Source organism: Paenibacillus mellifer (assembly GCF_023195895.1).
Taxonomy (GTDB): Bacteria; Bacillota; Bacilli; order Paenibacillales; family Paenibacillaceae; genus Fontibacillus; species Fontibacillus mellifer.
Window position 1 is genome coordinate 230687 of record NZ_JALPRK010000002.1, and the last position, 57671, is coordinate 288357.

General features: G+C 52.3%; 60 protein-coding genes and 1 other annotated feature (1 of these 61 cut by a window edge). Of the genes, 55 read left to right on the forward strand and 5 right to left on the reverse strand.

Annotation, left to right across the window (positions count from 1 at the left end; translation table 11 throughout):
- The 8 genes from M0651_RS03805 to M0651_RS03840 all read left to right on the forward strand — a co-directional run.
- Nucleotides 1–486 carry the 3' portion of a nucleoside recognition domain-containing protein gene (locus M0651_RS03805; protein ID WP_248550509.1) on the forward strand. Its footprint begins 144 nt before the window's first position, so the window shows 486 of its 630 coding nt (coding positions 145–630); its start codon lies off the left edge, out of view; it ends in the stop codon at nucleotides 484–486.
- A 6-nt stretch (nucleotides 487–492) separates the two neighbouring features.
- Nucleotides 493–1026 (forward strand): spore maturation protein, encoded by a 534-nt coding sequence (locus M0651_RS03810; RefSeq protein ID WP_282577742.1) that lies wholly within the window; start codon nucleotides 493–495, stop codon nucleotides 1024–1026.
- Between the two features lie 145 nt (nucleotides 1027–1171).
- Nucleotides 1172–1918 carry a pseudouridine synthase gene (locus tag M0651_RS03815; RefSeq protein WP_248550510.1) on the forward strand — a complete coding sequence of 249 codons (747 nt, stop codon included), beginning with the start codon at nucleotides 1172–1174 and terminating at the stop codon, nucleotides 1916–1918.
- 465 nt (nucleotides 1919–2383) lie between these two features.
- Nucleotides 2384–2911: a redoxin domain-containing protein gene (locus M0651_RS03820; protein WP_248550511.1), complete on the forward strand. Its 528-nt coding sequence runs from the start codon at nucleotides 2384–2386 to the stop codon at nucleotides 2909–2911.
- A gap of 22 nt (nucleotides 2912–2933) precedes the next feature.
- Nucleotides 2934–4604 carry a cytochrome c biogenesis protein ResB gene (gene resB, locus M0651_RS03825; protein ID WP_248550512.1) on the forward strand — a complete coding sequence of 557 codons (1671 nt, stop codon included), beginning with the start codon at nucleotides 2934–2936 and terminating at the stop codon, nucleotides 4602–4604.
- Complete coding sequence (gene ccsA / locus M0651_RS03830) at nucleotides 4601–5866, forward strand: cytochrome c biogenesis protein CcsA (protein ID WP_248550513.1); 1266 nt, start codon at nucleotides 4601–4603, stop codon at nucleotides 5864–5866. Before resB ends, ccsA begins: the two co-directional genes overlap by 4 nt.
- 64 nt (nucleotides 5867–5930) lie before the next feature.
- The gene (locus tag M0651_RS03835; RefSeq protein ID WP_248550514.1) at nucleotides 5931–6647 is read left to right on the forward strand and encodes a response regulator transcription factor; all 717 of its coding nucleotides are present in this window, start codon (nucleotides 5931–5933) and stop codon (nucleotides 6645–6647) included.
- Nucleotides 6648–8096: a HAMP domain-containing sensor histidine kinase gene (locus M0651_RS03840; RefSeq protein WP_248550515.1), complete on the forward strand. Its 1449-nt coding sequence runs from the start codon at nucleotides 6648–6650 to the stop codon at nucleotides 8094–8096. It begins immediately after the preceding gene.
- A 97-nt stretch (nucleotides 8097–8193) separates the two neighbouring features.
- On the opposite strand, the gene serA is transcribed toward M0651_RS03840, so the two are convergent.
- Nucleotides 8194–9783 (reverse strand): phosphoglycerate dehydrogenase, encoded by a 1590-nt coding sequence (serA, locus tag M0651_RS03845; protein WP_248550516.1) that lies wholly within the window; start codon nucleotides 9781–9783, stop codon nucleotides 8194–8196.
- Nucleotides 9784–10012: 229 nt separating this feature from the next.
- Nucleotides 10013–10240 (reverse strand) — a binding site (T-box leader).
- A gap of 181 nt (nucleotides 10241–10421) precedes the next feature.
- Nucleotides 10422–11342 carry a hypothetical protein gene (locus M0651_RS03850; RefSeq protein WP_248550517.1) on the reverse strand — a complete coding sequence of 307 codons (921 nt, stop codon included), beginning with the start codon at nucleotides 11340–11342 and terminating at the stop codon, nucleotides 10422–10424.
- Nucleotides 11343–11411: 69 nt separating this feature from the next.
- On the opposite strand from M0651_RS03850, the gene M0651_RS03855 reads away from it, so the two are divergent.
- Nucleotides 11412–12005: a CPBP family intramembrane glutamic endopeptidase gene (locus M0651_RS03855; RefSeq protein ID WP_248550518.1), complete on the forward strand. Its 594-nt coding sequence runs from the start codon at nucleotides 11412–11414 to the stop codon at nucleotides 12003–12005.
- The gene (locus M0651_RS03860; RefSeq protein ID WP_248550519.1) at nucleotides 12002–12634 is read left to right on the forward strand and encodes a hypothetical protein; all 633 of its coding nucleotides are present in this window, start codon (nucleotides 12002–12004) and stop codon (nucleotides 12632–12634) included. Before M0651_RS03855 ends, M0651_RS03860 begins: the two co-directional genes overlap by 4 nt.
- A gap of 47 nt (nucleotides 12635–12681) precedes the next feature.
- Here the strand turns inward: M0651_RS03860 and M0651_RS03865 are convergent, their stop codons facing one another.
- On the reverse strand, nucleotides 12682–13629 hold the full coding sequence (locus M0651_RS03865) for a polysaccharide deacetylase family protein (protein ID WP_248550520.1): 948 nt from the start codon (nucleotides 13627–13629) through the stop codon (nucleotides 12682–12684).
- An 87-nt stretch (nucleotides 13630–13716) separates the two neighbouring features.
- Between M0651_RS03865 and M0651_RS03870 the strand changes: the two genes are divergently transcribed.
- The 44 genes from M0651_RS03870 to M0651_RS04085 all read left to right on the forward strand — a co-directional run bounded on the left by M0651_RS03870 (nucleotide 13717) and on the right by M0651_RS04085 (nucleotide 52451).
- A complete protein-coding gene (locus tag M0651_RS03870; protein ID WP_248550521.1) occupies nucleotides 13717–14112 on the forward strand; it encodes a hypothetical protein in 396 nt (131 codons plus the stop codon).
- Nucleotides 14113–14307: 195 nt separating this feature from the next.
- Nucleotides 14308–14928, forward strand: coding sequence for a genetic competence negative regulator (locus M0651_RS03875; protein WP_248550522.1), 621 nt, complete (start codon nucleotides 14308–14310; stop codon nucleotides 14926–14928).
- Between the two features lie 87 nt (nucleotides 14929–15015).
- Nucleotides 15016–15708, forward strand: coding sequence for a glutamic-type intramembrane protease PrsW (prsW, locus tag M0651_RS03880; protein WP_248550523.1), 693 nt, complete (start codon nucleotides 15016–15018; stop codon nucleotides 15706–15708).
- Nucleotides 15709–15799: 91 nt separating this feature from the next.
- Entirely contained in the window at nucleotides 15800–15949 is a 150-nt protein-coding gene (locus M0651_RS03885; RefSeq protein ID WP_248550524.1) for a hypothetical protein, read from the forward strand.
- Between the two features lie 123 nt (nucleotides 15950–16072).
- A complete protein-coding gene (gene ypeB, locus M0651_RS03890) occupies nucleotides 16073–17437 on the forward strand; it encodes a germination protein YpeB (protein WP_248550525.1) in 1365 nt (454 codons plus the stop codon).
- A gap of 473 nt (nucleotides 17438–17910) precedes the next feature.
- Nucleotides 17911–18975, forward strand: coding sequence for a reverse transcriptase domain-containing protein (locus M0651_RS03895; protein WP_248550526.1), 1065 nt, complete (start codon nucleotides 17911–17913; stop codon nucleotides 18973–18975).
- A 44-nt stretch (nucleotides 18976–19019) separates the two neighbouring features.
- Nucleotides 19020–19673: a flagellar brake protein gene (locus tag M0651_RS03900; protein ID WP_248550527.1), complete on the forward strand. Its 654-nt coding sequence runs from the start codon at nucleotides 19020–19022 to the stop codon at nucleotides 19671–19673.
- 101 nt (nucleotides 19674–19774) lie between these two features.
- Nucleotides 19775–19984, forward strand: coding sequence for a hypothetical protein (locus M0651_RS03905; RefSeq protein WP_248550528.1), 210 nt, complete (start codon nucleotides 19775–19777; stop codon nucleotides 19982–19984).
- A gap of 114 nt (nucleotides 19985–20098) precedes the next feature.
- Nucleotides 20099–20797: a (d)CMP kinase gene (gene cmk / locus M0651_RS03910; RefSeq protein WP_248550529.1), complete on the forward strand. Its 699-nt coding sequence runs from the start codon at nucleotides 20099–20101 to the stop codon at nucleotides 20795–20797.
- A 6-nt stretch (nucleotides 20798–20803) separates the two neighbouring features.
- Nucleotides 20804–21385 (forward strand): lysophospholipid acyltransferase family protein, encoded by a 582-nt coding sequence (locus M0651_RS03915; protein ID WP_248550530.1) that lies wholly within the window; start codon nucleotides 20804–20806, stop codon nucleotides 21383–21385.
- Nucleotides 21386–21609: 224 nt separating this feature from the next.
- On the forward strand, nucleotides 21610–22845 hold the full coding sequence (gene rpsA / locus M0651_RS03920) for a 30S ribosomal protein S1 (protein WP_248550531.1): 1236 nt from the start codon (nucleotides 21610–21612) through the stop codon (nucleotides 22843–22845).
- Nucleotides 22846–23034: 189 nt separating this feature from the next.
- Nucleotides 23035–24357 (forward strand): ribosome biogenesis GTPase Der, encoded by a 1323-nt coding sequence (der, locus tag M0651_RS03925; protein WP_248550532.1) that lies wholly within the window; start codon nucleotides 23035–23037, stop codon nucleotides 24355–24357.
- Nucleotides 24358–24368: 11 nt separating this feature from the next.
- On the forward strand, nucleotides 24369–24980 hold the full coding sequence (plsY, locus tag M0651_RS03930) for a glycerol-3-phosphate 1-O-acyltransferase PlsY (RefSeq protein ID WP_248550533.1): 612 nt from the start codon (nucleotides 24369–24371) through the stop codon (nucleotides 24978–24980).
- The gene (locus tag M0651_RS03935; RefSeq protein WP_248550534.1) at nucleotides 24973–26013 is read left to right on the forward strand and encodes an NAD(P)H-dependent glycerol-3-phosphate dehydrogenase; all 1041 of its coding nucleotides are present in this window, start codon (nucleotides 24973–24975) and stop codon (nucleotides 26011–26013) included. The genes plsY and M0651_RS03935 overlap by 8 nt, the downstream gene beginning before the upstream one ends.
- A gap of 230 nt (nucleotides 26014–26243) precedes the next feature.
- Nucleotides 26244–26516 (forward strand): stage VI sporulation protein F, encoded by a 273-nt coding sequence (locus M0651_RS03940; RefSeq protein ID WP_248550535.1) that lies wholly within the window; start codon nucleotides 26244–26246, stop codon nucleotides 26514–26516.
- 164 nt (nucleotides 26517–26680) lie between these two features.
- Entirely contained in the window at nucleotides 26681–26860 is a 180-nt protein-coding gene (locus M0651_RS03945; protein WP_248550536.1) for a DUF2768 family protein, read from the forward strand.
- Nucleotides 26861–26903: 43 nt separating this feature from the next.
- The gene (locus M0651_RS03950; RefSeq protein ID WP_248550537.1) at nucleotides 26904–27542 is read left to right on the forward strand and encodes a nucleotidyltransferase family protein; all 639 of its coding nucleotides are present in this window, start codon (nucleotides 26904–26906) and stop codon (nucleotides 27540–27542) included.
- An 8-nt stretch (nucleotides 27543–27550) separates the two neighbouring features.
- Nucleotides 27551–27901 (forward strand): 2Fe-2S iron-sulfur cluster-binding protein, encoded by a 351-nt coding sequence (locus tag M0651_RS03955; protein WP_248550538.1) that lies wholly within the window; start codon nucleotides 27551–27553, stop codon nucleotides 27899–27901.
- Between the two features lie 101 nt (nucleotides 27902–28002).
- The gene (locus M0651_RS03960) at nucleotides 28003–28689 is read left to right on the forward strand and encodes a YphF family lipoprotein (protein WP_504928344.1); all 687 of its coding nucleotides are present in this window, start codon (nucleotides 28003–28005) and stop codon (nucleotides 28687–28689) included.
- 427 nt (nucleotides 28690–29116) lie between these two features.
- The gene (gene spoIVA, locus M0651_RS03965) at nucleotides 29117–30595 is read left to right on the forward strand and encodes a stage IV sporulation protein A (RefSeq protein WP_248550623.1); all 1479 of its coding nucleotides are present in this window, start codon (nucleotides 29117–29119) and stop codon (nucleotides 30593–30595) included.
- Nucleotides 30596–30961: 366 nt separating this feature from the next.
- Complete coding sequence (gene hbs, locus M0651_RS03970) at nucleotides 30962–31234, forward strand: non-specific DNA-binding protein Hbs (protein ID WP_059043418.1); 273 nt, start codon at nucleotides 30962–30964, stop codon at nucleotides 31232–31234.
- A gap of 121 nt (nucleotides 31235–31355) precedes the next feature.
- Nucleotides 31356–31610 carry a trp RNA-binding attenuation protein MtrB gene (gene mtrB / locus M0651_RS03975; RefSeq protein ID WP_155605369.1) on the forward strand — a complete coding sequence of 85 codons (255 nt, stop codon included), beginning with the start codon at nucleotides 31356–31358 and terminating at the stop codon, nucleotides 31608–31610.
- A gap of 110 nt (nucleotides 31611–31720) precedes the next feature.
- Nucleotides 31721–32260 (forward strand): hypothetical protein, encoded by a 540-nt coding sequence (locus tag M0651_RS03980; RefSeq protein WP_248550539.1) that lies wholly within the window; start codon nucleotides 31721–31723, stop codon nucleotides 32258–32260.
- Between the two features lie 125 nt (nucleotides 32261–32385).
- The gene (locus M0651_RS03985) at nucleotides 32386–33258 is read left to right on the forward strand and encodes a heptaprenyl diphosphate synthase component 1 (protein WP_248550540.1); all 873 of its coding nucleotides are present in this window, start codon (nucleotides 32386–32388) and stop codon (nucleotides 33256–33258) included.
- A gap of 12 nt (nucleotides 33259–33270) precedes the next feature.
- Nucleotides 33271–33999, forward strand: a complete 729-nt coding sequence (locus M0651_RS03990) for a demethylmenaquinone methyltransferase (RefSeq protein ID WP_248550541.1) — start codon at nucleotides 33271–33273, stop codon at nucleotides 33997–33999.
- A complete protein-coding gene (locus tag M0651_RS03995; RefSeq protein WP_248550542.1) occupies nucleotides 33992–34864 on the forward strand; it encodes a UbiA-like polyprenyltransferase in 873 nt (290 codons plus the stop codon). The genes M0651_RS03990 and M0651_RS03995 overlap by 8 nt, the downstream gene beginning before the upstream one ends.
- A complete protein-coding gene (locus tag M0651_RS04000; protein WP_248550543.1) occupies nucleotides 34864–35481 on the forward strand; it encodes a UbiX family flavin prenyltransferase in 618 nt (205 codons plus the stop codon). Before M0651_RS03995 ends, M0651_RS04000 begins: the two co-directional genes overlap by 1 nt.
- Nucleotides 35462–36331: a menaquinone biosynthesis protein gene (locus M0651_RS04005; protein ID WP_248550544.1), complete on the forward strand. Its 870-nt coding sequence runs from the start codon at nucleotides 35462–35464 to the stop codon at nucleotides 36329–36331. Before M0651_RS04000 ends, M0651_RS04005 begins: the two co-directional genes overlap by 20 nt.
- Complete coding sequence (locus M0651_RS04010; protein ID WP_248550545.1) at nucleotides 36328–37302, forward strand: polyprenyl synthetase family protein; 975 nt, start codon at nucleotides 36328–36330, stop codon at nucleotides 37300–37302. Before M0651_RS04005 ends, M0651_RS04010 begins: the two co-directional genes overlap by 4 nt.
- A gap of 116 nt (nucleotides 37303–37418) precedes the next feature.
- A complete protein-coding gene (gene ndk, locus M0651_RS04015) occupies nucleotides 37419–37862 on the forward strand; it encodes a nucleoside-diphosphate kinase (RefSeq protein WP_248550546.1) in 444 nt (147 codons plus the stop codon).
- On the forward strand, nucleotides 37853–38686 hold the full coding sequence (locus M0651_RS04020) for a CheR family methyltransferase (protein WP_248550547.1): 834 nt from the start codon (nucleotides 37853–37855) through the stop codon (nucleotides 38684–38686). Before ndk ends, M0651_RS04020 begins: the two co-directional genes overlap by 10 nt.
- A 287-nt stretch (nucleotides 38687–38973) precedes the next feature.
- On the forward strand, nucleotides 38974–39147 hold the full coding sequence (locus M0651_RS04025; RefSeq protein WP_248550548.1) for a hypothetical protein: 174 nt from the start codon (nucleotides 38974–38976) through the stop codon (nucleotides 39145–39147).
- A gap of 352 nt (nucleotides 39148–39499) precedes the next feature.
- Nucleotides 39500–40837, forward strand: coding sequence for a hemolysin family protein (locus tag M0651_RS04030; protein ID WP_248550549.1), 1338 nt, complete (start codon nucleotides 39500–39502; stop codon nucleotides 40835–40837).
- A gap of 231 nt (nucleotides 40838–41068) precedes the next feature.
- Nucleotides 41069–42238: a chorismate synthase gene (gene aroC, locus M0651_RS04035; protein WP_248550550.1), complete on the forward strand. Its 1170-nt coding sequence runs from the start codon at nucleotides 41069–41071 to the stop codon at nucleotides 42236–42238.
- Complete coding sequence (aroB, locus tag M0651_RS04040) at nucleotides 42238–43341, forward strand: 3-dehydroquinate synthase (protein ID WP_248550551.1); 1104 nt, start codon at nucleotides 42238–42240, stop codon at nucleotides 43339–43341. The genes aroC and aroB overlap by 1 nt, the downstream gene beginning before the upstream one ends.
- Nucleotides 43334–43708: a chorismate mutase gene (gene aroH / locus M0651_RS04045; RefSeq protein ID WP_248550552.1), complete on the forward strand. Its 375-nt coding sequence runs from the start codon at nucleotides 43334–43336 to the stop codon at nucleotides 43706–43708. Before aroB ends, aroH begins: the two co-directional genes overlap by 8 nt.
- A 343-nt stretch (nucleotides 43709–44051) precedes the next feature.
- A complete protein-coding gene (gene trpE / locus M0651_RS04050) occupies nucleotides 44052–45614 on the forward strand; it encodes an anthranilate synthase component I (protein ID WP_248550553.1) in 1563 nt (520 codons plus the stop codon).
- 18 nt (nucleotides 45615–45632) lie between these two features.
- Nucleotides 45633–46673 (forward strand): anthranilate phosphoribosyltransferase, encoded by a 1041-nt coding sequence (trpD, locus tag M0651_RS04055; RefSeq protein WP_248550554.1) that lies wholly within the window; start codon nucleotides 45633–45635, stop codon nucleotides 46671–46673.
- A complete protein-coding gene (gene trpC, locus M0651_RS04060; protein WP_248550555.1) occupies nucleotides 46663–47502 on the forward strand; it encodes an indole-3-glycerol phosphate synthase TrpC in 840 nt (279 codons plus the stop codon). Before trpD ends, trpC begins: the two co-directional genes overlap by 11 nt.
- Nucleotides 47495–48160, forward strand: coding sequence for a phosphoribosylanthranilate isomerase (locus tag M0651_RS04065; protein ID WP_248550556.1), 666 nt, complete (start codon nucleotides 47495–47497; stop codon nucleotides 48158–48160). Before trpC ends, M0651_RS04065 begins: the two co-directional genes overlap by 8 nt.
- Nucleotides 48160–49359: a tryptophan synthase subunit beta gene (gene trpB, locus M0651_RS04070; protein ID WP_248550624.1), complete on the forward strand. Its 1200-nt coding sequence runs from the start codon at nucleotides 48160–48162 to the stop codon at nucleotides 49357–49359. The genes M0651_RS04065 and trpB overlap by 1 nt, the downstream gene beginning before the upstream one ends.
- Nucleotides 49356–50177 carry a tryptophan synthase subunit alpha gene (gene trpA, locus M0651_RS04075; RefSeq protein ID WP_248550557.1) on the forward strand — a complete coding sequence of 274 codons (822 nt, stop codon included), beginning with the start codon at nucleotides 49356–49358 and terminating at the stop codon, nucleotides 50175–50177. The genes trpB and trpA overlap by 4 nt, the downstream gene beginning before the upstream one ends.
- 45 nt (nucleotides 50178–50222) lie before the next feature.
- On the forward strand, nucleotides 50223–51320 hold the full coding sequence (gene hisC, locus M0651_RS04080; RefSeq protein ID WP_248550558.1) for a histidinol-phosphate transaminase: 1098 nt from the start codon (nucleotides 50223–50225) through the stop codon (nucleotides 51318–51320).
- 36 nt (nucleotides 51321–51356) lie between these two features.
- The gene (locus M0651_RS04085) at nucleotides 51357–52451 is read left to right on the forward strand and encodes a prephenate dehydrogenase (protein WP_248550559.1); all 1095 of its coding nucleotides are present in this window, start codon (nucleotides 51357–51359) and stop codon (nucleotides 52449–52451) included.
- Nucleotides 52452–53344: 893 nt separating this feature from the next.
- On the opposite strand, the gene M0651_RS04090 is transcribed toward M0651_RS04085, so the two are convergent.
- Nucleotides 53345–54247: a helix-turn-helix transcriptional regulator gene (locus M0651_RS04090; protein WP_248550560.1), complete on the reverse strand. Its 903-nt coding sequence runs from the start codon at nucleotides 54245–54247 to the stop codon at nucleotides 53345–53347.
- Nucleotides 54248–54390: 143 nt separating this feature from the next.
- Between M0651_RS04090 and M0651_RS04095 the strand changes: the two genes are divergently transcribed.
- The gene (locus M0651_RS04095; protein ID WP_248550561.1) at nucleotides 54391–57513 is read left to right on the forward strand and encodes an alpha-mannosidase; all 3123 of its coding nucleotides are present in this window, start codon (nucleotides 54391–54393) and stop codon (nucleotides 57511–57513) included.
- A gap of 28 nt (nucleotides 57514–57541) precedes the next feature.
- Here M0651_RS04095 and M0651_RS24050 read toward each other — a convergent pair whose 3' ends face one another.
- Nucleotides 57542–57664, reverse strand: a complete 123-nt coding sequence (locus tag M0651_RS24050; protein ID WP_282577743.1) for a hypothetical protein — start codon at nucleotides 57662–57664, stop codon at nucleotides 57542–57544.
- Nucleotides 57665–57671: the final 7 nt, after the last annotated feature.

Here is a 57671-nt window from a genome sequence, read left to right on the forward strand (position 1 = left end):
GTATTCTGGCTTGGGATCATGCGCCTGGCTGAGGATTCCGGCCTCGTCAAGGCTATCTCCCGGCTGCTTGGTCCGATCGTCGCTTATTTGTTTCCTGACGTGCCGAAGAACCATCCGGCCATGGGATATATTTTATCGAACATGAGTGCGAATCTGCTGGGACTGGGAAATGCGGCAACCCCTATGGGGATCCGCGCCATGCAGGAGCTTCAAGAACTGAATCCGGACAAACAAACGGCTTCGCCAGCGATGTGCACCTTGCTGGCCCTGAATACGGCCAGCATTACGCTGATCCCAACGACGCTGATTGCCATCCGCATCAACTTTCATTCCGCGAACCCGGCGGAGATTGTCGGTTCTACCCTGCTTGCGACTGCAATTGCTACAATGGCGGCTATAGTGGCCGACCGCTGGTATCGCAGTCGGAATACGTATCGCACCCCGCCGCAGGCTTCAGCGCCGCCCAATATCTCGCTGAAAGGGTGAGGCACCTTGCTGGACTGGATTAATCTTATCTCCGCTTGGGCGGTACCGGTCATGATCGCATTCATTCCGCTTTATGCTTACTTCAAAAAAGTGCCGGTCTACGAATCGTTTGTGGATGGAGCAAAAGACGGCTTCTCGACGGCCATCGGTATTATTCCTCATTTGGTGGGCATGATGGTGGCGATCAGTGTGTTTCGCGCTTCGGGAGCGCTGGATTTCTTCGTCGGGTGGATGGCTCCCATGCTGTCTTGGCTGAAGGTTCCGCCTGAAGTGCTTCCGCTCGGGTTCCTCCGGCCATTGACCGGAACGGGGTCGCTTGCGTTTACGACCGACCTGATCAAAACCTACGGACCGGATTCGATGATCGGCCGGATCGCTTCCACGATTCAAGGCAGTACGGATACGACATTGTACGTATTGACAGTTTATTTCGGCGCCGTAGGCATTCGGAACGGCCGCTACGCATTAAAGGTCGGATTATTCTCAGATGTTGTCGGCTTTATTGCGGCGATCGCCGTATGTCTGCTCTTATTCGGATAACTTCCTACATATCCATTGCATATAATCGATGTACAAACCGCCTTGCAGCTAACTGGCTGTCATGGCGGTTTTTTGCGGTTTCTCCCGCGGCTATTGTGATTTTGTCTTTCGGTGGGTATCATGTGTATGAGGTGACTTAGCGAAAATGGAGAGATTACAGAAAATATTGGCCGCTGCAGGTGTGGCGTCCCGTCGCAAGTGTGAAGAATTGATTCTAAACGGCAAAGTTCAAGTGAACGGAGAAACTGTCACGACCTTAGGCACGAAGGCTGATCTGGCCGTAGACATCATCACTGTTGATGGCAAGGCCATCGGTACGGAGAAGAAGCTGTACATTGTGTTCAATAAACCGAAAGGGGTCATCACAAGCGCATCCGATCCCCAAGGGCGTAAAATTGTCACCGACTATTTAAAAGGAATCACCGAGCGGGTTTACCCGGTAGGCCGGCTCGACTATGATACCGAAGGTTTGTTGTTATTAACCAATGATGGTGAATTTGCTCACTTGTTGACGCATCCGAAGCACCACGTATCGAAGACGTATCACGCAACAGTTAAAGGTGTGCCTCATGGCTCGGCGCTGGACAAGCTGAAGCAAGGCGTGATGCTGGAGGATGGAATGACGGCCCCGGCGGAGGTAGAATATCAGGACATCGATCCGGAGGGGAAATTCTCGACGATCTCCATCACGATTCACGAGGGCAGAAACCGTCAGGTACGCCGTATGTTTGAGGCGATTTCTCACCCTGTGACGAAGCTGAAACGCATTTCCTTCGGCGATTTGTACCTTGGTAACCTCAAGCGCGGCTTGTACCGCCACTTGACGAAAGAAGAGGTCGAAAGCCTCTATAAACAAGCCCGCACTACCACTCCCCCCACACCAAAGCGCTAGAAATGCGGTGAGCAGGAGGTAACGTAGAGGGGAATTTGAAGCTGCGGAAGTGTTCTAAGGATTTGATCTATAGAATTTTGAACTTGAACACAAGCGGAAGAAAGGCAAAGTGTGAAATGATTCTGAAGAAACGGCAGTGGTCGCCTTTGTGAGCGGATTTCTACTCCTTATGAATTTAGGAAATCAGAGAAATCCGCGAACAACAGCGATCGTAAGAACATTTCACACGTCGCCCTTACCCCCGAAAGATTTTCAGTTCAGCATATATAGAATCATTTCCAAGAGAAACCGCGTTCTAAGCTCTAAATTTCGCTCGGAGTTACCTGGAACCACCGCATTTTTAGCGCGTCACATAATATTCATATTTCCCCGGGCTGAAACTGCGACGATTTTCGTTATAATGTTCATAGAGTGTTCACGATTTGTTCAACACTTATGATTATTGTCATAGAAAGGAAGTTAACTATGGGGAAAGCGAGACGGCCGATCCAAATCGTCATCTTGCTGCTGATCGCCGTACTGGGCGGCTATGCCATCGGGACCGCAGTGTCCGGCGGAGAAGCTGAAAAACCCAAGCAGGGTGGTAAACCGCCGGCCTTTAAGCTGCTCGGTTTGGATGGACAGGTACATACGTTGGATGACTACAAAGGCCAAGCGGTCGTTCTGAACTTCTGGGCTACCTGGTGCACCTACTGCGTGAAAGAAATGCCCGCATTGCAGGCTCAAGCGGAGAAATGGCGTGATCAAGGCGTTGTCGTACTGGGGATCAATACGGGCGAAGACGAAATGACCGTGCAAAATTTCATCAAGCAAACGGGCGTGGATTTTCCCATTTTATTTGATTCCGATAATACCACGACGCGTGATTACGGGATTGTACCGATGCCAACGACGTTTTTTATCGGCAAGAACGGCAAAATCTCCTCCATTCATCAAGGCGAGCTGAACTTGGATACGTTGGATGACCAAATCAAGCAGCTGGTGGATCTTTAACGACGAGAGGAGGACATAATCGGTGATCCAAAATACGAAATGCGAATGCGGCCACCAAAATCGGGTGGGAACCGTGTTATGCGAAGCCTGCGGCAAACCGCTGTTCGAGGACGAGCAACCAGGCGGGCTGCTGGAGATGCGTTATGATGGGGTCGCTCGGCGGTCGCAGCGTGCCAACCCCAATGTAATCGATCGGGTTTGGAATTTCTTCTCTTCCGTGAAGGTTGCCATCTACTTGATCATCATCACGTTGATCGGGGCGATGTTTGGTACGATCTTCGAGCAGGAGAGCAACTTCATTAATTTCGACCCATCCACGTTCTATAATAATAAATATGGGACGATCGGCGACATTTATTATCGACTGGGTTTATCGCATACTTATGAATCCTGGTGGTTTATACTGCTCCTGGTGATGATCGGCGCTTCGCTGGTCATTTGCAGCCTGGATCGCGTGCTTCCGTTGTACAAAGCGCTTTCAAAGCAAAAAGTACGCAAGCATCTGGAGTTTCTCACCCGTCAGAAGGTCGTGTACCAAGGAGAGATTGACGAGGATGGCGCCGATTGGATCAAGCGTGCTGTTCAGCCTCTGCGCAAGAAGCATTACCGGGTTCATACAGACGGCAGCGCTTTGTTGGCGGAGAAACAGCGATTCAGCCGCTGGGGCCCCTATATTATTCATATCGGTCTGATCGTTTTTCTTCTGGCGGTCTTATTCCGCGGTTTGCCGGGTCTCCACTTGGACAAACATTATTGGTTCCCCGAAGGGGAGGTTACGCGGATCCCGGAAACGAACCTGTATTTAAAGAACGAGAAGTTTACGGTGGAATATTACAGTGAAGATGAAATGTCCGAAGATTTCAAAGCAAGGGAAAAAGTCGTTCCCAAGCTGTTCGAGACGCAAGCTATCCTTTATGAATGTACGGCCGATTGTGATGATCCATCTAAAGAACCGCAACTCCGCGAGGTGGAACGTCACGCCATCCGGGTTAATGATCCGCTCAGTTATAAAGGGCTCCAGGCTTATCAGTTTGACTTCGATCTGACGCCGAAGCTGAGATCCGTACAGCCGGCCTTAGTGAATGCCAAAACCGGGGAATCGTACGGCAAATTCAAACTGGATATGAGAAATCCCCAGCGTGAGATTGAATTGGGTCCTTACCGGCTTACGCTGCAAAACAAATATATGGATTTTTCCCTGAACGACCAGGGGCAGCCGGTCTCCATTTCCGGCGAGCCTAACGCACCTGCCTTTTTGTTCTTGATCCAAGGACCGGATCTTCCCGAACAAGGCGCGCAATATATTTACTTTCCCAAGCAGATTGACAAGGAACGATTCCAGCAGGATGCGATCAACAAGCAACTTGGCGGAGTTCAAACGAAACTGCAGCTAGATGTCCTAGGGATGGAGGATGTAGATTTTATCGAAGCATCCAGTTATTTGAACATCCGGATTGACCGGGCGATGCCGTTCGTTTGGTTGGGACTCGGGATTGTGATGCTTGGGCTGATCTTAGGGTTTTACTGGCAGCATCGCCGAATTTGGCTGCGCGTGGATGGCCGACAGTTGACACTGGGCGGACACACGACGAAGAACTGGTTCGGGATGCGCCGTGAAGTATCCGCATTTCTTCAATCGATGGGCTTGGAAGCGGATGAGAAGTCTTTGGAAAACAGGGGGAAACGTCCATGAATTTTCTGGAAATCAGTAGAGTCGCATTTATGTCGGCCTTTTTGCTATATTGCGCCGCATTTATCTGTTATGTAGTGGCCGTCACGGGAAAAACGTGGCGTAACCGTGACCCAGAGCGCCATGAGGCCAAATGGGGGCGCATTTCGTTTACCGTTTCCTCGCTTGGCTTGCTGTCGCATTTAGTTTATTGCGGCACCCGCTGGGCTTACAGCGGACATGTGCCGGTCAGCAACATGTACGAATTCATGTCGTTTTTGTCGATGATGATTATGGTGGCCTTCACCGTCGTTTTTATCATCTACCGCAAGATCCTGCTCGGCGTGTTTGCGCTCCCGTTGGCCATTCTAATTATGGCTTATGCCGCCGTCTTCCCGCAGGATGTACAGCCGTTGATTCCGTCGTTGCGCTCGATTTGGCTTTATATCCACGTGACGCTTGCAGCGACCGGGGAGTCGTTTTTCGCCGTCGGGTTTATCGCCGGATTAATGTACCTGCTGCGCGCGGTGGATTTCTCTGCCACGGACCGGCCGGGTCGTCGGCAAAAATGGTGGGTTGAATTTACGCTTTTTTCTATTATTATAGTAATGGGCTTTATTGTTTCCGTATTCGCCTTTCGGGCAGCCGGATATGAAGCCGTATTCGTACAAAATCAGACAACGATTGACAGCCAAGTAGAGCAAGATAGTACAATAGAAGATAAAGTAATCTATAATCTGCCTCCGATTGTGGGTCCGCACCAAAGCGAACCGGAGCAAATCCAGCCGTTCCTCGGCATGACGAAACCGATATTCGATGCGCCTTCGTGGATGCGGGGAGATACGGCCGGACGTAAACTGAACACGGTAATTTGGGCTATACTAACGGGTACCGTGCTTTATTTGCTGCTCCGGTTGATTCTTCGTAAATCGCTGGGTTCGGCATTGTCGCCGGCGCTGCGGGCGATCGATCCGGATGATCTGGATGAGATCAGCTACCGGGCAATCGCAATCGGGTTTCCGATCTTTACTTTAGGCGCGCTCGTGTTTGCCATGATTTGGGCGCAGCAAGCCTGGGGCAGATTCTGGGGCTGGGATCCGAAAGAGGTATGGGCGCTGATTACCTGGTTGTTCTACAGTGCCTATCTGCATTTGCGCTTGTCACGTGGGTTTCAGGGACGCAAAGCTTCGTGGCTGGCCGTCTTAGGATTTCTGGTCGTGATGTTTACGCTCGTAGGGGTGAATCTGATCATAGCGGGTCTACATTCCTATGCGGGTACCGATTAACCAAGCTAGAAGACCATATGGACTGCTCAACTGATTGGGTAAGATGATGAAGGGGTTGTTGTTAATGTCAGATCAAGCAAACCGCATTCTGGTAGTCGATGACGAGGAGCGGATTCGCCGGCTGCTGAAGATGTACTTGGAAAAAGAAGGCTACGAAATCGATGAAGCCGAAGACGGGGAGACCGCTTTGAAAATGGCGACCTCTAGCGACTATGGTTTGATTCTGCTCGACGTCATGCTGCCGGGCATTGACGGCGTCGAGGTCTGTAACCGTTTGAGACAAGTCAAGGCTACGCCGGTGCTGATGCTGACGGCCAAGGGCGAGGAAATCAACCGCGTGCAGGGCTTTGAAGTTGGAGCAGACGACTACGTCGTGAAGCCGTTTAGCCCTCGTGAGGTCATCTACCGGGTCAAAGCGATTATGCGTCGCGCTTCGGCAACGGCGTATTTGACCAAAGAAAGCGGGACTAGCAACAATATTGTGTTCCCTCATCTCGTCATTGAGCATGACGCTCACCGGGTGACGGCTAGTGGCCAAGAGGTCAGCTTGACCCCGAAAGAATATGAGCTGCTTCATTATCTGGCGGTTTCCCCGGATAAAGTGTTTTCTCGGGAAGAACTGCTGAAGGACGTTTGGAATTACGAATTTTTTGGCGATTTACGTACGGTCGATACCCATGTGAAACGGCTGCGCGAGAAGCTGAACAAGGTGTCGCCGGAATCCGCCGCGATGATCACCACAGTGTGGGGCGTCGGTTACAAGCTGGAGGTTACGAAGTAAGTGAACTTCTGGAGAACGCTCGTCGGTAAGCTGTGGATTACGATCATTTGTTTGGTGGCCTGCGTCATGATGCTGATGGGATTGTTCTTGCTGCCCTATATCGATACCAACTTTACAAACTCCGGAGCGGTTAAACGATTATTCGTGATCGTTTCGATGATCGGATTTTCGCTCACGACGTTTTTTGCGTTGTTTCTGTTCACGAAGATCACTCAACCCATGCAGCAGCTGATTCAGGCAGCGGACTCGGTGCGCAAAGGTAAATACGAAACCCGCCTGTCGCTACGCACAAGTGATGAGATTGGCGAGCTGGCAATTACGTTTAATCACATGGCTGAGGAATTGGAGAATACGATTCGCAGCTTGAAGCATGAGAAGGAGCATCTTTCCAGCGTGCTACGAAGCATGAACGATGCGGTAATCACCTTGAATCGTGAGGGTTACGTCATCTTAACCAATCCCCCGGGCGATCGAATCCTGCAAATGTGGGGAGATCTAACCGAGGAAGAAGACGAGGCAGAGGAAAGGCGACTTGTACCAACGGGTGAAGGGCAGGTTGTCCCCCAACCGCTGCTTCCGATGTTCCGCCGTCTGCTGGATCAGGAAAGCGACCAGAAGATGAACGTGCATGTCATGAAAGGCGTATGGTCCGTACATATGGCCCCGCTGTCCTCTGACGGCGAAGTTCGTGGGGCGGTTGCCGTGCTTCGCGACGTGACCGAAGAGGTAAGTTTAGAGAAGATGCGCCGCGATTTTGTTGCGAACGTATCCCACGAAATCCGGACCCCTCTTTCGATGATGCAGGGTTATAGCGAAGCGCTGCTCGACGGAATGGCTTCGTCCCCGGAAGAGAGTGCAGAGCTCGCTCAAGTCATTCATGACGAGTCCTTACGAATGGGGCGGCTAGTCCGGGATCTGCTGGACTTGGCCCGCATGGAAGCAGGACATACGGATATGGTGATGCGCCAGGTCGACTTCCGCGAATTGGCTGAACGCGTGTTCCGTAAATTTCAGGTACGGGCTAAGGAGAACGGCGTTGAACTCGCGCTGGAGCTGGATGAAGGGGAACTGAAGCTGCATGCCGATGAAGACCGGTTGGAGCAGGTGCTGACCAACCTGCTGGACAATGCTTTCCGGCATACGCCGGAAGGTGGGAAGGTAGCCGTGACGGCGAGTATGCAGCCAGGAGGGCAAGGCAACCAGCTTCACGCGACGATTGCGGATACCGGTGTCGGGATCCCCAGCGACGATTTGCGATTTATCTTTGATCGCTTCTATAAAGCCGACAAAGCCCGTGTTCGCGGGGAAAACGGGGGCACGGGATTGGGGCTTTCGATCGTTAAGAATATTATCGACGCGCATCATGGCTCGATCTGGGCTGATAGCGAAATCGGCAAAGGGACCGCTTTTCATTTCTTGCTTCCTGTCGAAAAGGGACAAACTGCGTAACAACAAAAAAACATCCTTCGCGAAGAAGGATGTTTTTTTGTTGAATGCCGCAGATAAATCTTGTTGTTCGTGGAACATTGCTCTACGTTCGGACGGGTTAAGCAAATATGATGTGCTGCGCTTTATTTAGTTCGGGAAGTTTCGTCAATTCGTCCAATACATCCTTTGTAACCGCCTTGTCCACGGTAAGCACCATGATGGCCTCTCCACCAACCAGTTTACGCCCCACCTGCATGGAGGCGATGTTGACGTCGTTCTTCCCGAGTAGGGTACCGACATGCCCAATGATACCAGGTTTGTCGTTATGGGAGATAAAGATCAGATGACCTTCCGGTGCGACGTCAACCGGGAATTTGTCAATCTGTACGATCCGTGCGCCGTACCCGTTCAGCAGGGTTCCGGCGACACGGCGCTCAGCACCGTCTTGTCCCTTGAGCGTAACAGAAATTAAGTTGGTGAAGCCTTTGGTGGCCGAAGCCTGCGATACAACGACATTGATGTCGCGGACCTTCGTCAGGTGCATCGAGTTGACGATATTGACGTCTCCGGCGAAATGGCGGGACAACACGCCTTTGATAATGTAACGGGTAAGCGGCTGGGTATCAACCTCCGCCAGGTCCCCGGCATAATCGACATGGATTTCCTTCACGGCCTGATTGTTCAACTGGGATAGGAAAACCCCGATTTTCTCGCCAAGCCCAAAGTAAGGCTGCAGTTTGTTCATGACGCTGGCCGCTACCGGCGGCATATTAACAGCATTCTTAAACGGTTCGTTACGCAGGATGTGAAGAACCTGCTCGGAGACGTCGATCGCGACGTTCTCTTGGGCTTCCACGGTGGAGGCACCCAGATGCGGAGTTACGATAATTTTTGGGTTGTTTAGGAACGGATGGTCAGCTTCCGGCGGTTCTTTCTCAAATACGTCAAAGGCAGCTCCGGCGACGATACCTTGATCAATCGCTTCGACCAACGCCATTTCGTCAATAATACCGCCTCGGGCACAGTTGACAATGCGCATTCCTTTCTTCATGACCTCAAACTGCGGACGGGCTATCATATGTTTCGTTTCCGGCGTTAACGGCGTATGAACAGTGATGAAGTCGGCGTTTCGGATGATATCGTCCACGGTGGCCAACTTCACGCCTAACTTCTCGGCCCGATCTTCGGTAAGGAACGGGTCATACCCGAGGATATCCATGCCGAACGCTTTGGCCCGTTTTGCGACCTCACTGCCGATGCGGCCCATTCCTAGTACGCCCAACGTTTTATTACGCAGCTCCACGCCCAGGAATTTGCGATCCCATTCGCCGTTCACCGTTTTGGCGTAAGCTTGAGGAATGTGGCGGGCCAGCGCCATCATCATGGCGAAGGCGTGCTCGCAGGTCGTAATCGTATTGCCGTCCGGCGCATTGATGACGATAATTCCGCGTGTCGTTGCGGCCTCCAGATTGATGTTGTCGACCCCGACACCCGCACGGCCAATGACTTTCAAGCGGGTCCCGGCTTCCATGATTTTTTCGGTTACTTTCGTTTGGCTGCGGACCAGAAGACCGTCATATTGTGGAATGATCTGCACCAATTCGTCTTCGCTGAGACCTGGCTTCTTGTCGACCTCAACGTCGGCTGCATCCATCAGCTGCTGAATTCCCAAGTCGCTGATCGGATCCGATACTAACACTTTAAACATGATAATTGACCCTCCTAAAAGTTTATATAGCAAGGTTTCCTCGAAAGCTGGCTTACATTCTTTCTTCGGAAACATAAGCTGATGGGATTCAATTGAGTTCCTCCGTTGACGCTGTGTCTAATCACCGCACAAAAGAATGGAGGTACCCGGGTACGCTCATTTGCCGCCAAGTTCAAGATCAACCACATAATAAATCAAAAAAACTCCCGATCCGCACACTACTTCCGTAGTAAGGGACGAGAGTTGTTCGTGGTACCACCCTAATTCGCTGCACCTTCGCAGATAAGCAGCCTCAGTTGTCATTGCTGACAGAACGATAACGGGTTCACCGGCTGCGCCTACTCCGAATTCAACGCAGCGACTCAGGAGTGCTAAAGCATTCGTTCCGCTACCGGTTTGCAGCACCACCGGCTCTCTGGAAGCTTTCCGAATCCTTTTTTTCCTTCAACGTGTTTCATGAAATGTAATTTTTCATAATGTAACACGGTCTCCGGTAAGGTGTCAACACCAACCTGAACATTTTTACAAAGATAGGCGGTTGTCGTTCGGATTTTGACCAAACTTGAATCCGCCTAAAATTTTGGTTATGATTTTACTAATGTCGAAAAGCGTCTGATTCAGGCGATTAACCTTGCGGCTTAATCCTCCGTAAAGAAAGGCAGCTCCGGCAACGACTCGGAAGCGTAGTACGTGGACTTCCACTTCGCAAACTCCTTGTTTTTGACGGCATCGGTTTCTGTCAGAACCTGAACGATCGATGCAACGGAGGCTAATTTCAGCGCGTTGGCTTTACCGCTTCCGATGAGTTGATCGATCTTGGCGGTAAGATCCTGCGGCAGATAAGGTACATATAGTTGCTCGTTGACCATCATATCGGTGATCGCTTTGTTCTTAACAGCCAGTGAGTAGCCGGACCATTCCGCGGTCCCAATGTTGTTCTTGTAACTGTAATCGGCGGGGACGCCGCTTTTGGTTTTAGCGGTCCATTTCAGAATGGAGGAATAATATTTCTTCTGTGCTTGGAGGCCGTAGCTTTTCGCGTTTACCGTGAATTGGTCCTGGTTGACCGCTTTCGCCAGCTCCGCGCCTTTTTGGCTGCCTGCCTTGGCTTTGACCTGGTCGATGCTGTCCGAGAACAACTTCAGACTCTTTAAATAATCGGTTTGGGCCTCTTTAAGTAAAGGTGAGGAATCTGCAATGGATTGAGCCGCAATTTGCTCATACCCGGCTTTCGCTTTCTCACGGATTTCTTTCATAGCGTCAGCCGAGGCCGACTTCGAGTTGCTGCGGGACATTTCTTCAACTAATGTGAGATAATCCTCTTTGAATTGCTGGTAAGGCTGGAACACCACGAAGTAGAAGGTGACTAAGTCTTGTTGCTGATAAGAGGCTTCATTCTCCTCTCCCGGCGGGGTGGCTTGTAAATAAGCATATTTAGCTTCGGTCTTGTCCATTCCGATATTGAGTCCTAGAAAGAAGGTCCCGAACGCGATAATCAGCGTAGCGAGAAAACCAAGCAAAAATAGCATTTCGAATTTGGCATTATTTTTACGAATCATGAGGATGCTCCTTACCATTATGATTTGAATGCGCTAGAATAATATAAAGGACAGGGTTTGACAAAAACGATGAAAAAATTCAAATTCCGCGACGTGAAAATTCAAAAAGTCGACCCCGGTCAACTTAACGATCGATTGCTGCTCATTAATTTGTATCTAACGCAAGGACTTACTTTATTTATCGGTCTGGTCATCCTATTATTTCAGAAAAGAAACCCGCTTCATTTGTTTGATTTTCCGAAAAGTGTCGAATTTTTGTACTGGGGGGCAGGATTGGCGGCGGTGATGTTTGTTGCCGATATGCTGTTATCCCGCTTTATATCTGAAGAGAGCATGGACGACGGGGGGATTAACACACTGCTCTTCCGCAACCGTCCAATCTGGCATATTGCCGTGATCTCAGCGATCGTGGCGATTTGCGAAGAACTGCTGTTTCGGGGGGCGATTCAGCACGGCATTGGTCCGTACTGGACGAGTATTCTGTTTGCAGCGATTCATGTCCGATATCTGCGGCATTGGATTCCAACGGCATGGGTGTTCGCGAGCAGCTACGGCCTCGGGTTCATTTACTTACAAACGGGGACGCTTTGGGCGCCGATCCTATGTCACTTCCTGATTGATTTGGTATCAGGATTGGTGATTAAATTTCGGAGGGAGTCATGAACGAACATTTAAGTCGAATGGACCGTTACGGTCAGCAAAATCGAGTGAAACGCAGTTCCTCCGCGACATCATGGAACCTTAGCTCCGGAATCGCAGCGGCCGAGCCTGTCCCTGAGCCAACGGTAGTAGACATCCAGGAGGAAGTTGACCCACCCGCAAATGTGGAGAAGAAACCCGCGATTGGGGACGAGACGATGATCGGTTTGCTCATCCCGCGTGTGGCAGCGCCTGAGGACCGGGGGCAAGAGAAAGTGACGCATTTGGCGTCGAAATCCGAACTGGCCAAATGGTGGAAGGCTGGGGATACCAAGTTCCAGTCTGCTGCGGTCGCAGCGTTAGCTAAATTGAAGGAACCGGTCCAACAACCGCTTCCCATTTCGCCTCCGGGTTCCGAGTTCATGCGCGAGGGCGAGAAACTTGACGAAGGGCAGGAGCTTCTGCTTGCGGTACCGAATATGGAGCCGGATGTGGAATCGATGCCGACACGTAAGGAGCTGTTTCCGTCACAGCGGTTGAAGATGACCCGTTGGTTCTATAATTCGCTTCTGTACATTTTTGTTATCATTCTCATTTACTTATTATGGTGGGGCGTTAGCGATTCACCGTGGGGGAAAAGCCACGGTTTATAAAGACAAGAAAACCGTCAGGAGGGATCTCCTGACGGTTTTTGGATTTACTACTTGGTTCCAGCTTCGGCAGGAGCAGGTCCGATACTCCGAGGATCGACAAAACCGTACCCTTTTTGTTCCAACTGAGTTAGCAGTTCATCCAGCGCTTCCACAGTCCAGGGTAACTCGTGCATTAGGATATTACTTCCCGCATGAAGCTGCTCGAGCACGTTGGCGATAACTGCGTCCGGTTTGTTTTTATTTTTACTGTCCCAATCAAGGGAACCGTTGGACCATGTCATGTAGATCAGCTCGTTATCGTCTGCAATTTGATGCGTTGTTTCGTTGCCCGATCCAAATGGCGGACGGAAAAAGCGAGGTGTTTCGCCGGTTGTTTCTTTAACGATAATTTGCACATCTTCGATCTGTTTGCGCATATTTGCGGCGGATTCTTTCTTTAGGTCGATGTGATCCCAGCTGTGGTTTCCAATCATTTGTCCGCGTTCTTGAATGCGTTGCAGAAGTTCGGGATGAGCTTTCACACGGTATCCATTCACGAAAAAGATTGCTTTCGCTTTGTGCTTGTCCAGGGTATCAATCAGTCCGTCGATCATTTCCTTTTCCTTCGGTCCATCGTCAAACGTAAGCAATACGACTTTCTTCTCTACACTGTCGTCGTTCGGGACAACATTGTAAGCCTTATTAATGTGGTACGTGAGCTGAGGCTCAGCCTTTTCGGGTGAGGTGCTCTCATTTTGATCCGCTCCGGCGGTCAGGTCGGATGAATCCGAAGTGCTTCCGGAGGTTACGCCTTGATCGGCTGGATCTGAACGGTCAAGCTGTTCGCTTGCCTGTCCAGATCCATTATTGCCGCCAGACGAAGTCACCTCGGTAGTGGGAGCGGCGTTTGGATTGGATGTGGCTTGATCTGTTTGTGCATCAATCTGGCCGCATGAGCTAAGAATAAGACAAGCGGCGGCGATGGGCAGGAGTTTCTTGTGAAGCAAAGGAGTCATCTCGCTTTCCTGTATTTATGCCGCATGAGTTTAAGGTAAACCGCGAACACTACAGATGATTTTAACATAACCAAGGAGGTTTTTTACGTGAAATCTTCCTCATTTTTAGGCGGGATTTTGGTCGGCGTCTTCGCCGCGATGTGGGCGTCCAGACGGAAGCAGAGCTTGATGTCGGTGATGAACGGCGCGGGGTCGGCTTTGAAGTTCGCCGGAATGACCTCGAATCGTCATGATGCTCCAACTGAAGACATTTCCGGGGCGTTAAAGACGGAAGTTCAGGCGTCCGATCATGGAACAAAGGCTAAAGGGGCGGACAACGCCCAGGTGTATCCCAGTTCCGGCACGGTATCAGCGGCCAGTTCGAATCATTCGAAGGAATACAGTCTGAAGCAACTGACTGACTTCATTAAAGGCGATGCCGATGTGCGCCGTGAAGTCGAGGCAATCCTCAAAGAAACGAATACACCTATACCGGGATTGTAAACGACCGCTTTACCTGCTTAAGAATCATTTTCCATCCCTTGCCTGGGGAGCGGAAAATGATTCTTTTTTGGTCTATTTTAAACGTGCATTTAGGGGGAATAAGTGATAACATACATACAAAGAACCATTTCCAGCACATTTAACAGCAGGTTTCATAATCTGTTATAACACGGCATAGAGAGAGGAGGATCCTGTATGAAGATCGAAAGACTAGGCCAGGATAAGGTACGGATTTTCCTCACGTTTGACGATTTGAGCGAACGCGGAATTCAGAAAGAGGACATGTGGCAAGAGATTCCCAAAGTTCATGACCTGTTCACCGAAATGATGGATCAGGCTTATAATGAAGTGGGCTTTGATGCCACCGGGCCTCTGGCTGTGGAAGTATTCGCACTTCCTGCACAAGGAATGGTCGTCATTGTAACGCGTGGCAAATACGATCACCATCAACACGGGATCGGCTCGCCTTATGAGGATGAACTGCCGGATGAAGTATATGAAATGGAAGTCACGCTGGAGCAAAGCGATACGATCCTGTATTCCTTTGACGATTTCGAAAATTTAATCGAAGCTGCGCATGTACTTAAGAACATGTTACAGAATGCCGGCAGACTGTATAAATATAATGGGAAATGGGTTCTTCAGCTGGAACCGGAAGAATTGGAGGAGGGGAAACACCCTGCTTTAATTGCGGTATTAGCTGAGTTTGGCGAAGCTACTTCGGTAACTACGGCGATGCTGGAAGAGTACGGGAATCTAATCATGGCCGACCACGCGGTGGACACGATATGCAGCCACTTCAAGCGCCAGGAGTAATTTGTACGAATCTTACGAAGTTAGACTCGTGAAACAAGATGAGAGAGAGACAAGAAACGGCAAGCGGCCAATAAGGGGGGATAACCGTTGCTCTTTTTCTCGATAGCAAGCGCAGCGGTAGCTCCCGGTATTGCACTGCTTACTTATTTTTATCTCAAGGACAAGTATGACGCAGAACCGCTGCATATGGTGATCCGAGTATTCCTGCTTGGTTTTCTGATCGTATTGCCAGTCATGATCATACAGCGGGGGTTAACGATTTGGCTGGGCGAAGGTCTGCTCGTTACGGCATTTGGCATTTCGGCTGGCGTAGAGGAAGTTCTAAAATGGTTCGTTCTGTTTCATATGATTTACAATCATACGGAGTTTGATGAGCCGTATGATGGGATTTTATATGCAGCGGCCATTTCACTAGGGTTTGCGACAGTCGAAAATGTATTGTATGCTTTCGCGAGTCATGCTTCGATTGGAACTTTGATCGTTCGGGCGCTGCTTCCGGTGTCCGGTCATGCGATGTTTGGGGTCATGATGGGGTATTACTTGGGTCGGGCCAAATTCTCGACAGGTTGGCAAAGTCGAAAGTTTTTGATGTATTCCCTGTTGTTCCCATTGTTTTGGCACGGGGTATACGACTGGATTTTAAACAATACGACCCAATATTGGATTTGGTTCATCGTGCCGCTCATGGCTTTCTTATGGTATGGTGGACTCGGCAAGATATACAGGGCCAATCACCGTTCCCCGTTCCGGTTGACGCCGGGGGCCAAGGGGCAAGATTAATTAATGGAGAATAGGGCATCCTAATTCTAGCGATTCATTTGTCTGCGCAGGGCAGGCCACGAATTGAAATAGAATGGGGGTGCCTTTTTTCGTGCGTGTCAAGGTCAGAATCACCTGTAAGGCTTGTGGCGAGCGGTTCGTGCTCCGCGGGAAGAAAGAACGCGGTCAAATCGACACCGGCTTCAAGCAATGCCTGTGCAACAATCAAAACGACTTCGAGATTGAAGAAGAAGCCCAATAACGTAAGGGTTATCGGAAATCGCTTTTTGAACTACCATTCAACTACTTCTATAATGCATAAAGTTCTTTCCTTCTTGTCACACTAATCCCAACCTAGTTGAAGAAGGGAGAGAGCATAAGCCCAATGTACAAACGACTGAGTGCGATCCTATTTCCGGTGACCGCTGTGCTGTTGATCGGCGCCCTGGTTTGGGGGTATCAAGAGAATCAGGAGAAGAACTCGATTCTAATTAAGGCGGAGAACCAATATCAGCGGGCTTTTCACGATTTGTCCTATCATGTGGACAAGCTGCATATGGAATTGGGCAACACCCTGGCGGTGAACTCGGCTTCCACCGGCGCGCAGCGCAAAGGTCTAGTTAATGTTTGGCGTATTACGAGTGAGGCGCAAAATGAAATTAACCAGCTGCCTTTAACGTTGCTCCCGTTTAATAAAACGGAAGAGTTCCTGTCGCGAATAGCAAAGTTCTCATATCAAACCGCCATTCGCGATTTGACCAAACAGCCGCTAAATAATAATGAAATGAAGAACCTGAAGGAGCTGTACAAAAGCTCGGCGCAAATCGCACAAGACCTGCAAGGGGTGCAAAACAAGGTCATCGCTAACCGACTCCGCTGGATGGACGTCGAGACAGCGCTGGCCAGCGAGAAAGAGCCACGGGACAATACGATCATCGACGGCTTTAAAACTGTGGACAAAAAAGTCGGTGAGTATCCAGAGCTAGATTGGGGACCATCCATCTCCAGCATGTACAATAAACGTTCGGTGAAGAAGTTGGGCGGAAAACCGATTACCGTGGAGGAAATCAAACGCAAAACGGCAGACTTTACGGGCGCTCAGAACGCAGGTGCAATCCAGGTCGTGGAGAACGGTAAGGGAACGGAGTGGGCATCTTATACAGCCAACCTGACTAACGGCAAAGGCGGGGAGACATGGTCGCTTGATTTCACACGCAACGGCGGGCATTTGATATCCTATGTCTACCATCGTCAAATCGGCCCCAAAGCCGTGGATGTAGGGACAGCGAAAGAACGAGCCAGCGAGTTTCTGCAAAACAAAGGTTATCCCGGGTTGACGGCCGTATCGTATGACGAGTTCGATAATGAAGGGAACTTTACTTTTGTCAGCAAACAAGGCGATGTGTTGATTTATCCGGAGAAAATTACGATCCGTGTCGCGCTGGACAACGGACAAGTTACCGGGCTGCAAGCCAGCGACTATGTCTATGAACGTGAAAGTCACGAGAAGGTCAGTAAGCCGAAGCTGACGCTGCAGCAGGCGCGTAAATTTCTGAACCCGGAATACAAAGAGAAATATCACCGCTTGGCGCTCATTGAGAACGAGCAATCCGAGAAGGTGCTAACCTATGAATTCGGAGGCTCGATCAACGGATCGCAATACAAAATCTATATCAACGCCGAGAACGGCAACGAAGAAATTGTCGAAGTGATTCGTAACCGCAAGAATAACGGCGCCACCCCTTCTTGAGGCGGTAAATAGCAAACAAAGGAATGTTCCGGTTGTCCGGAAGATTCCTTTTTGGCAGTACGCCCAGCATGGGCGTCATCTCTAGGGTGAAAGTCCCGAACGGGGGCTGGCGAGCGCCTACCGTAGCCAAGGGCAAGGGTGTCCGTCGCGAGGCGGAATCCGGAGGAAGCCGGAGGCAAAAGCACGGGCCAAGGTACACGAACTGGATTTGAGGCAGGATGAGATGGATGAGTTGCCTGCACACAACGAAATCCATAGCCGCCAAAGGTCTCATCCTGTAAACTCCAGTGGTCGCGGGCGGAAAGTTGACGTTCTTATCTGGGGAGGCCTGCGGGAGGAAAAAAAAAGCGAAGTCACTTCGTAACCGCAACCGAGAGGTTGCGCTGAACCCGCAGGAGTCATCAGAGGCCATAGTACGCAAATACGGGACGCCGGAAAGCGGAAGGGCCGAACCGAAAGGAGAGAGGAAACCGATGCGTTCGAGAGAAGAGCAAAGACGGCCGAATATCCCGCAAGGGAGCTGCCAGCAAAGAGAAGCGGTGAAGCCGTCAGGGTATGCTGGAGCGCCGAGTTCTTCACCGGCACAAGTCGCTCCTTCCTCTCGCGAAGCAAGTAACGACTTGTTGGAGCGAATGCTCGAAGGAGAGAACCTCAGACTCGCCTATAAGCGAGTGGTACAAAACGGAGGAGCCCCCGGCGTGGACCGTGTAACGGTAGCGGAGCTACAGGCTTACCTGAAAACACACTGGGATATGGATTTGGAAAAGTTCTTTGACCGGGTGAATCACGACATCCTCATGGCAAGAGTGGCAAGAAGAGTGACAGACAAGCGAGTCTTGAAGCTGATTCGGGCCTACTTGGAAGCCGGAATGATGGAAGGTGGCGTCTGCCAGAAGACGGACGAGGGGACCCCGCAAGGCGGCCCGCTCAGTCCGCTTCTGGCGAACATCTTACTCGATGATTTGGACAAAGAACTGACAAAGAGGGGATTGCGGTTTGTGCGATATGCGGACGACTGCAACATCTTTGTAGCGAGCAGGCGAGCAGGTGAACGAGTGATGGAATCGGTGACACGATTTGTGGAAGGAAAGTTGAAACTGAAAGTGAATCGGGACAAAAGTGCGGTGGATGGGCCATGGAACCGGAAGTTTCTTGGCTTTAGTTTCCTGTCGAATAAACAGGGAACGATTCGTTTGTCTCCCAAGACAATCTCTCGATTCAAGGAGAAGATCCGGGAGTTGACGAGCCGCACCCGATCGATTTCCATGGAGGAACGTATATCTAGATTGAATCGCTACCTCATGGGATGGATTGGATATTTCCGAATCGCATCGGCGAAGAGCCACTGTGAAAGATTCGACCAATACGAAAGGGCTGAAGAGTTTACTTTCTCGTTATTTAGAGCTTTGTTAACCTTTTGGAACCGCCGTATGCGGACCCGCATGTACGGTGGTGTGAGAGGACGGGGGTTAGTCACCCCCTCCTACTCGATTCACTCAGAATATTTAAAGTCCAGCCGGCGAGTTGCCGTGCTATAATCAGAAGGTAGCAAAACTACCATGGTATAGGACGGTGGGGAAACTTGTTTCCTAAAGTGAACGATCTCGTATACATTCAAGTCGCGTCGGAGGACAAGCCGAACGAAGAGAAGGAATGTAAATCACGGATCGCGGACGTGGAGGAAGAATCATTTTTGATCGAGGTGCCGATCGAGAGCGGAAGCGGACGCATCAAGAAGCTGTACATCGGGGACGAGTTATCCGTTTATTTCTTAACGGAATCCGGAGTGAAGAACTATTTTAATACATATGTGCTGGGTTTTGCCGACGACGTCGTTCAGTTGGTGCGGATTCGCAAGCCTGAGCCGGAAACGATTACGAAAATCCAACGGCGTCATTACTTGCGGGTGGTCGCAGAATTGGAAATCGCCCTTCAAATGAAGGACGGCGTCCGCTTCGTCACCCATACGGAGGATGTTGGCGGCGGAGGTGTTTCTTTTGGCTGCGGCAGTGAATTCAAGCTCGCCCAGGGGGATCAACTCTTCTGTTGGTTGTTAATCCCGTTTAAGAATGGTTCGATTGACCATGCGCCTTTTGAGGCTGAAGTCGTACGTACAAAGAAGCTGGATGCGGGGCGTACGATGGTGATGCTTAAATTCGTCAGCATCTCAGACCTGGAGCGCCAGAAGCTGATCCGGTATTGCTTCGAACGGCAGTTTGATTTCAAAAATCGCTGATTTTATTTAACGAACAACGTATTCCCGATTTCCCTATATGGATAAGCTAGATGTGACGCCGTCACTCTTACGTGCGTTGACGTGACTAGGGAGGGAATAATGTGAAACGACCACAGGATGATGAGATTTATACCGAACTGTTTCTGTCGTTTTCTGCAAAGGCGGAACATTGGCTGAAGCGAGGGGTACTGGTCTTATTGGCGGCTCTATGTTTGTTTCAGATCCTGCTGCGGATTCCGGAAATTCGCTATTTTCTTGCCTCGGCGGAAAAATACGAAGGGGTGCCGATTCACAGGGAGCAGGGCAAATAAACAGGGTAAAGCGAGTGTGATTCTTTTGCATCCCTTTGCTATCTGTGGTATAATTTTCACGTCGCAGGCAATGCCTGCTTTTTTCTTGAGGATTTGTTTTGAGGAGGAACCCCTTTGGCAACCGAGACGTCTACAACCCATGATAAAATCAACATCGCGATCGACGGTCCTGCGGGGGCAGGGAAAAGTACGATAGCCCGAATGGTTGCAGGCAGACTCCATTATGTTTATGTCGATACCGGGGCAATGTACCGGGCGGCCACATGGTTTTTTCTGCAACGGGGAATTGGACCTGAAGAAGTGGACAAAGTGCTGCGTTTCTTGCCTGATCTGGATATCGAATTATTGCCGGAAGAACAGGGACAACAGGTTCGGGTTAATGGTCAGGACGTAACGGAAGAAATTCGCACGTTGGCGGTTAATGCTCAGGTGTCCCGATATGCGCAAATCGAGGGGCTGCGCGAACGGCTTGTCTCTTTGCAGCGGCAAATGGCTTTGCGCAAAGGCGTCGTCATGGACGGACGCGATATCGGCACTTGCGTTTTACCTGATGCGGAAGTGAAGGTATTTATGACTGCGAGCGTCGAGGAACGGGCAAGCCGTCGGTACAAGGAAATGAAGGAACAAAACAAAATTTCCTTCGAAGAGCTCGTGCGGTCGATCGAAGAGAGGGACCGGCTGGACCGGGAGCGGGAGGTTTCCCCACTGCGCCAGGCGGAAGACGCTCAACTGCTGGATACGACGCAGATGTCCTTGGATGAGGTTGCCGACCATATCGTATCTTTGTGCAGAACTTATGGAAGTGAGAGTTGAGCCAGGATGATCTATCGTTTTTGTCGAAGCGTATTACGGATCCTCTACAAGCTGTTTTTTCGCCTCGAGGCGAGCGGCTTGGAGCATATCCCGAATGAGGGCGGAGTGCTTCTTTGCTCCAACCATATCACTTTGTTCGATCCACCAACCATCGGCATCATGTTGAAACGCAAGGTGCATTTTATGGCCAAACAGGAATTGTTTCAAATCATCGGTTTCGGTTGGCTGATCAGACAGCTTGGCGCTTTTCCCGTGAAGCGGGGTGGTGTAAGTAAAGAATCGATCAAAACCGCGTTGACCTTGCTTCGCAGCGGCCATGTGATGGGGATTTTCCCAGAAGGCCGGCGGGTGAAAGGGGCCGAGGAAAGCGTAGTCGGCAAGAAAGGGGCGGCGACCTTCGCGCTCCGCAGTGATGCTGCAGTGATCCCGGTCGCGATTATTGGCACTTATAAACTGTTTCAAAAAATGCGCGTCGTCTACGGACCCCCGGTTGATCTGACGGAGTTCAAGGAGAATGGCGGGCCAGTTGCGGCCGAGCGGGCCACGGATAAGATTATGTCCAGTATCGCCGAACTGAAGAAGCTTTAATTTCTCCAAGTCTTACATGGATATGATGCATGAAGGCTGAAGATATTTGGGAAGCTATGCCTTAGAGGTAAGTTTTGAACTTCGCTACAAGTGGAAGTTCGAAAAGTCAGAAGATTCGAAACCGAATCTGATTCTTGAGTTGCTTCGTGACCCCAAGCTGACTTTTTGAACAACCTTTGGGCGGGTTTAAATAAATGGGTTTTTGAATTGAGGAGGTTATTGACATGTCGGAAGAAACAAAAAATGTTCAAGAAGCTGCGGAAATCGCAAGCCAGAATGAGATGGAACAAATCGTCTCTTTGAAAAAAGGGGACACCGTCAAAGGAACGATCGTCAAAATCGAAGATAACCAAGCTTATGTAAGCATTGGATATAAATACGACGGTGTTATTCCTATCCGCGAGCTGTCCTCCGTACACCTGGACAACGCAGCTGATGCGGTTGCGGTCGGTCAGGAAGTAGAAACGAAAGTGGTCAGCATCGACGACGAGAAGGAGCGCCTGGTGCTTTCCAAACGCGCCATCGACAGCGAGAACGCTTGGGAAGAACTGGAGAAGAAGTTCGAAAGCGGCGAAACGTTCGAAGTGACTGTGGCTGACGTCGTTAAAGGCGGGATTGTCGCTGATGTAGGCGTTCGCGGCTTCATTCCGGCATCGATGGTGGAACGTCATTTCGTCGAGGATTTCAGCGACTATAAAGGCCGTATGTTGCGCGTGAAAGTGAAAGAACTCGACCGCGAGAACAACAAAGTGATCCTTTCCCAAAAAGATGTTCTTGATGAAGAGTTCGAAGCAAACAAGCTGAAACTCATGGGCGATTTGAAGGAAGGCCAAGTGCTGGAAGGTACAGTACAACGCTTGACTCAATTCGGTGCTTTTGTTGACGTAGGCGGCGTAGACGGATTGGTTCACGTATCCGAAATCGCTTGGAATCATGTCGACAAACCGGCTGACGTCTTGTCCGAAGGCGACAAAGTGAAGGTAAAGGTTCTTAAAGTCGATCCGGAGAAAGGCAAAATCAGCCTCTCCATCAAAGCGGCGCAACCTGGTCCTTGGGATACTGCAGCCGAACAATTCCATACCGGCGACATCGTTAGCGGCGAAGTAAGACGTCTAGTGAACTTCGGTGCTTTCGTGGAGATCGCGCCAGGGGTAGAAGGACTTGTTCATATCTCTCAAATTTCGCATAAACATATCGGTACTCCACATGAGGTACTGAAAGAGGGTCAAACGGTACAGGTGAAAGTGCTGGACGTAAACCCTAGCGAAAAACGCGTTAGCCTTAGCATCAAGGAAACGGAGGAAGCTCCTGCTCCTGCACCAAAGAGCGAAAGACCTTCCAAAGGCAGCAGCGTGAGAAAAGAAGACTTGGGCGACAACCCTAACGTATCGCTGAGCAACCAAGGCTTGAGCATCACTTTGGGCGAGCGCTTCGGCGACAAGCTCAGCAAACTGAAATAATCAGGTTTTTGTGGCTTGAACATCGGCGGACCCTGAAGAAGCGGGTTCGCCGTTTTTGTTGTTGATCCAGTTAGCCAAGTAAACGTTTTTTTGCTATGATGATTAACGTGTATTCGTATATAAACGAGTGAAACCTATATAGAGGAATAAGAACATGCAGTTGAATAAAACGAATTAGGAGGGATGTCTATGGCAAGACCCGTTGTGGCTATAGTTGGGCGGCCGAACGTAGGGAAATCCACGATCTTTAACCGAATTATTGGAGACCGTCTGGCGATTGTAGAAGACAAGCCGGGGATCACGCGAGATCGGATTTACGGCGCTTCGGAATGGAACGGGAAACCGTTCAGCATCATTGATACCGGGGGGATTGAGCTCGACGACGAGGAGCCGATTTTAAAGTCGATCCGGATGCAAGCCGAACTGGCCATCGAAGAGGCGGACGTCATCGTATTTATGTGCGACGCCAAGGCCGGAGTGACTTCATCGGATGAAGAGGTTGCCAATTTGCTCTATCGGTCGGGTAAGCCGGTTATCGTTGCCGTTAATAAAGTGGATAACATCGGCCGGATCGACAACATTTATGAGTTTTATAACTTGGGTTTTGGGGATCCGATTGGGGTCTCGGGGAGCCATGGTACCGGCGTTGGCGACCTGCTTGACGCGATTGCTGACAATCTGCCGGAGCTGGCGGATGACGAGTACGACGAAGATGTGATCCGTGTCGCTCTGATTGGCCGGCCGAACGTCGGGAAGTCCTCGCTGGTGAATGCGATTCTCGGTGAAGAGCGGGTCATTGTCAGCGATATCGCCGGGACCACTCGTGATGCGATCGATACGCCTTTCGAGAAAGATGGCCAGCGGTACGTCCTCATTGATACCGCGGGGATGCGCAAGCGTGGCAAGGTTTACGAAACAACGGAGAAGTACAGCGTCATGCGCGCGATGAAGGCGATTGAGCGGGCGGACGTGGTGCTGGTGCTGATCAACGGCGAAGAGGGGATCATTGAGCAGGATAAGCATATCGCCGGATATGCTTATGAAGCGGGTAAGGCTTCTCTTTTCGTCGTCAATAAGTGGGATGTAGTCGAGAAAGACGATAAAACCATGCACCAATTTGAGCAAAAGATTCGCGATCACTTCTTGTTCATGACGTACGCACCGGTCGTCTTTTTGTCGGCCAAAACGAAGCAGCGCTTACATAAACTGCTGCCGGTCGTTCAGCATGTGGCGGATCAACATTCGAAACGCGTCCAAACCCATCTGTTGAATGATGTGGTGTCCGATGCAATTGCGATCAATCCTCCGCCTACGGATAAAGGTCGGCGTATGCGGATTAATTATGTGACGCAAGTCGCGGTCAAACCGCCAACGATTGTGGTGTTCGTTAACGATCCGGAACTGATGCATTTCTCCTATGAAAGGTATTTGGAGAATAAGATTCGGGCCGCATTCGATTTCGAAGGAACGCCAATTCGGTTATTTACGCGGCGTAAGTCTGATGAAGGTTAGGGGAGAATAAGGTGATTTTACCCGTCATTGCTGTAATTCTTTGTTACATGCTTGGTTCGATCAGCTTTAGTGTGGTGTTGGCAAAGGCTTTGAAAGGCATCGATATTCGTCAGCATGGCAGCGGAAACGCAGGGGCGACGAACACGCTTCGCGTACTCGGCAAAGGCCCGGCGATTCTCGTTCTGGCACTTGACGTCCTGAAGGGCATCGCTGCCGTATGGATCGGTCGCTGGCTAGGCGACGGCGTAGAATGGACGGCGGCGCTGAGCGGTATCGCGGCTATCATAGGTCACAATTGGCCCGTGTATTTCCGTTTTCGCGGCGGGAAAGGGATCGCCACGACGATTGGCGTGATGGCCACCTTGTTTTTCTTCCCTGCGTTGTACGCGGGGATTATCGCGATATTATCGATCGTTATTACTCGGTATGTCTCGCTCGGTTCGCTAATCTTCGTCTTCTTGACACCTATTTTTCTGGCGGTCTCCGGCGAATTCGGCCCTTATTTCTGGACGAGTCTCATTATCTGCGTATTCGCTTTCTGGAGACATCGCACGAATATCGTGAAAATCGTGCACGGCAAAGAAAATAAGCTGGGTTCCAAAGGAGGAGATCGCGTTGTCTAATAAAGCCGCCGTGCTGGTGGCGGGCAGTTGGGGAACGGCACTTGCCAGCGTGCTCGCCGACAAAGACATGGAAGTCGCCTTGTGGACACGTAATGTAGTACAGCAAGAGGAAATCAATACGAAACACCGGAATGAGCGGTTTTTGCCCGGAGTCGATCTCTCGCCACGGCTGGCCGCAACTACTGATCTGGAGGCAGCGGTTCGCGGGGCGAAAGCTGTAGTGATGGTCACGCCGTCTTCGGCCGCACGCGAGGTGGCGCGGGCGTTAAAGCCCTTCTGGCACGAGGATATGCTGGTGGTGCACGCCACCAAAGGTTTCGAGATCGAAAGTATGAAGCGGATATCGACAGTGATTGCCGAGGAGCTCGGCTGTGATGAGGGACGGATCGTTGTATTGTCCGGGCCGAGCCATGCAGAGGAAGTGGTTAACCGCTGCCCAACTACGGTGGTCGTAGCTTCCCAAATCGCAGCCCAGGCGGAGCTGGCGCAGGACCTGTTCATGAACCCTTATTTCCGGGTATACACGAACCGGGATATGGTGGGAGTAGAACTCGCCGGAGCACTAAAGAACATCATCGCACTTGGCGCAGGGATGTCCGACGGTTTGGGCTACGGGGACAACGCTAAGGCAGCGCTGCTTACTCGCGGACTCGCCGAAATTACTCGGGTCGGCGTTGAAATGGGGGCCAATCCGCTGACGTTCGCTGGGTTGGCCGGGATCGGCGACCTTGTCGTAACTGCGACCAGCCGACATAGCCGCAATTGGAGAGCCGGGTTTATGTTAGGCGAAGGTAAGCCGCTGGAAACCGTGTTAAGCCAGATGGGCATGGTGGTGGAAGGCATCCGTACTACGAAGGCCGCACACGCCATCTCTGAGAAATATCAGGTGCAAATGCCGATTGCCGCACAGTTATATCATGTCCTGTTCGAAGGTCTGGATCCACGCACCGCGGTTGAGGCGCTGATGGGGCGTGACCGGAAAACGGAGATGGAAGTCATGTCCCTAGAAACCTGGGAACAATGGCACACTTGATAGGAAGTTCAAAAGTCGTCTTTTGATCACGAAGCGTATGCACAGAAGCGGATTCGGCGTCGAATCTTGAATTCAGCCGGGCCTTCCGTTGCTCACGTAGGTCTACCTACGCTCCGCTACTCAGTCCCAGTGAAGCGGACTCGTGATGAGCCCGTTTTGGATGCGGGATATCACCTTTGCTAGCGCCTCCTCATACATTGGTTGAAGAGGACAGCGGAGGAGGCGAAAGCGTGAGCAAAATATCCAAAGAGGCCCTGAATGCCATCAACAAAAAGGCGGGTAAAGCCATCTCGGAAGGTTCGGTCAAAAAGCTGGCCAGCACCGTTAAACCGTCGACGATGCAAAATGAAGCCGAGCTGCGGAAGCTGATTAAGCAGGTATCTACGATGGCGAAAGTCCCCGTGTCGGAGAACACGATTCAGGAGATTGTGAACGCCGTAAAAAAGAGCGGCATGAATCCATCCAATATGGAAGCCTTGATGAAATTAATGATCAAAAAATAATCGAGTGTTATCCTTGTTGCCCCTAAGCTCTGCGGTCATTTGCCGCGGGGCTTTATTTAGTTTGAGCCCGCTTTGCAAATCCTGGGGGGACGTAGCCTGAATAGCGGCATAATGCTATAATATGGATCATATTAAAGCAAAAAAATATTAGGAGATTCGAACACATGGATGCAATGACGAAGATGTGGTTGTCGATCGCGGCGGTGTTGATCATGGGGATTTCGGTCTTTTTGATCACATTTGCCCGAACGAAAACGAGAGGGATCGTCCGGGGAATTTTATCGCTGCTCGCCTTTTTTATTATGTTGGCGGGTTTCTTGACCGGGCTTGTGTCGATTACTTGAAAGGTACCTTCACACCACGGAACCCAAGAGAAGAGGAAGATATATGCAACAGCAAGAAAGCAAGGCATATGCCGCATTAACGGAGGCATTATGCAAACTCGCCGCTAGCTGTGAGGAGGTAGACGGCGCCTGGCTGCTGGGTGGCAGCTGCGGATTGTGGCTGCAAGGAGTTACGCTCGCGGCGGCACCACGGGATATCGATATCTATGCCGATCTCGCGACCGCTGGCCAACTGCACGAGAAGCTACAGCGGTTTGCGACAGATGAACCGCGACATGATCGGAGTGGGTTATACACCTCACATTTAAGCCACTACCGCATTGAGGAGTCAACGGTGGAGCTGGTAGGCGGATTTGAGGTCCATACTTCTGGAGCATATTACCGGACCGAAGTTGGGGTGTTATTGGCGCGGGCGGCTCAGCGTGTGACAATTCGGGACACAACTTTTGCGGTTATGCCGTTAGCTCATGAGTTGGTGTTTAATCTCTTGCGGGAGCGTCCGGATCGCTATCTTCCGATCGCAGGTAGGATTCGCCAGGCGCCGGGTCGGCACCTGGCGCTGTTGGACGAGTTGCTGACACGAAATGAGTGGTCGGCTGATTTGATCGGACGTATGGCGGAGCTGTTGGATCAACCGCTGCTCTCCCGGCCTTGGCGGGAATATCGCGGCGGGGAAGCTTAAGGCGCGTCATGGTAGGGCGAATCACGTTTCTGCCGTTAGGGAAAACCATTCAGGTCCGGCCGGGCACCAGCGTGCTCCGTGCTGCACGCGAGGCGAAAGTCCATATCGCAACCCGCTGCGGGGGGAATGCCGGGTGCTTGATGTGTAAAATTCAGGTCGATCCGGAGCAGGCTGCCGCGTTATCGCCGCCCAGCGATGCGGAGCGCCGCAAGCTAGGCCCTCTGCTAGAGCAGGGGGTTCGATTGGCATGCCAGGCGGGGGTTCGTGGGGAAGTGGCCGTGCGGCTGCCGGAGGACCCGCTTAAAGCGGCGATACGCAAGCAACTGGAACGACAGCGGGAAGACGAGGGGTTATGGTAAGTACGAAGGGGATAAGTGAGGATTACAACATGATGAATTTAATTCGTTTGAAACCGAATCGCGTGAGGTCGGCGCTTTTGGTAGTCATTTTAGCGATGATGATGACTTTCCTGTTATCTGGGTGTTTGTATCGAGGGGACAGGCAGGTGGGTGGCCCCATTTCATATACGGAGAGCGTGGACCGCATACAGCGGGCTTTGGACCGCTTTCAGGAGGATAAGGGGATTCTGCCAATGATTACGGCCGGGGAGGAGACTCCGCGGTATGAGAAATATCGTATCGACTTGGACCAATTGAAGCGAGGGGGCTACTTGGAGGAACTCCCGGCGGCGGTTTTTGAGCAGGGCGGGAGTGTTTATTTTCTCGTTATCGATGAGGAAACCAACCCCACAGTCAAAGTTATGGATTTAAGCACGATGCAGAAAGTAAACGACGTACAGCGGAAAGTGTTAAGCTACCAATCGAGTCACGGAGGTGCTCTGCCGAGTAAGGCTGGCGAGGAGGCTTATCCGGGCTTATATACCGTTGACCTGCCTTTGCTGCAAGCCGAGAGCTTAGCCTTACCCAGCGTCTACTCCGGGGAGACGCTCCCCTTCCTGATGGATGCGGAGGGCAACGTATATGTGGATTATGCCTTCGATATCATGCAGGCTATCGATCAGTCCGGCAAGACCCCGCAGGGGGATGAGGACTTGCGAACTTGGCTTACGGACCGCTCGGCGTTTGTTCCGGTGAAGTCACTGCCTTACCGTTGGACCGGGAGTGAACCGGTTCCAGACGTCAGCTAATGAAGAAGTCTTTCGGATTCTTTCCGGAAGGCTTCTTTTTGCTATTGTACCGAATTTCGCAGCTTTTGTTCTTCCTTTCTCCGGGAGCGTCATACTTTTTCCGATAGACTCATACAAATGGGAGTATGGCGGTTAAGTGCCCGCCTTGTTCGGGTTGAATGAGCGGCCTCGCAAAAAAAACGGGCTTGGACGGTATTAACCGTCATATTCTCGCATCTGGTACATAAGATGTTACTAGTCCAAATGCATGTACGAGTTTACGCCGCTTCGTTCAGGTTCCTTCCACAGGTTTGCGGCGGCGGACACGGGCAAGAGGGGCTGCCGCTCCTGCCGTAGCAGCGAAGCCCAAAATCATGGTGAATCACGAAGCGGATGCTCACGGGGCATTTTTCCTTCGGCGAAATTTGAGGAGGGGATATCATTGGTATTGGAGAAAGTAGACATTTTTAAGGACATTGCCGAACGAACCGGAGGCGACATTTATTTGGGAGTCGTCGGTGCGGTCCGTACCGGGAAATCGACCTTTATTAAGCGTTTCATGGAAACGGTCGTTCTCCCGAACATCGCAAACGAAGCCGATCGGGTCCGCGCGGTAGATGAACTTCCGCAAAGCGCCGCCGGCAAAACCATCATGACAACCGAACCGAAGTTCGTCCCGAACAATGCGGTGCAAATCAAGGTGGCTGAAGGGCTCGAGGTCAACGTAAGACTCGTGGACTGCGTCGGATACGCCGTGGAAGGCGCAAAAGGCTACGAGGACGAAAACGGACCACGGATGATTTCCACGCCATGGTTTGAAGAACCGATTCCGTTCCAGGAAGCGGCGGAAATCGGGACGCGCAAAGTGATTCAGGAGCACTCCACCCTAGGTGTCGTTGTGACAACCGATGGAACGATCGCCGATATTCCGCGTTATTCTTATGTAGAGTCTGAGGAGCGGGTTATCGCCGAATTGAAGGAGGTCGGCAAGCCGTTTGTGCTGGTGATCAACTCGACCCGGCCGAACAGCGATGAGGCACAGCAGCTTCGCGGCGAGTTGGCCGCTAAGTATGATATTCCGGTCATTACGCTTAGTGCGGCAACGATGACGGAAGAAGACGTGACCGGCGTTCTCCGGGAAGTTCTATATGAATTCCCAGTACACGAAGTTAACGTCAATCTGCCTAGCTGGGTTATGGTGCTGAACGAGAATCACTGGCTGCGCAGCAATTATGAGAACTCCGTCCGCGATACGGTCAAGGACATTCGCCGTTTGCGCGATGTGGACCGAGTCGTCGGAAATTTCATGGAATACGATTTCATCGATCGGGCCGGACTCAGCGGACTCAATATGGGTCAAGGTGTAGCCGAGATCGATTTGTATGCACCGGATGATTTATACGATCGCATCCTGATGGAAGTGGTTGGTGTAGAAATCCGCGGGAAGGACCATTTGCTGCAGCTGATGCAGGAGTTTACGCATGCCAAACGGGAATACGACCGGTTCGCCGAAGCGCTTGAAATGGTCAAAACGACTGGTTATGGCATCGCCGCACCTACGCTGGCGGAAATGGCGCTGGATGAGCCAGAGCTCATTCGCCAAGGTTCCCGCTTCGGCGTAAGGCTGAAGGCGACAGCACCTTCGATTCATATGATCCGCGTCGACGTCGAGTCGGAGTTTGCGCCGATCATCGGGACCGAAAAGCAAAGCGAAGAGCTCGTCCGCTATCTGATGCAAGATTTCGAGAACGATCCGATCAAGATTTGGGAGTCCGATATTTTCGGCCGTTCCCTGCACTCCATCGTGCGCGAAGGCATCCAAGGCAAGATCGCTATGATGCCGGATAACGCCCGCTACAAGCTGCAGGAAACGCTGGGACGGATCATTAACGAAGGCTCCGGCGGCCTCATCGCCATCATTCTATAGACCTTCTCGGTGCTGAAAAGCCGACTTTTTAACCTGATTGAAACTCTTAATTCTTGGCAATTCCTCCTCAATGACCGCGCGCATGCTGATCCTAGCTGCGTGCGGTTGTTTTGTGGTTTGAGGGACGGATTCTCCCATTTTATAGTGCGAAATGAGGAAAAATCGCCGAGAAGCCTTGAAATAGCTTGAAATTATGTATAGGCTGTATTACTATAAATTTGTTCCGCGCCCCCGGAAAGCGCGATTTTATCGCTTTTTTGGGGAATTTGTACGTATTGAATTGCTTAAATCACGTATATTCTGCGGTAAAACGGAAACACAAATAGCAAGTGGTATTATTTTCCGTAGTGGGGAGGTGAATCACACATGAACAAATCCGATTTGATTTCTCAAGTAGCCGAAAGCACTGAGCTTTCCAAGAAAGACGCAACTAAAGCGGTTGACGCCGTTTTCGAAGCGATTTCCGAAGCGCTGCAAAACGGAGACAAAGTTCAACTGGTCGGCTTCGGCAACTTTGAAGTACGCGAGCGTTCCGCACGCAAAGGCCGCAACCCGCAAACCGGAGAGGAAATCGAAATCCCTGCGAGCAAGATCCCTGCTTTCAAACCAGGTAAAGCGCTCAAAGACGGAATTAAATAAAGATTTCTACATATCTTTCCGTGCAAAAGACCGTGGGCTTCTCGTTCACGGCTTTTTCTTTTCGCGGGAGGCGTAGATGGAGAGCAGTCTGTCAAATGACGAAGGGAGAGGCGCAGCCATCATGGATAACCAGCACAGCGGCGGAAACGATCAAGCGACAACCACAAGCGGTGACTATTTCGTGGTCAAGGCCAAGGAGCAAGGCGTTACGGTCATCGGGTTGACCCGGGGGAAGGATACGCGGTTTCACCACACTGAGAAATTGGACAAGGGCGAGGTGCTCATCGCCCAATTTACCGACCACACGTCGGCAGTCAAGGTTCGCGGCAAAGCACTCGTTTATACGAAACACGGGATGATCGATACGGAAGAATGATTTTCTATTCTGCAGGCATAGCCTGCTTTTTTTCTATGTAGAATGGGGTATAAGAAACTCTTGGACAGGGGGACTCCGCTGTCCGAGTGTACCTGAAGGGGGAGTGCCCCATGAAACGAAAGTTAACCATTCGGGCTATACTGCTTACATTCGGCTGTGCGCTGGCCATGGCGGGCGTGGCTTGGCTCAGCGAACACCCAGCCCAACCGCGGCAATCGACCACCGTGTTTGCCGGGCCTTCACCGATGGAGTTGAACGACGACAACCTGGTGGACGCCTTGGACCCGCTGCAGCTTCCGTTGCCGATCGCTAAGGTCGAGCTGAACCGGAACATTTTGTCCATCGACCTGAAAGTCGAAGGAGATCGGATGAGTACTGTTGAGGTTTACCGGGGAATGGCCGAAATGATCTCATTTGCTTTCGAACACACGAGTAATATCGACCAACTGCTGCTTCGCATGATGGCTGAGGACCGCTGGCTCGGTACCCAATATCTGCTCTTGGCCGCTGATGTCAGACGAAGCGAATTCTCGGCGGAGGAGTTGAACGCGCTGCGGCATGCCGGGAGCGGGGAGTTGCCTGAAGCCCTGCGGCTGCGGATGCGGGTGACGGAAACCCGGCTATGGAAATCGCGTTTTCTTGAAGAGTAGGACACTTGATTGTTCGATGTGTCGAATTCACGTCTAGCCTCTGTGCGCAGTGAAATAACATATGCTATAATAGACAAGATTGTGACAGCTTTATTACTGAAAGATCAGCGGCTCGGAGGCAAAGGATGAAACCTTATCGCATAACAGAATTGGCTAATAAATATGTCAGTTATGACATGATCACCGCATACACGGCGCTTCCGGAGTTTCCGGTGCCCCGTGTTCGTTTGCTTTATACGTTTTTAAACGAGCGGGAGGGCCGGTCGCCCGAGTCGGCGGAAACCTGCGCGCTAGCGGCCTTCCTCGTGCAGCTAGGGATGGATACCCATGACCGAATTGATCTGGCATCCGGACTCGGCGAAGCAACGCGGGCGATGCGTTCGCGTCAGCTCAAGGTGCTGGCCGGCGACTATTTCAGCGGCGTATTTTACCATTTGCTCGCGGGGGCCGGAGAGACGAATATGGTTCCTCTCATGAGTTCGGCAATCTGTGAGGTGAACCGCATGAAAGTCCAGCTGTACAGCAAATTGAAGCAGGTGGTATTGCCTGCAGAGGAGTACCTCAAGGAATGCGTCCATGTCAAAATGGGGCTTTTTCTTTCTTTTACGGAGCTGTTGGACAAGTCGGTGCAACAGGTGTGGCGGAAGCTGCTTGCAGAATTAAGCCGATGCGAGGTCATGCTGGATGAAATCCACGCTTCCTCTGAACTGCCGCACGATCGCAGAGGGTATGCTTACTTACGGATCATGGAAACAGGGTCTTCCGAGGATAAGGATACGCTGTCGGCGCGCAAAGTGGGTGAGCGCGATTGGACGCTGATGCTTGTGAAATACAATGTGAAGGAACAGTTGATGTCCATGCTGCACCAATCAGTGGATCATGTTCAATCGCTGCTCCATGAATGTAATAAAGAAACGGTACGAACTGAGCTCAAATCCATTCTAGAGCCATTTATCAACGTGCTGTCGCCGGCACGCCGTTCCGTGCAAGAAGGGTAGGGAGATAAGCAGATGAGTCAATCGTCTTCATCCGAGACCAAAGAACAGTTCGTTCACTCCGTATTCGAAAGCATTGCTCCGAAATACGATATGATGAACGACCTGCTCAGCTTCAGACGCCACAAAGCGTGGCGGAAATTCACGATGGCCAAAATGAATATGTCCCACGGGGATACGGCCCTTGATTTGTGTTGTGGCACCTGCGATTGGACGATAAGTATGGCTGAGGCCAGCGGAGGACCGATCGTTGGCTTGGACTTTAGCGAACAGATGCTGGAGTACGGTCGTCGCAAGGTCAGTGAACGCCATATGGATTCGACGATTTCCTTGATTCAAGGGAATGCGATGGAACTGCCGTTTGAAGACAATAAGTTCGACTACGCTACGATTGGCTTCGGTTTGCGGAACGTACCCGATTTGCGCCAAGTGCTGCAGGAAATGCAGCGCGTCGTGAAACCCGGAGGCAAGGTCATCTGCTTGGAATTGTCCAAGCCGACCTGGCAGCCGTTCAAAGGACTTTATTACTTTTACTTTCAGAAAATGCTTCCGATGCTTGGCAAGTTAGTAGCAAAACGGTATGAGCAGTACAAATGGCTCCCCGATTCCCTCGTTCAATTTCCCGGCAGAGTGGAGTTGGCGGAGGTCTTCCGTGAGACGGGGCTAGCCCAAGTCGAAGCGTATCCTTTAACCGGCGGGATCGCCGCCTTGCACATCGGAACGAAGGAGACGCAGCATGTTTAAGAAAATCGTGATTTTCCTGCAAATGATCAAATTTGAACATACGGTGTTTGCCTTGCCATTCGCTTTTATGGGTGCGTTACTTGGATCCGAAGCGATTAACCATGTACTGCCGTCTTGGGAACAGATCGGCTGGGTGTTGCTGGCTATGTTCGGCGCACGCAGCGCGGCAATGGGCCTGAATCGTCTGATCGACCGGGTCAGTGACGCCAAGAACCCTCGGACCGCTAACCGCGCAATTCCGGTGGGCCTTCTGAAAATTGGCGAAGTGGTGTTGTTCGTGATTGCTTCCTTTGCGCTGTTATTCTGGGCAGCCGCAGAGTTGCATCCACTGGCGCTTAAGCTGTTACCGATCGCTGTCATCATGCTGGTATTGTATTCGTACACAAAACGTTTCACCTGGCTCTGCCACGTTGTGCTTGGTTTGACAATCGCCCTGGCCCCGCTTGGCGGGTGGGCGGCCGTAACTGGACAAGTTGACTGGACAGCGATGGTCTTCTTCGCAACCATTACGTTCTGGATTGCTGGTTTTGATATTATCTATGCTTGTCAGGATGTGGAGTTCGACACGAAAGAAGGCCTTCATTCCATTCCTGTACGGTTTGGAGTTGCCAAATCGCTTAAAATCGCTCAAGCGTTTCATATCATCACCGCGATCGGTTTCATCGCTTTGCTGTTGATGACAGATTTGGGCTGGTGGTACATCGCGGGTATGGTTATCGCTTATATCATTTTGTTTTATGAGCATCATATCGTATCCCCTGGCGATCTCAGTCGCCTGCAAACCGCGTTTTTTACCATGAACGGCGTGCTTAGCATCGTAGTGTTTTCCTTCACATTGATTGATTTGGTGGTGCGTCATAACTAATGGATAAAGCAAAAATGATCGTCGTCGGCATTACAGGAGCCAGCGGTTCGATTTACGGGGTGAAGCTGGTCGAGACGTTATTAGGCATGAACTTCCTTGTGCATCTCGTCGTCTCCAATGCAGGGTGGCGAGTGATCAAGGAAGAACTGGGCTGGAACACGAGCGACCGAGAGGCTGCGCTGCAAGAACATTTCGGCGCGCTTCCCGGGAAGCTGGTGTATCATCCCATTGCCGATATCGGTGCCTCCATCGCCAGCGGCTCTTTTCTCACCCATGGTATGATCGTGATGCCTTGCTCGATGGGGACCCTGTCTTCGATCGCAAACGGAACATCGGACAACCTGATCGCACGGGCAGCCGACGTCATGCTGAAGGAAGGCCGGCCGCTTGTGCTGGTACCTCGCGAAACGCCGCTGCATGCTATCCATCTGGAGAACATGCTGAAGCTGGCAAGACTCGGTGTGCGGATGATTCCAGCGATGCCGGCATTTTATTTCGGGCCGCAGACGATTGACGATCTAGTCGCGTTTCTAGTCGGCAAAGTGCTCGATAGTCTGGGGATTGAGCACGCGTTATTCAGAAGATGGGGGGATCAAGATGAACAGCAGGGAGAATAAAGACATCCTCATCGGTAAAATCAGATATAGCAACGTTTGGCCCGTATTTCACTATTTCGACGTCACGCGCCTGCCGCAAGCAAGTCAACTGGTCACCGAGGTGCCTTCGAAGCTAAACCGCCGGATGATCGGCGGCACGCTCGATATTTCCCCGGTGTCTTCTTTTGCTTACGGGTATGGTTCGGATCGCTTTCTGCTTCTACCGGATCTTTCGGTCAGCTCGAATGGACCCGTGAATTCGATTTTATTATTCACGCGAAAGCCGCCGGAGCAAATCGCGAACGGGCGGATCGCGCTTACGAATACTTCGGCTACATCAGTGAACCTGTTGAAAATCATCATGGAGAAGGCCTATGACGGCAAGCCGCAATACTGGGACAGCGAACCTGACCTGGATGCGATGATGGCCGAAAGTGACGGCGCACTGTTGATCGGCGATCACGCGATTCAGGCATCCTGGCGGGATCATGGTTATATCGTCACCGATTTGGGGGAAGTTTGGAAATCATGGACCGGTTATGGTATGACATTTGCGGTTTGGGCCGTTCAGAGAGAGTTCGCCGGAGCCAATGGTGACTATTTGGCCGAAGTGACGGAAGCCTTTGTGGATAGCAAACGTAAGAGCTTAACCGACGTATCCCCGCTCGTAGCCAAAGCCTGCGCGGAGATCGGCGGCACGGTGGATTATTGGAGACATTATTTTACGCAAAACATTCGTTATGATTTTAACGAATCGCACCGTCATGGACTTTCCTTGTATTTTGATTATGCCTACGAAATGGGCCTGCTGGACCATCAGGTAGAGCTGGAGATTTGGAGTCACAATTCGCTGACACGGGTGAAAGAATGAAACTACTGGATATTTTCGGTGCACTAAAAAAAGATATGGATTATATCGAACGGCAGCTGTACCGGAGCATCGACGGCGATGACGAGTTGCTGAGCGAAACGTCCCTGCACCTGCTAAAAGCAGGCGGCAAACGGCTGCGACCGATCTTCGTGCTGCTTGGCGGGAAGTTTGGGAATTACGATCTGCAGAAACTGCAATATATTGCAGTGCCGCTGGAGCTCATCCACTCGGCGTCCCTTGTCCATGACGATGTCATCGATGATGCGGATACGCGACGGGGCAAAGCAACGGTCAAGTCGAAATGGGATAACCGGATCGCCATGTATACCGGCGACTACATTTACGCTAAAGCGCTGATGCAGGTATCCGAGCTGGGGAATCCATACATACACCGCATTCTGGCCAAAGCGATGGTTCAGATGTCGATCGGGGAAATGGAACAGATTCGGGATTTTTTCAACACGGAGCAAAGCGTACGCAATTATTTACTTCGCATTCGCCGTAAAACCGCCCTGCTGATCGCCATCAGCTGCCAGCTGGGAGCGATGGCGGCGGATGCCCCGGACAAGGTGAACGCTCTTCTGTACCGGTACGGTTATAACGTCGGTATGGCCTTCCAAATTCGCGATGATCTGCTCGATTTGTTTGGTACCGAGAAGTCGATTGGGAAACCTCCGGGCAGCGATATGCGGCAAGGCAATATCACGCTCCCCGTCCTCTTCGCCCTGCAGGAGCCAGGGCTGAGAGAGCCGCTGCTGCGGGAAATCCGCGGCATCCAGGCCGGGGATGGAAGCGGAGAGGTATCTCGGGCCATCGAAATGATCCGGACTAGTCCCGGGATTGGAAAAGCAGAGGAGCTGGCAGACCGTTTTATCGCGAAGGCGCTCGAGGCGCTGCAGCAGCTGCCGGTATCGGCGGCCCGCTCCCATTTGGAGGACATCGCGGAGTTTGTTAATAAACGCTCCTATTAAATCTTGACGCTTTACCGACTTCGTAAGAATCTGGTAAAATGCAGGTGAAACCGCCTTCTTGGGAGGCCGGAATCTTCGTATCTCAAATGATGCTGTATAATTTCGGGAGGGGAACCATGGAAAGAACGTTTTTAATGGTGAAGCCGGACGGCGTGCAACGCGGGTTGGTCGGCAGAATCATCAGCCGGTTCGAGGATAAAGGTTTTCAGTTAATCGCAGGCAAGCTGGTTCAGGTGACTGAAGCCCAGGCGAAGAAGCATTACGCAGAGCACGAGGGCAAACCTTTCTTTGACGAGCTCGTCGGCTTCATTACTTCCGGACCGGTATTTGCCATGGTGTGGGAAGGGGACGATGTTATCACCTTGTCCCGTATGGTCATCGGCAAAACGAAAGTCACGGAGGCGCTCCCTGGCACGATTCGCGGCGACTTTGCCGCCCATACGCCGTTTAATCTGATTCATGGTTCCGACGGGGTGGAAAGCGCGGAGCGGGAAATCGCCAATTTCTTTGCACCGCAGGAGCTTGTGCAGTACACAAGAAGCGTGAGCCCATGGATCTGAACCGGATGATCCCCGACCTACCTCGGGCAGACAACGCAGAGACGACACTGGACCCCGATTACCTCGGCTTTATCCTCAGCATCAAGAAGAGCACGGGGATCGATTTAGCGCAATACAAGGAAGCGCAGATGAAACGGCGTCTGACGACGCTACGCAACAAGAATGGCTATACGACATTTGCGGATTTCTATACGGCGATGATGAGTAACAAGCCGTTATTCTATGAATTTTTGGACAAGATGACCATTAACGTGTCCGAGTTCTGGCGTAACCCTAACCGTTGGGAAGTGCTGCGGGATTCGGTGCTGCAGGAGCTGGCGGCCGGACGTCCGAAGCTGAGGGTGTGGAGCGCGGCTTGCTCAACGGGAGAAGAGCCGTATACCCTGACGATGATCCTCGCGGATCTGGGGCTTCTGCCGAACACTTATCTGCTCGCGACGGATATTGACGACGGAGCGCTGGGCAAAGCTCAGGAAGGGTTATATCTGGAGCGTTCACTGAAGGATGTGCCGAAAGCGGTGGCGGAGCGTTATTTTTCACCGGAGGGTCATATGTTCCGGTTTGATCCCAAGCTGAAGAAAGCCGTGACGTTCAAGAAGCAAAACCTGCTGCTGGATACGTTCGAAGAGGGCTTCGACCTAATCGTTTGCCGCAACGTTATGATTTACTTTACGGAGGAAGCAAAACAAGGGCTTTATCATAAGTTTTCACGTGCACTTCGTCCAGGCGGCGTCTTGTTCGTCGGCAGCACGGAACAGATCTTCTCGCCCGGCCAATATGACCTGGAGGCGGCGGAGACGTTCTTCTACCGCAAGAAAGGGTAAGGGACGGATTCGAAGATCTGAATTCAAGATTCGATGCCGTTTCACTACTCACGAACTACTTCGCGATCCAAAGTTTTGGCTTCTTAGCGTCGAGAAGGTTGGATGAAGAGGGGAGTGAGTAGCGGAGCGTAGGGAAACCTACGTGAGCAACGGAGCGAGCATCTGAATTCAAGATTCGATGCCGTTTCACTACTCACGAACTACTTCGCGATAAGAAGCCAGTCCTACGGTATATTCTTGACGGTTATTTCCTATACTTGGACCATACAGTCAATGGAGGTCAGGTCATGGACAAGCGAAAAGTGATCGAAGCTTACCGGCGGGGGTTCTTGACGCCGCAGGAATGTGCGCAGGTACTGGGCATCGAAGGCCCGCATTTGAAAAGGATGCTGGAGGACTTTCCACTAGACCCTCGTCGCGCCGTTTCCTTAGAGAATCAACCCGCTTCGGGACTGAGATAGGCCGAAGGATGGCCAGAACCAATTAATGATCGGCAACAGCGTCGTGATTTCGCCAGACAGGGCGGGATACGGCGCTTTTTTTACGTGGATGTATTGGAAGCGTTCTTGACAGCCGGAGAGGGTCTTCCTATAATAATTAATAAATTCAGGTCAGGAGAGGTTTCATCGATGAGCGATTCGGACGACCCGGAGAGTAGCAACACCGTAATTAACAAGAATAGCCTATTCGTCATCGACGGATTTCAGGCATAATCTGCATCCATTTTTTTGGCTGCAGGTTATGCCTTTTTGCGTATATCCGCAGGGCGACAACCTCAAACTAAACTGGGGAAATTTTTGGAGGTGGAATGAATTGTTGGAACTATTGGTCATTCTGATCTTAATTTTGATTAATGCTTTTTTTGCCGCATCAGAAATCGCCTTGATCTCCCTAAACGATAACAAAATCAAAGCGATGGCGGGACAGGGCCACCGGAAAGCGAAGGTCATCGTCGGTTTGCTCGGCGAGCCCAGCAAGTTCTTGGCCACGATTCAAATCGGGATTACCTTGGCGGGCTTTTTTGCCAGTGCCTTTGCCGGAGAGAGCTTTGCCGGTGACTTGGCTGCTTATCTGATTCGCCTCGGGTTGCCGATTTCCGAAAATGTGTTAAGTACAATCTCACTGATCGTGATTACGCTGCTGCTCTCCTATTTCCAATTGGTACTTGGAGAACTGGTGCCGAAGCGGGTCGCGATGAAAAAAGCCGAAGCCATGGCGATGTTCGCGGCCACGACGTTGTCGGTGTTGTCCAAAGCAACCGCACCGTTCGTGAAGCTGCTGACCACGTCCACGAACCTGCTCGTTCGACTGTTTGGCATCGATCCGAATGCCACCGATGAGGAGGTCTCCGAGGAAGAGATCCGCATGATGCTGGACACCGGGGAGGAAATGGGGACAATTCAGCCGAGCGAACGGTTGATGATCAACAATATTTTTGATTTCGATAACCTGACCGTATCGGATATCATGACGCACCGCATCGATGTCGTGGCGATTCCCGTGGATGCCGATCAACAAACTGTGGCCGAGATCGCTGACAAGGAGCAGTATACTCGGTTCCCGGTGTACGAGGAGACGGTCGACAACCTGATCGGAATTTTGCACAGCAAGGATTTGATCCGTTTTTTGCGCACCGGGGAGAAGGAAAACTGGAATTTGCAGGAGCTGGTGACGCCGCCGTATTTTATCCCGATATCGAAAAAAACAAATGAGCTCTTCGAGGAAATGCAGCAAAATCGCATCCATATGGCGATTGTGGTGGACGAATACGGCGGCACTGCCGGGATCGTGACGATGGAGGATTTGCTGGAGGAAATCGTCGGCAACATCTATGACGAGCACGATGAGGAGGAGCGAGAATATGAGCAGATTGGCGAGGGCAGCTATCTGTTTAGCGGAACGATCTCGCTCGACGATGCCCAGGACATCCTGGGTATCAAGCTGCCCATCGAACATTACGATACGCTAAGCGGTTTTATGATTGGGCAACTGAAGCGCATTCCGACGATCAACGAAAAGCCGGAGTTTGAATACGGCGGCTATGTGTTCGTTGTGCGCGAAGTTGGGCAGCATCGGATTCGCAAGCTGTCGGCTACCAAGCTGTCCGAACCGAAGCAGGTGTTTTCGGCCAATGTGGTTCCGGCTGAATAAATGGCCTAGCGGCAGCCCGCCCGGATTTTGTGAGCCTCGAAATAGAGGTGGCGCAAATATCCGGTTCGGGTACGCCGCACAGCTGATGTGGCACAGGGAACCGGACGGTGCTGGAGAAGATAAAATGAATCACCACGTGACAGAATGCAGCAATCAATATTATAATGAGCAAAGATATCATCGGGTTTTAGCTCTTTACAGTTTAACAGTTTAAAGGGGGAACGCAACAACATGAGTTTACGATACTTAACAGCGGGGGAAACACATGGACCCCAGTTGACTGCGATTATTGAAGGATTGCCAAGCCACTTGCAGCTGGATTTTGAAGCGCTGAATTTTGAACTGGCCCGTCGTCAGAAAGGGTATGGCCGCGGACGGCGGATGCAAATCGAGAAGGATACGGCACAAATCGCCGGCGGCGTCCGGCACGGGTATACCACGGGAGCGCCGGTGGCGCTGATCGTGGAGAATAACGACTGGAAGCACTGGCAGAAAATTATGAATATTGAACCGATCGAAGGAACGGATGAGGAGAAGCGCAGAGTGCATCGTCCTCGACCAGGGCATGCCGATTTGAATGGCGGGTTGAAGTATAACCACAAAGACCTGCGAAACGTGCTGGAGCGTTCCAGTGCACGTGAAACCGCGGTTCGTGTCGCCGTTGGAGCGGTGGCCAAGCAACTGCTTGAACACTTTGGTATTCGTATCGCCGGCCAGGTCATCCGTATTGGTGAAATCGAAGCGCCGTCTCATAACCTGCCGCTAGACGAGCTGGCAAGAGTAACGGAAGCTTCTTCGGTACGGGTTGCCGACGCCGAGACGGAGAAGAAGATGGAAGCTTATATCGATAAAATCAAGGAGGAAGGCGATTCCGTCGGCGGGATCGTCGAATGCATCGTCGAAGGCGTACCGGTTGGGCTGGGCAGCCATGTACAGTATGACCGCAAGCTGGACGGACGCATTGCGCAAGCGGTCATGTCAATCAACGCGTTCAAAGGCGTGGAGATCGGCATCGGATTCGAAGCGGGGACCCTTCCGGGCTCCAAGGTCCATGACGAAATCTTGTACAGCGAAAAACGCGGCTATTATCGGGCCACGAACCGGCTCGGAGGTTTCGAGGGCGGAATGACCAACGGCATGCCGATCGTCGTTCGCGGCGTAATGAAGCCGATTCCGACGCTGTACAAACCGCTGCAAAGCGTCGACATCGACACTCGCGAGGCATTTGCCGCGCAAGTGGAGCGTTCGGACGCCTGCGCCGTTCCGGCGGCTAGCGTCGTGCTGGAGCACGTGGTCGCCTGGGAAGTCGCTAAGGCGTTCCTAGAGAAATTCGGCGGTGATTCGATCGGGGAGATCGAGCGTAATTACAAGGGTTACCTGGCTCAGCTGGAGGAGTATTGATGAGAACGCTGCAGGTTGACTTGGGCGAACGTTCTTATCCGATTTATATCGGCGGCGGATTGCTGGAGAAAGCCGGGGATTTCTTCGAACAACATCAGCAGTCGACGAAGAGCCCCGTCCTGATCGTCACTGACGACCATGTCGCGCCGAAGTATTTGCCGGTTGTCGAAACCTCGCTGCAGGCCAAGGGCTACCGGACGGTCAGCAAAGTCGTCAAAGCCGGAGAGAAGTCCAAATCGCTGGACGTCTACGAGGAAGTCATGACCACGGCTATAGAAGGCGGTTTGGACCGCCGCTCAGCCGTGGTAGCACTTGGCGGCGGCGTCGTTGGCGACTTAGCTGGCTTTGTGGCGGCGACGTATATGCGCGGCGTAACCTTCGTGCAGATGCCGACGACGATTTTGGCCCACGACAGCAGTGTCGGGGGGAAGGTCGCGGTAAATCATCGGTTGGCGAAGAATATGATCGGCGCTTTTCATCAACCGGAGATGGTGTTGTATGACGTGGACAGCCTGCAAAGCTTGCCGCCTCGCGACGTCCGAGCCGGACTGTCTGAAATGATCAAGCACGGCTTGATCTGGGATGCGGCTTTTGCAGACTGGTGCCGTGAGCATACGGCCGACTTGCTGGCTCTTGATCCTGAAGCGCTTGGTTATGGATTGACGCAAGGCTGCTCGATCAAGTCCCAAGTCGTATCCGTTGATGAACGGGAGAACGGACTCCGCGCGATCCTGAACCTCGGGCATACGTTAGGCCATGCGATCGAAGCGATCGGCGGATATGGTGAATTTCTGCATGGTGAGGCGATTTCGATCGGAATGGCCGCCGCGGCGAAGCTGGCGGTGAATCGGGGCAGAGATCCGCAAATTTACAAGCAAACGGTATCGATTCTGAGCGGCTTTGGTCTGCCGACGGCCATGCCGGCTCATTTGAACGAGCAGGATGTAATCGGAGCGATGATGCACGACAAGAAATTCAAGGAACAGACGATGGTATTTATTTTACCTTTAGCGATCGGGCGAGTGGAAATTGTCTCAGATGTGACTTTGGATGAAGTTCGCCAAGTGATTGCTGAATTGAAAGAGGAGGGACAACATGTATAACCGAGGCATTCGTGGAGCAACAACGGTAGCCCGCAACGAGGAGCAGGAGATTCTGGACGCGACGGCGGCGTTGTTGAAAGAAATCGTAGCGCGTAACGAAATCGAACCCGAGGATATTTGCAGTGTCTGGATCACGGTTACACCGGATCTGGATGCCACCTTCCCGGCCCGTGCCATTCGGGTCTTAAGCGGCTGGGATATGGTTCCGTTGATGTGCTCGACGGAGATCCCTGTGCAAGGCGCCCTGCCTAAATGTATTCGCCTGTTGATTCAAGTGAACACAACCAAAGGACAGCGGGACATGAAGCATGTTTATTTGAACGAAGCCCGCAGTTTGCGGCCGGACCTTAGCGTTTCCGGATCCTAAGCAGGTTTGGGTTGCCAAACGGGCTGTCGATAAGGTATAGTTATTTTAGATTTTAGATGAGTGTAAGTTAGATGAGAGCAAGTTAGTTGAGCTGTTTGAGATTTTTGAGAGTTTTGAAATGAGACATTTTAGAGCTGAGTAGAGTATAGTTGAGATGAGCTGAGTTTAGCTGAGCGATAGCCTGTTTCCGGGCGCGATTCTTGTCATTTCCTTTTGTGAGGAATGTGAGGTATACGCGTGATTCGGAGCAGTGCTTTCCCATAAACCGCAAATCCCAGAACCTCTACTTCGGTAGAGGTTTTTTTATTTGGCTCTGAACCAAACCGAAAAGGAAGTGAGAGACATGGCAACCCCGCAAGTAGAACAGGTCATTGCTTTGGCGAACGAATACAATCTGATTCCGATTGCCCGTACGCTGCTCGCCGACATGGAAACCCCGATCCGTATCTTCCGCCGTATCGCCCAGCGGGAGCGGGCATTTTTGCTGGAGAGCGTGGAAGGTGGCAGTCAGTGGGCACGGTATTCGTTTATCGGCACAGACCCGTTCCTGACCATCTCGGCCAAGAAAGGTGAAATTACGATCGGTCGTGATGGCGGCGAAGAGCGGCTGAGCTCGTCCCGGCCCGTTGATGAGCTGAAGGCGATCCTGCGGGGCTACCGCAGTCCGAAGCTTCCGGAAATGCCGCCGTTTACAGGCGGAGCGATCGGGTTTTTCGGTTATGATCTGCTGCAGTATTATGAGAAGCTCCCTGCACATCAGGTCGATGACCTGAATCTGCAAGATATGCAGTTTATGTTCTGTGATCAAGTGATTGTGTTCGACCACGTAAAACAACGCATTCTGCTCGTGGCCAATGTACATGTCAAGCCAGGCGATCGCGATGAGGATATCCGGAGGGCTTATGCGGAGGCGGAGCTGAAACTGGACCTGGCGGCTGATCTGCTGCAGCAGGAAGGGCCGGGCGAGAGCTTTAACCGCAGGCCGTTGCCGGTGGTGACCGACCTCGGTGACGTTAAGTCCAATCTGACGAAGGAGCAGTTCATTGCGAATGTGGATAAGGCGAAGGAATATATCCGAGCGGGAGATATTTTTCAAGTGGTACTCTCGCAGCGATTCCATATCGAAACTGAAGTTGATCCGCTTCACGTATACCGTGTTCTGCGGACCCTGAACCCATCGCCGTATATGTACTATCTCAAGCTGGACGAGGAAATTATCGTTGGCACGTCGCCCGAGGCGTTGGTGAAAGTGGAGAATGGCCGGGTGGAGACTCGTCCGATTGCCGGAACGAGACCGCGGGGGGCCACGGAAGCGGAAGACTTGGCGCTGGAAGCAGAGCTGCTGCAGGATGAGAAGGAACGGGCGGAACACCTGATGCTGGTCGACCTTGGCCGCAACGATTTGGGCCGCGTCTCCGATTTTGGCAGCGTCACTTGCGAATCCTATATGGATATCGAGCGATACTCTCACGTCATGCACATGGTATCTAAGGTGTCCGGCAGGTTGCGGGATGATAAGGACTTCTTCGATGCCTTTCTATCTTGTCTACCGGCTGGGACGGTCTCCGGCGCGCCGAAGCTGCGGGCGATGGAGATTATCGCGGAGCTCGAACGTGAAGCACGCGGGACTTACGCCGGGGCCATCGGATACCTCGGGTTCTCGGGGAACATGGATTCCTGCATTACGATCCGCACGATCGTGTTCAAGCAAGGGAAGGCTTATGTGCAAGCGGGCGGGGGCATCGTGTGGGACTCGATTCCGGAGAACGAATATCAAGAGTCGGTAAATAAAGCCAAGGCGCTCTTGACGGCGATCCGTACAGCGGAGCAGATGTTTCCTCCTCCGGCTCGGCACGATGACGTTATCAATCAGGATTATCTTTACGAATATACCCCGGGGAACTAAAGAGAGGAGCGAATCGAGATGACAGGACAGCAAACCGTTCAGGCGGGCATCGGCCGCTTGATCGAAGGACAACATTTGGCGCGGGAAGAAGCGCGCGGCATGATGCAGGCCATCATGAACGGCGAATCAACTCCGGCTCAAATCGGCAGCCTGTTGACGGCACTGCGAATCAAAGGGGAAACGGTAGAGGAGATTACCGGCTTCGCGGAAGCGATGCGCGGTGCCTCCAGCCGGATTGATACGGAAACACAGAAGCTGCTGGATACGTGCGGAACGGGAGGTTCCGGCATCCATAAAATCAACGTGTCGACGACGGCAGCCATCGTTGCGGCATCGGTATCGGTCCGCGTGGCTAAACATGGTAACCGATCGGCTTCCGGCCGTTCAGGCAGCGCCGATGTGCTTGAGGCATTAGGCGTCAATATTCAACTGGACGCCGGACAGGCGAAACGCTGCCTTGACGATATAGGCATTTGTTTCATGTTCTCGCAACTGTATCATCCTTCGATGAAACATGCGGCGGGACCTCGCAAGGAGCTGGGCATCCGTACCGTCTTCAACATGCTGGGGCCGCTGACGAATCCGGCAGGGGCGGATCGCCAGGTACTGGGCATCTATGATGGCGGAAAAACGTCAACGATTGCCGAAGTGTTGCGAGAGTTGGGCTCCAAACGGGCGCTGGTCGTCAGCAGCCGGGAAGGGCTGGATGAGATCAGCATTTCGTCCCCAACACGGGTATCCGAACTGAAAAACGGCGAGATTACGACCTATGATCTTCAACCGGAAGATCTAGGGCTTCGCACGTATCCTCTGGAGGCGATGATCGGCGGCGATCCGCAGACGAATGCGGAGATCGTCCGATATGTGTTGCAAGGGGCGCCAGGAGCTCACCGGGACGTTGTTCTGGCTAACGCGGGCGCTTGCGTGTATGTAGCCGGTCTTGCTGACAACATTCGTGAAGGGGTCGCCATCGCTGCGGAAGCGATTGATTCGGGGAAGGCTTTTAACAAGCTGGAGCAGCTTATTCAAACAACGGAGGAATTAAGTTATGTATCTTGAGCGGATTGTGGAGACGAAAAAAGCGGAGGTCGCGCGTTTGGCGGAAACCTTCTCCATCGCAGAAGCGGAACGACGCATCGCGGAGATGACGCCGACACGCGGCTTCCACTCCGCCCTTACGGCGGGCCGGAAGAGAGACATGGGGTTAATAGCGGAAGTAAAGAAGGCATCGCCCTCCAAAGGGCTGATCCGTCCGGATTTCCATCCGGTTCAGCTGGCAGCGGCTTATAAAGCGGCGGGAACCGACTGCATATCCGTGCTGACGGATGAAACGTATTTTCAAGGCAGCAGGGCCTACTTGAGTGCGATTCGCGAGGCGGTAAACGTGCCGCTGTTGCGCAAGGATTTCGTGATCGACGAACGGCAGATCTACGAAGCTCGGCTGCTTGGGGCTGACGCGGTGCTGTTGATCGCAGCGATTCTGAGCGATGCCCAGCTGCGGGACTACTTGGCACTCGCCACGGCACTGGGGCTCGACGTATTGATTGAGGTCCACGACCGAGAGGAGCTGGATCGGGTCCTGGCACTGCCTGCAGCGAAGCTGATCGGCATTAACAACCGGAATCTGCGGAACTTTGAGGTGTCCTTGGAGACAACGACCGCGCTGGCCGCACTGGTGCCTCAGCATGCGACACTGATCAGTGAGAGCGGGATTCAGACGCGGGAAGATGTGGAATTTTTGCAGAAGAACGGCGCACAAGGCGTGCTGATCGGGGAAACCTTTATGCGACGGGACAATGTTGGGGACGCGGTACATGACTTGATGGGGCCGGTATTTCAAGCTGCAGAACCTGACAAAAACGCAGAGGGGACGACGTATCATGGGTGAAGTCGCGGTAAAAATTTGTGGACTTCAAAGCGTTGAAGTGCTAAAATCTATGGTGAACTTACCCGTAGATTATGTCGGATTCGTGTTTGCCAGAAGCAAGCGCCAAATCAGCGGAAGCCGTGCGGCGGAGCTGCTTCCCGTGCTTCGAGAGTGGAGCTCGGGGGCGGTTCCCCAGAGCGTTGGGGTTTTCGTCAATCCGACCTTGGAGGAGCTGGACGAGGTTTTGCGGCAGGCGCCGCTGGACATCCTGCAGCTCCACGGGACGGAAAGCCCGGAGTTTTGCCGGAAGGTCAAAGATGCTTATTGCGTCAAGATTTTCAAGGCATTTCCGGTGAAAACGGACGGAACGGTCCATGCCGGCGCTACCTTGGCGGAATATGCCGGCGTGCTGGACGGGCTGTTGCTCGATACGTACGACCCGGAATACGGCGGAGGCTCCGGCATCACTTTTCATTGGGCGGCTGCAGAACCTTATCGCCAATGGGCCATAGATCAAGGGGTTCCGTTCCTTGCGGCCGGCGGACTACATCCCGATAATGTAGAGGTGTTGATCGAGACTTTGCAGCCGGACGGTGTTGACGTCTCAAGCGGGGTTGAAACGGACGGCGTAAAGGATATCGCGAAAATGACAGCATTCGTAGAGAGGGTGAAGGGATGATGAAGCAGGTACCGGATGAGCATGGACGTTTTGGCCCTTTTGGAGGCCGTTATGTACCGGAAACGCTGATGAACGCATTAATCGAATTGGAAGAATCCTATTCGAAATATAAAGATGATCCCGAGTTTCAAGCGGAGATTGCTTATTTGCTGAAGCAGTATTCCGGGCGGGAGACGCCATTGTATTACGCGGAACGCCTGACGCAACATCTGGGCGGAGCCAAGATTTACCTCAAACGCGAGGATTTGAACCATACCGGTGCGCATAAAATCAACAATGCGATCGGGCAAGGGATCCTGGCCAAACGGATGGGGAAGCAGAAAGTCATCGCCGAGACCGGCGCGGGCCAACACGGGGTGGCAACTGCCACCGTTGCTGCTTTGTTAGGTCTGGAATGCAAAGTGTTCATGGGCGAGGAGGATACGAAGCGGCAGCAGTTAAACGTGTTCCGGATGAAACTCCTTGGTGCAGAGGTCGTTCCTGTGATGTCAGGTACACGGACGTTGAAGGATGCTTGCAACGAGGCGCTGCGCTATTGGGTCAGCAACGTGCATGACACGTTTTATATTCTGGGGTCGGCCACCGGGCCGCATCCGTATCCGATGATGGTGCGGAATTTCCAACGCATTATCGGCGATGAAACACGGGAGCAGATTTTGCGGGCGGAAGGTCGGTTGCCGGAGATGCTCGTCGCTGCGGTAGGCGGCGGGAGCAATGCGATCGGGATGTTTTATCCGTTTGTCGAGGATCAGGAGGTTCGTCTCGTAGGTGTGGAAGCCGCCGGCAAAGGTGTCGATACTGAATTCCATGCCGCAACGATGACCAAAGGCACGAAAGGCGTCTTCCAAGGCTCGATGAGTTATTTGCTGCAGGACGCATTTGGTCAGGTGCTGCCGGCTCATTCGATTTCCGCCGGTCTGGATTACCCGGGGATTGGTCCGGAGCATTCCTATCTGAAGGATATCGAACGCGCGAAATATTATCCGATTACGGACCGTGAGGCCCTGGATGCGCTCCAATTGCTGAGCCGGACCGAGGGAATCATCCCGGCGCTGGAATCGGCGCATGCGGTGGCGCAAGTTGTGAAGATGGCTCCGGCGATGAGCAGGGATGAGATCATCGTGATCTGCTTATCGGGCCGCGGGGATAAGGACGTGGAATCGATTATGGCGTATACGGAAGGCGGGGGAACGATATGAGTCTAACAGCAGGCCGTTTGCTCGACGACACATTTGCGAAGCTGAAGACGGCGGGGAAAACCGCGCTGATTCCGTTTATAACCGTTGGTGACCCGGATCCGGAGACAACCCTCGACATTTTGGCGGCTCTGGAGGAAGCCGGTGCCGATGTGGTGGAGTTGGGTGTACCTTACTCTGACCCGTTGGCGGACGGTCCGGTCATTCAACGGGCCTCAGAGCGTGCCTTGGTCCATGGGATCACGGTCGCTTCCTGCATCGAGACAGCCGCTAAAGCTCGAGAACGGGGAATTCGACTTCCATTCGTCTTGTTTACTTACTACAATCCCGTGTTTCAAATGGGATCGGATCGTTTCTTTGCCGCTGTGAAAGAAGCGGGGATCAGCGGTTTGATTATCCCGGATTTGCCTTATGAAGAGGCAGAGGAGGTTCTGGGGTTAGCGGATGCAGCAGGCGTTAAGCTGATTCCGCTCGTAGCGCCAACGTCTAGCGGACGGATCGCGCAAATTCTGGAGCGTGCCCGCGGGTTTGTATACTGCGTTTCCTCGCTGGGCGTGACTGGTGAGCGCGCTACGTTTAACGCTAGTGTCGATGATTTTATCGCATCGGTTAAAGCACAAACGGATTTGCCCGTCGCTGTTGGTTTTGGCATCTCGAGCCGCGAGCAGGTTGAGCGTTTTGCTGCAATCTGTGACGGCGCGGTCGTCGGCAGCGCGATCGTACGAAAGATCGAAGAAAGCCTGTCTCAGTTGGCGCAGGCTTCCACCCGAGACCAAGGGTTGTTGCAAATTCGCGACTTTGTGGCAAAATTGAGATTATAGTTTTTTGGAACAGCACAACAAGTCATTTGAGGGAGGAACCTATCCATGTTGCCGAAACCCCAGATCGTCAATTTGCCGGTGTATCAACCCGGTAAACCGATTGAAGAAGTAAAGAAGGAGCTTGGGCTCGACGAAGTCATCAAGCTGGCTTCCAACGAAAATCCATATGGCTGTTCACCGCGCGTCCGTGCCGCTATCGAGCAGGAACTGGCTAACATCAGCTTGTACCCCGACGGCAGCGCAGCAGAGTTGACCGACGTGTTGGCCAGCCGGCTTGGCGTTAGGAAAGAACAGATTATTTTCGGCTGCGGTTCCGATGAAATTATCGCTTTGATCACCCGGGCATTTTTCTTGCCTGGCGATGAGACGGTGATGGCGGACCAGACGTTCAGCGTGTATAAGAGTAATGCCGACATTGAGGGAGCCGTAAGCATCGAAGTGCCGCTAAAGGATGGCACCCACGATTTGGAGGGAATGCTCGCAAGTATTGGAGAGAAAACGAAGGCCGTCTGGATCTGCAACCCCAATAATCCGACAGGGACGATCGTGCCTCATGCTGAGCTTGTATCTTTTCTGGACCGGGTTCCGGGACATGTGCTGGTCGTATTGGATGAAGCGTACTCAGAGTATGTTACCGATTCGGCATACACGGACGGAATTGCTTTGCTGAACCAATATCCCAATCTGGTAGTGCTCCGCACCTTCTCCAAAATCTACGGTCTCGCCTCGCTGCGTATCGGTTATGGGGTGGGTCAACCGGGTGTTATTAAACTGATTAACCAGGTTCGCGAACCGTTTAATACATCTCGGATCGGTCAAGCGGCGGCCAAGGCGGCTTTGGCTGATCAAGAATTCGTGGCTGATTGCCGTACCAAGAACCGTGAAGGCATTGCTTATCTGTATGGCGAGTTCGAACGGCTGGGTCTTACGTATTTTCCGGCACATGGCAATTTCATTATGGTTGATGTTCAGCGTCCTGCCGGGGAAATGTTTGGATCGCTGCTGCAGTTAGGTATTATCGTGCGTGCGGGCTTCTCGAAGTATCCAAGTTTCGTACGGGTCACGGTGGGATCCGCCGAACAAAACGCTAAATTCGTGACCGCCTTGGAGCAGGTGCTTGGTAAATCGGCAACTCGGGTTTAATCTCCTAATTTATTCGCAGAAAATGAGTGAGAAACGATGACAACGAAAATTGCCATTTTTGGCGTTGGTTTGATCGGGGGTTCGCTGGCGTTGTGCCTGAAAGGCAAGCCAGGTATCACGGTCGTCGGCCACGCCCACCGTCCGGAATCCCTGAAACGCATCGAAGAGCGCGGCGTCGTTGACGCCGTGACTCTGTCCATGGAAGAGGCGGCGGCGGATGCCGATTTTATTTTTTTGTGCGTGCCGGTAGGGCTCCTGGAGGATTACCTGCAGAAGTTGACTGAGCTCCCGCTGAAGCCCGGCTGTATAGTGACCGACGTCGGAAGCACGAAGGCGGCTGTCACCGCTTGTGCGGCGAGGATATCTCGCCCGGGGGTGCATTTTATCGGCGGCCATCCGATGGCTGGATCGGAACGTTCCGGCGTCGAGGCCGCCTCGACGCTCCTGTTCGAGAACGCTTTTTACGTATTAACTCCGTCTCCCGACGTACCGGAAGCTGCTTACCATCGTTTGGAGCAGCTTCTGACGCACACTAAAGCGCAAATCGTCCGTGTCGATCCGGTCATGCATGACGAAATCGTTGGAGCGATCAGTCATCTGCCGCATATCATTGCGGTTGCCCTGGTGAATCAGGTACGTGATTACAACGATGGCAACGGGTTGTACCGCATGCTGGCCGCCGGCGGTTTCCGCGACATCACACGGATCGCTTCGAGCGACCCGGTGATTTGGCGAGACATCCTGCTCAGTAACCGCGAAGTGCTGCTGGGCTTGCTGAAGGATTGGAACCGCGAGATCGAAGGGTTCATCTCCTTGCTCGAGGCGCAGAACGGAGAAGGGATCGAGGTTTCGTTCCAAAAAGCGAACCAGTTCCGCAGCGAGCTGCCGGAGCGGCGCAAAGGAGCGATCACCTCGTTGTTCGACATCTACATCGATGTGCCCGATACCCCGGGGATCATTGGGCAAATCGCGACCGAGCTGGGCCTTCGCCACATCAATCTGAGCAATATGCAGATCATCGAAAGTCGCGAGGATGTCCCGGGCGTGCTGCGCCTGTCCTTCCGTCAGGAAGGGGAGATGGAGAGGGCGAGAGCGCATCTCCAATCCCTAGGCCACACCGTCTACGTTTAAGAGGATGTTTTAAATTCGGCTTTTGATCACGAAGGGGAATCGAGGGGAAGGCTCGGCGTCGAATCTTGAATTCAGCCGGGCCTTCCGCTGCTCACGTAGCTTTCAGCTACGCTGCGCTGCTCAGTCCCTAGCTTCATTCAACCTTCTCGGTGCTGAAAAGCCGAATTTAAAACTGGATTGGAAGAGGGTGTTATAAATTCGGCCTTTTGATCACGAAGGAGAATCGAAGGTGAAGGCTCGGCGTCGAATCTTGAATTCAGCCGGGCCTGATTTGTGATTTCAGCTAACGGAACCAGAAGACCTTATTTCGGACAAAAGCATTTCTTTTGTTACCACTTAAGCGCAGTAAGGTCACTGGAGTCCGTTATACACTTATAGCGTAATCAACACATCCATGCTCCTATTTCCACTACAAACCGGCGACACAGGTATGATTTTGATGTCAAACTATATAGTTAGCGGGATATGGCAACCCCTTGTACAATGCGAAATGAAAGCGCTCAAAAAAAGTGTTGACAGAATGAAAACGTATACATATAATAAAAGTACAGTATGGTTTCTCTCCACTCCTATCCAATAACTTCTTGCTCGTGAGTGAGCAAGGACCGCTTCGAAGGAAGCGGTCTTTTTTTTGTCTTTTTAACGCAGCGGGCCAGCAATATATACGAAAAATCGAATAGATTTCGTCCGTTTTGCTGATTTTTCATGCTTATGTAGGCCGCGGGAGGGCGGTAGGCATGATTATGTATGAAATTTCGAATAAAACTCGTACATTTGGGCGTTGACGACAAATCGAATTCGACAAATCGAATACAATGGAACAACTCACACAGGGGTTAGCGGCAGAAGACATTCGTCGACTCTGATAAACGAACCTGCCTGATGTCCAAGCATTACCTCGCCAAGCTGATGAGCTGTTGCTTGCGATAGGTGAGCGGGCTAACGCCGTATTTCTTCTTAAACGCCTTGCTGAAGTAGTAAATGTCAGGAAAGCCGGCTTGTTCGGCGACTTCCTTAATAAGCAGGGAAGGCTGCAACAGCAACTCGCAGGCTTTGGCCAGCCGGATTCGATTCATCTCCTCGATTAAGGTCCGGCCGGTTTTTTGTTTGTACAAGCGCGATAGATGGCCATAGCTCATATGCAGCGAGGCCGCCAACGCCTCCACATTGAACCGGTCCCCGCGAAAATCCTCCAAATAGACCTCCACTTTGCGCAGCAATGCGTCCCGGGCTTGTACCGGCTCTGTTGCCGCTGACCCATGGCGTGCGGTTACTCCGGATAAAACCTCCAGCAATTGCACCAAGAGGAGGCGCAGATAAAAAGGGGATCGCCCGCTTTCTGCTTCGGCAAAGAACTGAAGCAACAGCGACCGGATACCGTCATTGTCGCGGTAAGCGCCGGGGGGCCAATCTTTCAGCTGAGCAAGCCGTCCGAGAAAGCTATCGTCCGCGGCATCTGCTTCGCCTGTTGAGGGCCGAAACCGCCATCGCAAGCAGATCCCTTCATGCGGATCCTCGCGGGAATAGTCGTGAGCATGAGTCATCCCCGGTGGAATGAGGAAGAATTCCCCCGCATGCACCATCACATCCTGATCGATGAAGCGGGTTTGCATTCGACCGGACAGGACGTAGTTGAATTCATACCAGGTATGGGCGTGGGGAGGGCATTTTCCCGAGCCGCCAGTTTGTTCTATCACGATATCGACCCAATCAACGACGGCATCTCCAGCAACGATTTCACCACAGATTCTGTTCAGTGCGTACGCTAGTTCATTACGCCATTTTTTCAAATCCACGGGCAGGGGCTCCTTTGTTCATAATAGCTCCATCATATCATAATTGGACAAAAATTAATGAGGATAAGTAATTTACTTCGCCGGGACAGAATCGGAAAATGAGAGGGTAGGCTAACTCATATTCAGGGGAGGTACCCGATACGATGTTCTGGACGGAAGAGAAATTAAACGCGAGGATACGCGAGCTGGAAGCATACCGATACCGCGATGCCCAGCCGATCGAGGCATTTCGCGCGCAGGTGGACGAAGAAGGGCACATTGGCGCCAGACCGCCCGAGGAGGGGCCGTGGTCCACGATGCAGGCGGGAGATCGCTGGGAGGGTCGAGATCTTTATATATGGCTGGAGACAGATGTTGACCTGCCGAGAGCTTGGAAGGGACGTCAAATCGTTGGCGTATTTGACTTTGGTAATACGGGCGGAGGGAACAACTCCGGGTTCGAATCACTTCTATATGTCAACGGAGAACCGTTCCAAGGCGTGGATATGAATCACCAGGAAGTATTTTTCCCGGAGGAGGCTTCCGGCACGAAAGTTAAGCTGCAGTTCCGCTTATGGTCCGGCCTCGAGGGCGGCGGGAAGCCGCAAGTCCAGGAGCACCGGATCAAGCGGGCGGAAATCGCCTGGCTGGACGGAACGGTTGATCGCTTATATTATACGGCCCGTGCGGTCATGCAGACGGTGGAAGTGTTGCCGGCGAACGCGCCAGAGCGGACCGATCTATTGACGGCGCTGGATCGCGCGTTCCTGCGGATCGATTGGTCCTATCCGGGATCGGAGGCGTTTTACACGTCGCTGACCGAAGCCGAGGAGCAATTGACCCAGGCTGTGGCGGGAATGAAGAAGACGTCGCCGGTCACGGTCCAATGCATCGGACACACCCATATCGACGTCGCCTGGTTATGGCGGCTGAAGCACACGCGGGAAAAAGCGGCGCGCAGCTTCAGCACCGTGCTTCGCCTGATGGAGATGTTCCCGGAATACGTGTTCCTGCAGACGCAACCGCAGCTTTACGAATATATTAGGCAGGATTACCCGGATCTTTATGAACAGATCAAGGAACGCGTCAAGGAAGGGCGATGGGAAGCAGCCGGCGGGATGTGGCTGGAGGCGGACTGCAATTTGACGAGCGGGGAATCGCTGGTGCGACAGTTGCTGTACGGGACGCGCTTTTTGCGTGAGGAGTTCGGCCAAGAGTGCACCTACTTATGGCTTCCGGACGTGTTTGGCTACAGCTGGGCCCTGCCGCAGATTTTGCGTAAATCGGGTATTGACACGTTTATGACAACGAAAATCAGCTGGAACCAGTATAACCGCATGCCACATGATACGTTCCACTGGCGCGGCATCGACGGCAGCGAGGTACTGACGCACTTCATCACCACGCCGCAGGACGGCAGTTTCTGGTGGTATACCTATAACGGTAATATTGAGGCGTCCAGCGTGCAGGGCATTTGGGAGACGTATCGCGACAAGGAAGTGAACAAGGAGCTTCTGCTCTCCTATGGGTACGGCGATGGTGGCGGCGGCGTCAACCGCGAGCATCTGGAGCTGCGGCGGCGGCTCGATGAGATGCCGGGGCTTCCTCGCGTAACGACCGGACGGGCGGACGATTTCTTCGCCAAGCTGCATGAGACTGTTGAGGCGGCGGATCGCTACATCCATACTTGGGACGGCGAATTGTACTTGGAATACCACCGGGGAACTTACACTAGTCAGGCGTACAACAAGAAGATGAACCGCAAGCTGGAACTGTTGTCCAGGGACGCCGAATGGTTGCTTAGTCTGCAGGCGCTTCTGGCGGGCGGAAACTGGGAGGCTTATCCGAAAGCGAAGCTCGACGAAAGCTGGAAAACGATCCTCCGTAACCAGTTCCATGACATCATTCCAGGCTCGTCCATTCCGGAGGTGTATCGCGATTCCAAGCTGGGATATGCGCAGGCCGAATCGTTGCTGGAGTCATGCCGCGAGCAAGCCATTCAAGCCATGACAAGCGATGCGGGGGATACGTACACCGTGTGGAATCCAACCTCCTGGCCGTTTAGCGGCTTGGTTGCCCTTGAGGACCAAACTGCGGGATCGGATTGGATCCAAAATGAGGGTCAGCCGCTGGAATCCCAGCTGGAGGGGACGACGCTGTGGGTGCATGTGAAGGATGTGCCGCCGCTTGGATTTATCACGATCCAACGCAGGAAAGGCGGGCAGGCGGATACTGCCGCGAGCGAACCGTTTAAAGCGCGGTCAAACGGGATTGAAACGCCAATCTATCGCATCGAATGGAACGATCGTGGGCAGCTTACTTCGATCTATGATCGCGCGGCCGGACGCGAGGTGTTGGCCCCGGGCGAACGAGGGAACGTGCTGCAGGTATTTGAAGATAAACCTAAAATGTTTGAGGCTTGGGACATCGATGTGTTCTACCAGGAGAAGTTGCGCGAGGTCGAGCAACTTCAAGATTGTGAGGTTGTCACAGGTGCGTTGCGCGCCGTCGTTACCTTCACTTGGACTTACATGAGCTCGACGATTCGCCAAGAGATGATTCTGTATGGCGACAACCGGCGGATTGATTTCCGGACTCGGGTCGATTGGCAGGAGCGTCAACAGCTGCTGAAGGTCGCTTTTCCCGTCGACGTGCGCGCCACGGAAGCCACCTACGATATCCAGTTCGGCAACGTCAACCGACCGACACATTGGAACACGTCCTGGGACCTCGCTCGCTTTGAAACGGTGGGTCATCAATGGGTCGATTTGTCCGAGCACGGGTACGGGGTCAGCCTGCTGAATGATTGCAAATACGGCCACGACATTAAAGACCATGTGATCCGGTTGTCGCTGTTGAAATCGGCTACTTATCCGGACCCGCAAGCAGATCGCGGCGAGCATGAGTTTACGTACGCCCTGTATCCTCATGAGGGACATTGGTCCGAGGGCGGCACCGTACAGGCGGCAGCGCTGCTAAATCATCCGGTTTACGCCACGCCGGGCCAGGCACAAACCGCTTCCTTCTCGCTCCTCCAAACGAGCGGCAGTGCTGACGTCATCATTGATGCGGTGAAAAAAGCGGAAGACGGCGACGGCCTCATCGTCCGTTTCCATGAATACAAAGGGGGCCGGGGCCGCGTTCGTTTGCAATTCGGAATGCCGGTGGTCTCCTGGCAGGAAACCGATCTGATGGAACGGGCGTCTGGAGAGCCCTCCACTGCAGCGGAGCTTGAGTTGTCGGTATCACCGTATGAAATTAAGACCATTCGGTTGCAATTTAAATAACAAAATTGCGCAGTACGGGCGCCATCCTTCAGCTATCGGAAGTCGGGGCGCCCGTCAGCGTTTCAATATCGTTAGAACCGTAGAAAAATAAGACCACCAGAATGATGATCACGATCAGTTCTGAGAAACCTTCGCCGTCAAATTCGCTCATTATGGCA

Bases quoted from the DNA above. Each gene is read 5' to 3' on its own strand.
- M0651_RS03960 (WP_504928344.1), top strand. From the start codon at position 28,003: ATGACTTTCCTGTTATCTGGGTGTTTGTATCGAGGGGACAGGCAGGTG.
- M0651_RS03980 (WP_248550539.1), top strand. From the start codon at position 31,721: ATGAAACGAAAGTTAACCATTCGGGCTATACTGCTTACATTCGGCTGT.
- M0651_RS03990 (WP_248550541.1), top strand. From the start codon at position 33,271: ATGAGTCAATCGTCTTCATCCGAGACCAAAGAACAGTTCGTTCACTCC.
- M0651_RS03855 (WP_248550518.1), top strand. From the start codon at position 11,412: ATGAAAAAATTCAAATTCCGCGACGTGAAAATTCAAAAAGTCGACCCC.
- M0651_RS04020 (WP_248550547.1), top strand. From the start codon at position 37,853: ATGGATCTGAACCGGATGATCCCCGACCTACCTCGGGCAGACAACGCA.
- ypeB (WP_248550525.1), top strand. From the start codon at position 16,073: ATGTACAAACGACTGAGTGCGATCCTATTTCCGGTGACCGCTGTGCTG.
- hbs (WP_059043418.1), top strand. From the start codon at position 30,962: ATGAACAAATCCGATTTGATTTCTCAAGTAGCCGAAAGCACTGAGCTT.
- M0651_RS03955 (WP_248550538.1), top strand. From the start codon at position 27,551: ATGGTAGGGCGAATCACGTTTCTGCCGTTAGGGAAAACCATTCAGGTC.
- serA (WP_248550516.1), bottom strand. From the start codon at position 9,783: ATGTTTAAAGTGTTAGTATCGGATCCGATCAGCGACTTGGGAATTCAG.
- M0651_RS03875 (WP_248550522.1), top strand. From the start codon at position 14,308: ATGAAGATCGAAAGACTAGGCCAGGATAAGGTACGGATTTTCCTCACG.
- M0651_RS03915 (WP_248550530.1), top strand. From the start codon at position 20,804: ATGATCTATCGTTTTTGTCGAAGCGTATTACGGATCCTCTACAAGCTG.
- M0651_RS03950 (WP_248550537.1), top strand. From the start codon at position 26,904: ATGCAACAGCAAGAAAGCAAGGCATATGCCGCATTAACGGAGGCATTA.
- M0651_RS04025 (WP_248550548.1), top strand. From the start codon at position 38,974: ATGGACAAGCGAAAAGTGATCGAAGCTTACCGGCGGGGGTTCTTGACG.
- M0651_RS03860 (WP_248550519.1), top strand. From the start codon at position 12,002: ATGAACGAACATTTAAGTCGAATGGACCGTTACGGTCAGCAAAATCGA.
- M0651_RS24050 (WP_282577743.1), bottom strand. From the start codon at position 57,664: ATGAGCGAATTTGACGGCGAAGGTTTCTCAGAACTGATCGTGATCATC.
- M0651_RS03895 (WP_248550526.1), top strand. From the start codon at position 17,911: ATGCGTTCGAGAGAAGAGCAAAGACGGCCGAATATCCCGCAAGGGAGC.
- trpC (WP_248550555.1), top strand. From the start codon at position 46,663: ATGTATCTTGAGCGGATTGTGGAGACGAAAAAAGCGGAGGTCGCGCGT.
- hisC (WP_248550558.1), top strand. From the start codon at position 50,223: ATGTTGCCGAAACCCCAGATCGTCAATTTGCCGGTGTATCAACCCGGT.
- M0651_RS03835 (WP_248550514.1), top strand. From the start codon at position 5,931: ATGTCAGATCAAGCAAACCGCATTCTGGTAGTCGATGACGAGGAGCGG.
- M0651_RS04065 (WP_248550556.1), top strand. From the start codon at position 47,495: ATGGGTGAAGTCGCGGTAAAAATTTGTGGACTTCAAAGCGTTGAAGTG.
- ndk (WP_248550546.1), top strand. From the start codon at position 37,419: ATGGAAAGAACGTTTTTAATGGTGAAGCCGGACGGCGTGCAACGCGGG.
- M0651_RS03995 (WP_248550542.1), top strand. From the start codon at position 33,992: ATGTTTAAGAAAATCGTGATTTTCCTGCAAATGATCAAATTTGAACAT.
- M0651_RS04085 (WP_248550559.1), top strand. From the start codon at position 51,357: ATGACAACGAAAATTGCCATTTTTGGCGTTGGTTTGATCGGGGGTTCG.
- rpsA (WP_248550531.1), top strand. From the start codon at position 21,610: ATGTCGGAAGAAACAAAAAATGTTCAAGAAGCTGCGGAAATCGCAAGC.
- M0651_RS04000 (WP_248550543.1), top strand. From the start codon at position 34,864: ATGGATAAAGCAAAAATGATCGTCGTCGGCATTACAGGAGCCAGCGGT.
- M0651_RS03815 (WP_248550510.1), top strand. From the start codon at position 1,172: ATGGAGAGATTACAGAAAATATTGGCCGCTGCAGGTGTGGCGTCCCGT.
- M0651_RS03865 (WP_248550520.1), bottom strand. From the start codon at position 13,629: ATGACTCCTTTGCTTCACAAGAAACTCCTGCCCATCGCCGCCGCTTGT.
- ccsA (WP_248550513.1), top strand. From the start codon at position 4,601: ATGAATTTTCTGGAAATCAGTAGAGTCGCATTTATGTCGGCCTTTTTG.
- aroB (WP_248550551.1), top strand. From the start codon at position 42,238: ATGAGAACGCTGCAGGTTGACTTGGGCGAACGTTCTTATCCGATTTAT.
- M0651_RS03985 (WP_248550540.1), top strand. From the start codon at position 32,386: ATGAAACCTTATCGCATAACAGAATTGGCTAATAAATATGTCAGTTAT.
- trpD (WP_248550554.1), top strand. From the start codon at position 45,633: ATGACAGGACAGCAAACCGTTCAGGCGGGCATCGGCCGCTTGATCGAA.
- M0651_RS04095 (WP_248550561.1), top strand. From the start codon at position 54,391: ATGTTCTGGACGGAAGAGAAATTAAACGCGAGGATACGCGAGCTGGAA.
- M0651_RS03820 (WP_248550511.1), top strand. From the start codon at position 2,384: ATGGGGAAAGCGAGACGGCCGATCCAAATCGTCATCTTGCTGCTGATC.
- trpA (WP_248550557.1), top strand. From the start codon at position 49,356: ATGAGTCTAACAGCAGGCCGTTTGCTCGACGACACATTTGCGAAGCTG.
- trpB (WP_248550624.1), top strand. From the start codon at position 48,160: ATGAAGCAGGTACCGGATGAGCATGGACGTTTTGGCCCTTTTGGAGGC.
- trpE (WP_248550553.1), top strand. From the start codon at position 44,052: ATGGCAACCCCGCAAGTAGAACAGGTCATTGCTTTGGCGAACGAATAC.
- M0651_RS03945 (WP_248550536.1), top strand. From the start codon at position 26,681: ATGGATGCAATGACGAAGATGTGGTTGTCGATCGCGGCGGTGTTGATC.
- aroH (WP_248550552.1), top strand. From the start codon at position 43,334: ATGTATAACCGAGGCATTCGTGGAGCAACAACGGTAGCCCGCAACGAG.
- M0651_RS03850 (WP_248550517.1), bottom strand. From the start codon at position 11,342: ATGATTCGTAAAAATAATGCCAAATTCGAAATGCTATTTTTGCTTGGT.
- M0651_RS04005 (WP_248550544.1), top strand. From the start codon at position 35,462: ATGAACAGCAGGGAGAATAAAGACATCCTCATCGGTAAAATCAGATAT.
- aroC (WP_248550550.1), top strand. From the start codon at position 41,069: ATGAGTTTACGATACTTAACAGCGGGGGAAACACATGGACCCCAGTTG.
- mtrB (WP_155605369.1), top strand. From the start codon at position 31,356: ATGGATAACCAGCACAGCGGCGGAAACGATCAAGCGACAACCACAAGC.
- M0651_RS04010 (WP_248550545.1), top strand. From the start codon at position 36,328: ATGAAACTACTGGATATTTTCGGTGCACTAAAAAAAGATATGGATTAT.
- der (WP_248550532.1), top strand. From the start codon at position 23,035: ATGGCAAGACCCGTTGTGGCTATAGTTGGGCGGCCGAACGTAGGGAAA.